The sequence below is a fragment of the Streptomyces sp. NPDC088252 genome (assembly GCF_044740965.1).
In the GTDB taxonomy this organism is placed as follows: domain Bacteria; phylum Actinomycetota; class Actinomycetes; order Streptomycetales; family Streptomycetaceae; genus Streptomyces.
In genome coordinates this window covers 115344-168662 of sequence record NZ_JBIURS010000018.1, presented here as the reverse complement: position 1 = coordinate 168662, position 53319 = coordinate 115344, and the positions used below count along the sequence as shown (strand labels likewise).

General features: G+C 69.2%; 65 protein-coding genes and 1 pseudogene (2 of these 66 running past the window's edge). 51 read left to right on the top strand and 15 right to left on the bottom strand.

Features of this window, described 5'->3' with window-relative positions:
- From ACIOHC_RS30740 to ACIOHC_RS30705, 8 genes are all read left to right on the top strand, one after another.
- Positions 1–124 carry the 3' portion of a hypothetical protein gene (locus ACIOHC_RS30740; protein ID WP_401844841.1) on the top strand. The gene continues 104 nt to the left of window position 1, outside the view, so the window shows 124 of its 228 coding nt (coding positions 105–228); its start codon lies beyond the left edge, outside the window; it ends in the stop codon at positions 122–124.
- 58 nt (positions 125–182) lie between these two features.
- A complete protein-coding gene (locus ACIOHC_RS30735; RefSeq protein ID WP_401844838.1) occupies positions 183–1286 on the top strand; it encodes a hypothetical protein in 1104 nt (367 codons plus the stop codon).
- A 197-nt stretch (positions 1287–1483) separates the two neighbouring features.
- Positions 1484–1672 carry a hypothetical protein gene (locus tag ACIOHC_RS30730; protein ID WP_326768841.1) on the top strand — a complete coding sequence of 63 codons (189 nt, stop codon included), beginning with the start codon at positions 1484–1486 and terminating at the stop codon, positions 1670–1672.
- A gap of 116 nt (positions 1673–1788) precedes the next feature.
- The gene (locus ACIOHC_RS30725; protein ID WP_401844837.1) at positions 1789–2925 is read left to right on the top strand and encodes a hypothetical protein; all 1137 of its coding nucleotides are present in this window, start codon (positions 1789–1791) and stop codon (positions 2923–2925) included.
- Positions 2926–2927: 2 nt separating this feature from the next.
- Positions 2928–3320 carry a hypothetical protein gene (locus tag ACIOHC_RS30720; RefSeq protein ID WP_389636316.1) on the top strand — a complete coding sequence of 131 codons (393 nt, stop codon included), beginning with the start codon at positions 2928–2930 and terminating at the stop codon, positions 3318–3320.
- A gap of 79 nt (positions 3321–3399) precedes the next feature.
- Positions 3400–5937 (top strand): hypothetical protein, encoded by a 2538-nt coding sequence (locus ACIOHC_RS30715; RefSeq protein WP_401844834.1) that lies wholly within the window; start codon positions 3400–3402, stop codon positions 5935–5937.
- A gap of 28 nt (positions 5938–5965) precedes the next feature.
- Positions 5966–6193, top strand: coding sequence for a hypothetical protein (locus tag ACIOHC_RS30710; protein WP_389636318.1), 228 nt, complete (start codon positions 5966–5968; stop codon positions 6191–6193).
- 81 nt (positions 6194–6274) lie between these two features.
- Positions 6275–6763, top strand: a complete 489-nt coding sequence (locus ACIOHC_RS30705) for a hypothetical protein (protein ID WP_389636319.1) — start codon at positions 6275–6277, stop codon at positions 6761–6763.
- Between the two features lie 3 nt (positions 6764–6766).
- Here the strand turns inward: ACIOHC_RS30705 and ACIOHC_RS30700 are convergent, their stop codons facing one another.
- Positions 6767–6955, bottom strand: coding sequence for a hypothetical protein (locus ACIOHC_RS30700; protein ID WP_401844831.1), 189 nt, complete (start codon positions 6953–6955; stop codon positions 6767–6769).
- 157 nt (positions 6956–7112) lie between these two features.
- On the opposite strand from ACIOHC_RS30700, the gene ACIOHC_RS30695 reads away from it, so the two are divergent.
- Complete coding sequence (locus ACIOHC_RS30695) at positions 7113–7346, top strand: DNA-binding protein (RefSeq protein WP_401844829.1); 234 nt, start codon at positions 7113–7115, stop codon at positions 7344–7346.
- Between the two features lie 33 nt (positions 7347–7379).
- Here ACIOHC_RS30695 and ACIOHC_RS30690 read toward each other — a convergent pair whose 3' ends face one another.
- Positions 7380–7739: a hypothetical protein gene (locus tag ACIOHC_RS30690; RefSeq protein ID WP_389636322.1), complete on the bottom strand. Its 360-nt coding sequence runs from the start codon at positions 7737–7739 to the stop codon at positions 7380–7382.
- Positions 7740–8273: 534 nt separating this feature from the next.
- On the opposite strand from ACIOHC_RS30690, the gene ACIOHC_RS30685 reads away from it, so the two are divergent.
- From ACIOHC_RS30685 to ACIOHC_RS30545, 29 genes are all read left to right on the top strand, one after another.
- Positions 8274–8534, top strand: a complete 261-nt coding sequence (locus ACIOHC_RS30685; RefSeq protein ID WP_401844827.1) for a hypothetical protein — start codon at positions 8274–8276, stop codon at positions 8532–8534.
- A 310-nt stretch (positions 8535–8844) separates the two neighbouring features.
- Positions 8845–9318, top strand: a complete 474-nt coding sequence (locus tag ACIOHC_RS30680; protein WP_389636323.1) for a hypothetical protein — start codon at positions 8845–8847, stop codon at positions 9316–9318.
- A gap of 177 nt (positions 9319–9495) precedes the next feature.
- Positions 9496–11004 (top strand): hypothetical protein, encoded by a 1509-nt coding sequence (locus ACIOHC_RS30675; protein WP_389636324.1) that lies wholly within the window; start codon positions 9496–9498, stop codon positions 11002–11004.
- A gap of 3 nt (positions 11005–11007) precedes the next feature.
- Positions 11008–12513: a phage portal protein gene (locus ACIOHC_RS30670; protein WP_389636325.1), complete on the top strand. Its 1506-nt coding sequence runs from the start codon at positions 11008–11010 to the stop codon at positions 12511–12513.
- Positions 12510–13547, top strand: a complete 1038-nt coding sequence (locus ACIOHC_RS30665) for a hypothetical protein (RefSeq protein ID WP_401844824.1) — start codon at positions 12510–12512, stop codon at positions 13545–13547. Before ACIOHC_RS30670 ends, ACIOHC_RS30665 begins: the two co-directional genes overlap by 4 nt.
- 66 nt (positions 13548–13613) lie before the next feature.
- Complete coding sequence (locus ACIOHC_RS30660; RefSeq protein WP_389636327.1) at positions 13614–14384, top strand: hypothetical protein; 771 nt, start codon at positions 13614–13616, stop codon at positions 14382–14384.
- A gap of 47 nt (positions 14385–14431) precedes the next feature.
- A complete protein-coding gene (locus ACIOHC_RS30655; RefSeq protein ID WP_389636328.1) occupies positions 14432–15253 on the top strand; it encodes a P22 phage major capsid protein family protein in 822 nt (273 codons plus the stop codon).
- 41 nt (positions 15254–15294) lie between these two features.
- Positions 15295–15552 (top strand): hypothetical protein, encoded by a 258-nt coding sequence (locus tag ACIOHC_RS30650; protein WP_389636329.1) that lies wholly within the window; start codon positions 15295–15297, stop codon positions 15550–15552.
- Between the two features lie 26 nt (positions 15553–15578).
- A complete protein-coding gene (locus ACIOHC_RS30645; RefSeq protein ID WP_389636330.1) occupies positions 15579–16154 on the top strand; it encodes a hypothetical protein in 576 nt (191 codons plus the stop codon).
- Positions 16151–16540, top strand: a complete 390-nt coding sequence (locus ACIOHC_RS30640; protein ID WP_389636331.1) for a DUF6093 family protein — start codon at positions 16151–16153, stop codon at positions 16538–16540. The genes ACIOHC_RS30645 and ACIOHC_RS30640 overlap by 4 nt, the downstream gene beginning before the upstream one ends.
- Positions 16537–16914 carry a hypothetical protein gene (locus ACIOHC_RS30635; RefSeq protein ID WP_401844822.1) on the top strand — a complete coding sequence of 126 codons (378 nt, stop codon included), beginning with the start codon at positions 16537–16539 and terminating at the stop codon, positions 16912–16914. Before ACIOHC_RS30640 ends, ACIOHC_RS30635 begins: the two co-directional genes overlap by 4 nt.
- Positions 16911–17321, top strand: a complete 411-nt coding sequence (locus ACIOHC_RS30630) for a hypothetical protein (protein WP_401844821.1) — start codon at positions 16911–16913, stop codon at positions 17319–17321. The genes ACIOHC_RS30635 and ACIOHC_RS30630 overlap by 4 nt, the downstream gene beginning before the upstream one ends.
- A gap of 9 nt (positions 17322–17330) precedes the next feature.
- Entirely contained in the window at positions 17331–17576 is a 246-nt protein-coding gene (locus ACIOHC_RS30625; RefSeq protein WP_401844819.1) for a hypothetical protein, read from the top strand.
- Between the two features lie 2 nt (positions 17577–17578).
- Positions 17579–18103, top strand: a complete 525-nt coding sequence (locus ACIOHC_RS30620) for a hypothetical protein (protein ID WP_351072197.1) — start codon at positions 17579–17581, stop codon at positions 18101–18103.
- Between the two features lie 2 nt (positions 18104–18105).
- Positions 18106–18729, top strand: coding sequence for a hypothetical protein (locus ACIOHC_RS30615; RefSeq protein ID WP_351072200.1), 624 nt, complete (start codon positions 18106–18108; stop codon positions 18727–18729).
- 38 nt (positions 18730–18767) lie between these two features.
- The gene (locus ACIOHC_RS30610; RefSeq protein ID WP_351072202.1) at positions 18768–19049 is read left to right on the top strand and encodes a hypothetical protein; all 282 of its coding nucleotides are present in this window, start codon (positions 18768–18770) and stop codon (positions 19047–19049) included.
- Between the two features lie 33 nt (positions 19050–19082).
- Positions 19083–24395: a phage tail tape measure protein gene (locus tag ACIOHC_RS30605; RefSeq protein WP_401844817.1), complete on the top strand. Its 5313-nt coding sequence runs from the start codon at positions 19083–19085 to the stop codon at positions 24393–24395.
- Between the two features lie 16 nt (positions 24396–24411).
- Entirely contained in the window at positions 24412–25281 is an 870-nt protein-coding gene (locus ACIOHC_RS30600) for a phage distal tail protein (RefSeq protein ID WP_389636339.1), read from the top strand.
- A 4-nt stretch (positions 25282–25285) separates the two neighbouring features.
- Complete coding sequence (locus ACIOHC_RS30595) at positions 25286–26320, top strand: hypothetical protein (RefSeq protein ID WP_401844814.1); 1035 nt, start codon at positions 25286–25288, stop codon at positions 26318–26320.
- Between the two features lie 2 nt (positions 26321–26322).
- A complete protein-coding gene (locus ACIOHC_RS30590; protein WP_389636414.1) occupies positions 26323–27417 on the top strand; it encodes a hypothetical protein in 1095 nt (364 codons plus the stop codon).
- Positions 27417–28637 carry a hypothetical protein gene (locus ACIOHC_RS30585; RefSeq protein ID WP_389636341.1) on the top strand — a complete coding sequence of 407 codons (1221 nt, stop codon included), beginning with the start codon at positions 27417–27419 and terminating at the stop codon, positions 28635–28637. The genes ACIOHC_RS30590 and ACIOHC_RS30585 overlap by 1 nt, the downstream gene beginning before the upstream one ends.
- A 7-nt stretch (positions 28638–28644) precedes the next feature.
- Positions 28645–28974, top strand: a complete 330-nt coding sequence (locus ACIOHC_RS30580; RefSeq protein WP_401844812.1) for a hypothetical protein — start codon at positions 28645–28647, stop codon at positions 28972–28974.
- A gap of 61 nt (positions 28975–29035) precedes the next feature.
- A complete protein-coding gene (locus tag ACIOHC_RS30575; protein WP_389636343.1) occupies positions 29036–29989 on the top strand; it encodes an N-acetylmuramoyl-L-alanine amidase in 954 nt (317 codons plus the stop codon).
- The gene (locus ACIOHC_RS30570; RefSeq protein WP_389636344.1) at positions 29986–30135 is read left to right on the top strand and encodes a hypothetical protein; all 150 of its coding nucleotides are present in this window, start codon (positions 29986–29988) and stop codon (positions 30133–30135) included. The genes ACIOHC_RS30575 and ACIOHC_RS30570 overlap by 4 nt, the downstream gene beginning before the upstream one ends.
- 2 nt (positions 30136–30137) lie before the next feature.
- The gene (locus tag ACIOHC_RS30565) at positions 30138–30374 is read left to right on the top strand and encodes a hypothetical protein (protein WP_389636345.1); all 237 of its coding nucleotides are present in this window, start codon (positions 30138–30140) and stop codon (positions 30372–30374) included.
- A gap of 3 nt (positions 30375–30377) precedes the next feature.
- Positions 30378–30608, top strand: a complete 231-nt coding sequence (locus tag ACIOHC_RS30560) for a holin (RefSeq protein WP_389636346.1) — start codon at positions 30378–30380, stop codon at positions 30606–30608.
- Positions 30609–30625: 17 nt separating this feature from the next.
- Positions 30626–30973: a hypothetical protein gene (locus tag ACIOHC_RS30555; RefSeq protein ID WP_266618042.1), complete on the top strand. Its 348-nt coding sequence runs from the start codon at positions 30626–30628 to the stop codon at positions 30971–30973.
- Positions 30970–31659, top strand: coding sequence for a collagen-like protein (locus ACIOHC_RS30550; protein ID WP_389636347.1), 690 nt, complete (start codon positions 30970–30972; stop codon positions 31657–31659). Before ACIOHC_RS30555 ends, ACIOHC_RS30550 begins: the two co-directional genes overlap by 4 nt.
- On the top strand, positions 31652–31783 hold the full coding sequence (locus ACIOHC_RS30545) for a hypothetical protein (protein WP_389636348.1): 132 nt from the start codon (positions 31652–31654) through the stop codon (positions 31781–31783). The genes ACIOHC_RS30550 and ACIOHC_RS30545 overlap by 8 nt, the downstream gene beginning before the upstream one ends.
- Positions 31784–31965: 182 nt before the next feature.
- On the opposite strand, the gene ACIOHC_RS30540 is transcribed toward ACIOHC_RS30545, so the two are convergent.
- A complete protein-coding gene (locus tag ACIOHC_RS30540) occupies positions 31966–32529 on the bottom strand; it encodes a hypothetical protein (protein ID WP_401844808.1) in 564 nt (187 codons plus the stop codon).
- A 348-nt stretch (positions 32530–32877) separates the two neighbouring features.
- Between ACIOHC_RS30540 and ACIOHC_RS30535 the strand changes: the two genes are divergently transcribed.
- Entirely contained in the window at positions 32878–33027 is a 150-nt protein-coding gene (locus tag ACIOHC_RS30535; protein WP_401844806.1) for a hypothetical protein, read from the top strand.
- A gap of 23 nt (positions 33028–33050) precedes the next feature.
- Entirely contained in the window at positions 33051–34061 is a 1011-nt protein-coding gene (locus ACIOHC_RS30530) for a tyrosine-type recombinase/integrase (protein ID WP_401844804.1), read from the top strand.
- Between the two features lie 326 nt (positions 34062–34387).
- Here the strand turns inward: ACIOHC_RS30530 and ACIOHC_RS30525 are convergent, their stop codons facing one another.
- Positions 34388–34624: a hypothetical protein gene (locus tag ACIOHC_RS30525; protein WP_401844802.1), complete on the bottom strand. Its 237-nt coding sequence runs from the start codon at positions 34622–34624 to the stop codon at positions 34388–34390.
- 48 nt (positions 34625–34672) lie between these two features.
- Complete coding sequence (locus tag ACIOHC_RS30520) at positions 34673–34846, bottom strand: hypothetical protein (RefSeq protein ID WP_401844799.1); 174 nt, start codon at positions 34844–34846, stop codon at positions 34673–34675.
- 53 nt (positions 34847–34899) lie between these two features.
- On the opposite strand from ACIOHC_RS30520, the gene ACIOHC_RS30515 reads away from it, so the two are divergent.
- The 3 genes from ACIOHC_RS30515 (at position 34900) to ACIOHC_RS30505 (ending at position 37333) form a co-directional block, all read left to right on the top strand.
- Positions 34900–35541 carry an HAD family hydrolase gene (locus tag ACIOHC_RS30515; protein WP_401844798.1) on the top strand — a complete coding sequence of 214 codons (642 nt, stop codon included), beginning with the start codon at positions 34900–34902 and terminating at the stop codon, positions 35539–35541.
- A gap of 103 nt (positions 35542–35644) precedes the next feature.
- Positions 35645–36829, top strand: a complete 1185-nt coding sequence (locus ACIOHC_RS30510) for a helix-turn-helix domain-containing protein (RefSeq protein WP_401844795.1) — start codon at positions 35645–35647, stop codon at positions 36827–36829.
- Between the two features lie 285 nt (positions 36830–37114).
- Positions 37115–37333 carry a hypothetical protein gene (locus ACIOHC_RS30505; protein WP_401844793.1) on the top strand — a complete coding sequence of 73 codons (219 nt, stop codon included), beginning with the start codon at positions 37115–37117 and terminating at the stop codon, positions 37331–37333.
- Positions 37334–37620: 287 nt separating this feature from the next.
- Here the strand turns inward: ACIOHC_RS30505 and ACIOHC_RS30500 are convergent, their stop codons facing one another.
- The gene (locus tag ACIOHC_RS30500; protein WP_401844792.1) at positions 37621–38241 is read right to left on the bottom strand and encodes a GntR family transcriptional regulator; all 621 of its coding nucleotides are present in this window, start codon (positions 38239–38241) and stop codon (positions 37621–37623) included.
- A gap of 516 nt (positions 38242–38757) precedes the next feature.
- Between ACIOHC_RS30500 and ACIOHC_RS30495 the strand changes: the two are divergent.
- The 6 genes and pseudogenes from ACIOHC_RS30495 to ACIOHC_RS30470 form a co-directional block, all read left to right on the top strand.
- Positions 38758–38985: pseudogene (locus tag ACIOHC_RS30495) on the top strand (sugar ABC transporter permease); the annotation flags it as partial.
- Positions 38982–39821 carry a carbohydrate ABC transporter permease gene (locus tag ACIOHC_RS30490; protein WP_351073840.1) on the top strand — a complete coding sequence of 280 codons (840 nt, stop codon included), beginning with the start codon at positions 38982–38984 and terminating at the stop codon, positions 39819–39821. The pseudogene ACIOHC_RS30495 and the gene ACIOHC_RS30490, both read left to right, overlap by 4 nt.
- Positions 39821–41119: an ABC transporter substrate-binding protein gene (locus tag ACIOHC_RS30485; protein ID WP_401844790.1), complete on the top strand. Its 1299-nt coding sequence runs from the start codon at positions 39821–39823 to the stop codon at positions 41117–41119. Before ACIOHC_RS30490 ends, ACIOHC_RS30485 begins: the two co-directional genes overlap by 1 nt.
- A 453-nt stretch (positions 41120–41572) precedes the next feature.
- Positions 41573–42775, top strand: coding sequence for a S8 family serine peptidase (locus ACIOHC_RS30480; RefSeq protein ID WP_365692572.1), 1203 nt, complete (start codon positions 41573–41575; stop codon positions 42773–42775).
- Between the two features lie 122 nt (positions 42776–42897).
- Positions 42898–43473, top strand: a complete 576-nt coding sequence (locus ACIOHC_RS30475) for a DUF1697 domain-containing protein (RefSeq protein WP_351073837.1) — start codon at positions 42898–42900, stop codon at positions 43471–43473.
- Positions 43470–43865 carry a nuclear transport factor 2 family protein gene (locus ACIOHC_RS30470; RefSeq protein WP_351073836.1) on the top strand — a complete coding sequence of 132 codons (396 nt, stop codon included), beginning with the start codon at positions 43470–43472 and terminating at the stop codon, positions 43863–43865. Before ACIOHC_RS30475 ends, ACIOHC_RS30470 begins: the two co-directional genes overlap by 4 nt.
- Before the next feature lie 6 nt (positions 43866–43871).
- Here ACIOHC_RS30470 and ACIOHC_RS30465 read toward each other — a convergent pair whose 3' ends face one another.
- A complete protein-coding gene (locus ACIOHC_RS30465) occupies positions 43872–44726 on the bottom strand; it encodes an ATP-binding cassette domain-containing protein (protein ID WP_351073835.1) in 855 nt (284 codons plus the stop codon).
- 14 nt (positions 44727–44740) lie between these two features.
- Entirely contained in the window at positions 44741–45610 is an 870-nt protein-coding gene (locus ACIOHC_RS30460) for an aldo/keto reductase (protein WP_351073834.1), read from the bottom strand.
- Between the two features lie 261 nt (positions 45611–45871).
- Here ACIOHC_RS30460 and ACIOHC_RS30455 point away from each other — a divergent pair, with 261 nt between their 5' ends.
- Together ACIOHC_RS30455 and ACIOHC_RS30450 are read left to right on the top strand one after the other, a co-directional pair.
- Entirely contained in the window at positions 45872–46456 is a 585-nt protein-coding gene (locus ACIOHC_RS30455; protein ID WP_401844787.1) for a TIGR03086 family metal-binding protein, read from the top strand.
- 68 nt (positions 46457–46524) lie between these two features.
- Positions 46525–47157 carry a DsbA family protein gene (locus tag ACIOHC_RS30450; RefSeq protein WP_389636364.1) on the top strand — a complete coding sequence of 211 codons (633 nt, stop codon included), beginning with the start codon at positions 46525–46527 and terminating at the stop codon, positions 47155–47157.
- 46 nt (positions 47158–47203) lie between these two features.
- Here the strand turns inward: ACIOHC_RS30450 and ACIOHC_RS30445 are convergent, their stop codons facing one another.
- The 7 genes from ACIOHC_RS30445 to cysC all read right to left on the bottom strand — a co-directional run.
- Positions 47204–47956 (bottom strand): sirohydrochlorin chelatase, encoded by a 753-nt coding sequence (locus ACIOHC_RS30445; RefSeq protein ID WP_351073831.1) that lies wholly within the window; start codon positions 47954–47956, stop codon positions 47204–47206.
- Between the two features lie 8 nt (positions 47957–47964).
- Positions 47965–48843 (bottom strand): ABC transporter permease, encoded by an 879-nt coding sequence (locus ACIOHC_RS30440; protein WP_401844785.1) that lies wholly within the window; start codon positions 48841–48843, stop codon positions 47965–47967.
- Positions 48830–49618 carry an ABC transporter ATP-binding protein gene (locus tag ACIOHC_RS30435; RefSeq protein WP_351073829.1) on the bottom strand — a complete coding sequence of 263 codons (789 nt, stop codon included), beginning with the start codon at positions 49616–49618 and terminating at the stop codon, positions 48830–48832. The genes ACIOHC_RS30440 and ACIOHC_RS30435 overlap by 14 nt, the downstream gene beginning before the upstream one ends.
- A gap of 36 nt (positions 49619–49654) precedes the next feature.
- Positions 49655–50770: an aliphatic sulfonate ABC transporter substrate-binding protein gene (locus ACIOHC_RS30430; protein ID WP_351073828.1), complete on the bottom strand. Its 1116-nt coding sequence runs from the start codon at positions 50768–50770 to the stop codon at positions 49655–49657.
- Positions 50771–51014: 244 nt separating this feature from the next.
- Positions 51015–52364 (bottom strand): GTP-binding protein, encoded by a 1350-nt coding sequence (locus tag ACIOHC_RS30425; protein WP_351073827.1) that lies wholly within the window; start codon positions 52362–52364, stop codon positions 51015–51017.
- The gene (gene cysD, locus ACIOHC_RS30420; protein WP_365691810.1) at positions 52365–53300 is read right to left on the bottom strand and encodes a sulfate adenylyltransferase subunit CysD; all 936 of its coding nucleotides are present in this window, start codon (positions 53298–53300) and stop codon (positions 52365–52367) included. It lies immediately after the preceding gene.
- Positions 53297–53319 carry the final stretch of an adenylyl-sulfate kinase gene (cysC, locus tag ACIOHC_RS30415; RefSeq protein ID WP_351073823.1) on the bottom strand. The gene runs 523 nt beyond the window's last position, so the window shows 23 of its 546 coding nt (coding positions 524–546); its start codon lies off the right edge, out of view — the gene reads right to left on this strand; the stop codon is at positions 53297–53299. Before cysC ends, cysD begins: the two co-directional genes overlap by 4 nt.

The window sequence follows — 53319 nt, the reverse complement described above, 5'->3', positions numbered from 1 at the left end:
GCCCGAGCCCGGCTGGACCCGGCACGACACGTACCAGGCGATCCGGGCGGAGCACGTGAGGCAGAGGCCGGACATGGCGAACGCCGTCGGCCTCTTCTTCTCCCTCGAACCCAACCAGCTCTGAGCCAGCCCGCCCCGTCGCCGCGATCAGCGGCGGCCTCAACTCCCCGATAGGAGGAGTCATGAGCTTCACCAGCAGGGTCAAGACGGCCGGCCGTCACGTGGACCCGTTCGCCGCCGTCGAGAAGCTGCTCACTCTCGCCTCGCTCGCCCTGGTCGCTATCACGGTCGGCGGGCAGCTGGGCGAGATGATCGGCGTGCACGGCAAGGTCGGCATGGTCGTCGGCTGGTCGATCGCCATCGTTTACGACGCCCTGTGGATCGGGGCGCTGCGCATGTCGGAGATTGCGATCCGGCAGCGCTCGAAGGTGGGCATGGGGGTCATGCTGGGCCTGTCTGCCGTCGCGGTCGGCGTCTCGGCGACGATCCTGCTGATCCTCGGCCACGCAAAGGTGTTCGCCTTCGTGCCGGTCGCCGCCGCCCTGTTCATGGGGTTGCGACTGTTCGCCGGGAACGTCCTCGCTGACCCGGCCACCGCGACCCGGATCGCCGAGCGGTCGGCCGCGGATCGCAACGCCCGCGCCCTTGCCGCAGCCGACGCCCGGCATCTGCGGTCCGAGGCGACCACCGATGTGCTCGCAGAGACCGCCGGACACCTCGGCGAGGTGCAGAGGCAGACCGCCCGCGCCGATGTCCTCACCCGAGCACAGGCCGAGATCAATAAGGCGCGCGCCAAGGCCGAGAAGCGCCTGCAGAAGTCGGAGAAGAAGCACGGCCCGAAAGCCCTGGCCTTCGCTGAACGCGACCTGAATCTGGCCGTGTCCCGACCTGTGGTCACAGCTGGCGGAGACACCCCGGCTGAGCTGGAGGGTCACACGGTGGTCACACAGGCCACCCCGGAAATTGAGCCTGTGACCCTGCCGCCCGTGACTGAGGACGAAACGGACATGGACACGGTGGGTGGCCAGGCCCCCGCCAAGGGGGCCATGACCCTCCAGGAACTCGCCGACATCGAAGGCGTCGAGCTGCCCAAGCCGGGCGTGACGCTCTCCGACGAACAGCTCGCCATCGTCCTGCGGTGGCTGCGCTACGGCATGGAACCGCCCCGCTCCTACCGGCAAGCCCAGAAGGAATTCCGGGACGCCGGCTTCAAGGCCCGCGAGGAGCGCGTCCGTAATACCTGGGCCGAGATCGAGAAGCGCGAGACCAGCGCCGCCCCCCGATAGCCCGCACGCCGGCACCACCAGTGAGGCCCAGCCCCCCACGGTCTGGTCCTTGCTGCGACTGCCGGAAGCAGTCGGCATAGCGAAAACAGCAGGTCAACCGGTGAGTGAGTCGGTGAGCGGAACCCTCGCAGACCCGGCAAGCAGACCCGGACAGGGTCGCGCCCGACTCGACCAACGAACGAAAGGAGAGAACGGACGTGAGCGGATCCACGTACTGGCCCAAGGAGATCAAGCGGGCGGACAAGCGCTCACCCAAGGAAGGCGCGACCCGCCGGCTGGACCGACTGCGCAGCACGCTGCGCGACCTCGATCCAGTGGTCGCCAACCGCGCGTGGGGCGAGATCGGTGAGGCCCTCCAGCGCATCACCGACCGCTACTCACGGTGATCGTTCACTCGTTCATTCACCTCCGGGACAGATGAACCCTCCGTGTGCTACGCGCGCACGTGCGCGCACGGCGCAGTCGTTCACCCCACCAAGTCACACAACGTAAGGGGAAGTTGATGGAGATCCTGCTCATCGCGTGCATGCTCGCCTACGCGGCAGGCTCGCAGAGCGAGCAGTCGAAGCTGGGATTGTCTCCGGCGCAGCGTGCCGTCATGCGCGAGGAGACCCGACACGAGAAGGCCGTTCAGCGGATCGCAGAGAAGCACGGCGGGACAGCCCCGCCGAAGAATGGTGTCTCTGCGTGGAAGGAAGCGCCCGTCGCCAGCGGCGCGGAGGCCGCAGCCCTGGAGACCTTCTGGTCCGGGTACCGCAAGCGCCGCTCTGCCGAGCACCCCAGGACGCCGATCGGCCACCGGGCCGGAACGTGGACTGCGCAGGGTGTGACGTGGGCGCAGGACACGGGCCGCGGCGCGTGGCAGGCCTACCGCAAGCGGCGCCGCGACGCAGGCCACGAGGATCCCGGCCCGGTGTTCATTCCGCTGCCGCGCGATCAGTCGCCGCTGGTGCCTCCGATGCCGTCAACGCCTCCGACAGTCGGCTTCGACAGCGACAAGAGTGCGGGCCCGGCCGCGGCGGAGGAATCACCGAAGAAGGGCGATGAGGAGTCGGCGAAGGAGCCGGCCGTCGACCTCAAGAAGGCACCCGGAAAGACGCCGGTCACCCCCGACGAGCCCGCCGTCGACACCGCGCCCGAACCGGATCAGGACGACACGACACCGTCCCCCACACCGCAATCAGCCGACAAACCACAAGGAGTTGGACGCATGGCAGCCGACGTCACCTACGAGTCCGTCATGGAAGAGAGCGACGAGCTCTCCCTCATGTGCGAGGACGACGTCCGCGTCTACGGGCGCATCCACGCCCGTGCCGAGCGGGAGATCGCACGCGGCGACGACCTGATCGTCGCCTTGCAGAGCGCAGGGTTCGGGGCGGGCGTCATCGGCTGGGTCACCCGCTGCATGGACCAGTACCGGGCGATCCGCGCGCAGCTCGGCGACCTGGAAGTCAACACGATCGCTCAGGGCGAGAAGGTCGTCGCGGCCAAGTCCCTCCTCGAAGCAGGACAGGGCGTCTACGCCGAGATCGCCAAGGACATGGAGTCCGTCGCCGAACGCGACTCGTACATCTCCGACGCCGTCGACGCCGAGGACACCAGCGCCCACACCGAGATCTACGAGACGAAGGCGGCCTGACCATGGCAGAGAAGTCCACCGTCGGAACAGTCATCACCGTCGCGGCAGTCCTCGCCAGGGCGGCAGCCTACGGAATCCGCGCCGGCAACACCCGGCGGGCAGTCGAGCGGCTCCAGTCCCGCTTCCAAGAGCGCGCCGACTCCGCCCGCTACCTGTCCGAGGCCATGACCAGGCTGGACGTCGACGAGCCGACCACCACCGCCTACATGGAGGTCGCGACTCTGTCCGACGCCATGGCCGCCAACGTGGCCGGCATCGTCTCCGCCTCCGACTCCCTCTCCACCTCGGCGCAGGGCCTCGACAGCGAGACACGGGCCCAGCACGGGCGAATGGCCGACGCCAACCGCACGCACGCCGTGCAGATGGCCGACCGCCAGTTCATCCAGCGCCGGTAGAGACCGCGCACACACCACGAAGGGCGGGGCCATAGCCCTGGCCCCGCCCCTCACCACCGCAGGAATCGGAGAAAACCGGATGGCAACGCCGACTCTAGTCAAGCCCGAAACCAAGAACGAAGCGCCGCAGCAGGAACTGACCGGACTGCGTGCCCGCATGGACGAGGTGCACAACCCCGGCCTGTACGTTGGCGCCGGGCTGGGCATCGCTTCCGGCTTCCTCGCCGGCGAGCCGCTGCTGCTGACGACCGCCGGAGCATCAAGCATCGCGGCCGGCTGGGCGGCTCTCGGGCTGCTTCCCGGCCCGTGGCGCTGGCTGCCGGGGCAGGGTGAGCCGTGGGAGTGGATGTGCCGTAGCAGCCGTCGCGGCTACCGGCGCAAGGTCCGCCGCATGCGCCACCGTCTCTCACGGGACCACTCGTGCAGCCCGGCCGTCGGCAGCGACGGGCTGCTCGTACCGGTCGTAGGGATCGCCGACGGTTGGCGACAGCGGGACGACCGCGCTGCCCTTGTACGCGCCGCAACCACGGAGGCGCACCGGGTGCGATGCAGGTCGCTGCGCACCGCCTGGGCGAAGGCCCTGCCGGACTGGGAGTCCGGCTGGTGGCGCAAGTACACACCCACCGAGATGGCGCTGCGGGCCGGTCCGCTCGCAGCGATTCCGGCCAGCGGCTTTGTCGAGCTGCCCTGGTGGGGCCGTGTCGCCGTCCTTACCGTCAGCACGGGCTGGGGGGTAAAGGTCTGGCACCGGCCCACCCCTGCCGCGGCGGACACCGCAAGCCCGATGGGCGCCGACTGGTACGTGGCCCGCTGGTCCGAGTGGATCGCCTGCGAACGTGGCCCGCTGCCCGATTCCAAGCTCACCAGCATCGACCTCGACAGCGACAGGCTCACCGCCATCATCGTGTCCACGACGGCCAAGCCGGCGCTGGGTGTCGACCAGGACTCCATTTCGATTGCGTTCGGGGTGCCGCCGCGTGCGGTGAACGTCTACCGGCCCGACGACATGGCCGCCAACCGGGCCAAGTTGACCGTGCGGCTCAAGGCGCTCACGAAGCGGGTGGGGGACGGCCTGCCGGACGTCTGGGAGGAGTTCAACCCCTACGAAGGCAGCGAGCTGTACGGCGTCGAGCCCACCGACACCGGCCGGAAGTTCACGATCCTGCTGCCGCGCAAGGGCACGCCAGTCACCGCCGTGCAGCCCCGCGTGATCGCCCAGGCGCTCGACATGCCGGGCGAAGAGGCAGTCTCACGCCTGCACCTGCGTGCACTGGACTCCCGGCGGATCGAGGTCAACGAGATGTCCTCGAACCCGCTCCAGGACGGTGTCCCCCTGGACCTGGACGCGCTGGTCATGGACGCCGACGGGTACGTGACAGTCGGCCTCGACATCTACGGGCGCCCGGTCCGCTGGCGCCTGATGATCCCCAACGCGGGGAAGTCCGGCCTGTCCGGCACCCCGGGCATGTCGGCCGTGCACTCGTTCGCGTCCGGCACCACCGGGGCGGGCAAGACCTCCCTGGAGGAGGCCCTGCTGATCGCCCAGGCCGTCAACAGGTTCGTCTCCTGGGTAGCCGACGGCAAGGGCGGCGTGGGCTACGCCTCATGGACCGACGACCTGGACTGGCTGGTCAAGTCCCCGCTCGGCTTCGCCCTGATGGCGCAGGGTGCCTCAGCGGTCGGCAAGTACCGGTTCGCCGTGCAGATGCGGATGCAGTGGCGTGACGCGGACGGCGACCTTGAGACAGGCCGGTCCTTCTTCGTGCCAGGCGAGCCGTTCGCACCGATGGCGGTGACCTTCGACGAGTTCAATGAGATGGCCAAGGAGGGCTCCCGGGACCAGAACGCCGCCGCTGTCCTCAAGGGCGTCTCGCACCTGGGGCGCCAGACCCGTGCTGCCGGCATCGGGGCGCGCGCCCACGTGCAGCTGCCCAACCTGGACGCCATCGGCTCGAACGCCGACGCCAACGCGGTCCGCGACATGCTCCAGTCCGGCAACATCGCGCTGTTCCGCACCGCGCGCGCCGACGTCGACACGATGTCGCTGGGCTCGCGCACTCCCGAGTTCCGCCTGGAGCCGATCCCCGAGACGTTCCCGAACGGGTCCGGCACCGGGGGCCTGTGCTACGTCGCCGACGGCGCATCCCAGTACACGCAGTCCCGCGTGATGTACCACCACAACGCGGCCAAAGTGTTCCGCACGCTGCCCCGCACGACGCTGACGGATGGCGAGGCGGACGCGGCCGGTATCGCGTACCTGCGCCGCGACGAGTACCGGCACATGGACGCCTCGGAAGAAGAGGCGTTCCTGACGGACCTGATCAAGTCCGGCAAGAAGAGCCCGGCCGCCGTCGTCATCGACATGAAGCCCACCGTCCCGGCCGCCGTCGAGGCGGCGGACGTCGAAGACGACGACCTGGACGAACTCGTGCCGCCCACCCGTTCGCAACTCGTCTGGCGCGCGGTCGACGGCGGTGCACGCCGCAACAAGCAGATCGCCGAGGTCACCGACCTGAAGCCCAGCAACGTCGCGGGCGCCACCGCCCGCCTGGAACGCCTCGGCAAGCTCGCCCAGATCGACCGCGACTGGCACACCGCCGAACGCCTCGGCGCCTAATCCAACCTCACCGAAACGGAGAAATCTCATGACCATCACCCTCAGCGGCCTGTTCCTCCTTGCCTGCGTCGGCCTCGGTATCTGGTTCAAGAAGGACAGCAGCTTCCGTAAGCGTGAGTTCCTCGCCGTCTCGCTGTTCTGGATCCTCGCCGTCGCCACCCCCTGGGGCGCCGACTGCGTCGCCAAGGCCCAGGACATGCTCGGCACCGGAGCCCGTGCCGCCAGCGACACCGTGAACTCCGTGTCCTCCAAGTAGCCCGTACTAGGCGGCCCGCACTCGGCGGGCCGCGACCGCCGAACACGCCGCGCCACTTGGCCCGGAAGGAGACCCAGCCCCATGCCCACACAGCCTGAGCCCACCGACCGGGCCGCCACCTATGCCGCTGCCCAGCAGATCGCCGACGCCGTCAACGACGTGTACGCCGACGAACGGGCCACATTTCACCGGGACGACACCCCGCTCCCGCTGGTCGGCACCGCCCCGCCCGTACCGCAGCCCGGCCGGCCCCCGATGTCCCAGCGGGCCACCGACGCCAGTGCCCTGATGCTGTCCGGGGGAGCCGCGTCGCTCCTCGTCGGCGGGAGCGCCTCCCTCGTAATGCTGGCGTCCGGGAGCGCGGACCCCGTTGTGTGCGCCGTTGTCCTCGGCGCCCCGGCCGTGCTCGTCCTCGCGATCGGCCGCCTCGTTGGACGGGTCAAGGACACCGTCGAGGCCGCCCCGGCCCCGGTTCACAACCACTTCCACCGCGACGTCCACCAGGACCAGCGCAGCATCAACACCACCACCCGCGGCGTTATCGCCACCACCCGCAACCAGACCCGCTGAACCTCACCGCACGACAGGGCCCTGGACTTCACGGTCCGGGGCCTTTGTCGTGGCCCGTGCCAGCCACCGCTCCGTCCCCGTCGATCTGGTCGGCGGCAGTAGCGGGCGAAGGTTGAAAGCCGCGCACATGCGGGCCAGTTCGGCGGCGCACTCCTCCTGCGAGTCCGCCTGCACCATGAAGACCGTGGCCATGGGGCCAGTCTGGTGGATAGCGGGTAGCTATCGCAGGTGAATGATCCATAGCTTGACGCGATGATGTGGGCGAACGTATCGTCTGCCTCACTAGACACGCATGTCGCTGAGGGCCGCCCGACAAGGCGGCCCTCAGTCATTTCCGGCGGAGGCGAACATGGTCACCCGCGGACTTGTCAGCGAGAAGGACGCCGCCTACTACGCAGGCCGGCCCGGCGTCACGATCCGGCGCTGGGCGCACGAAGGGCGAATCCGGCGATACGGCTCCGGCCGCGGCAACGTTCGGTACAGCGTCTTCGAGCTGAACAAAGCCGTCCGCGACGAATGGACGCGTGAGCTCATCACCCCTGGTGAGCCGCCGCCGCTGCCCGGAGTCGCGAAGCCTGCCTGATGACCTGGCGCACTGGCGGAACATCCACTCTGGTCAACCCTGGCCGTCTGTAGCTGCCGCGTTCACTCCCGCGAGAAGCGACTGCGCCCCCAGGGACAATGTCCGCCCGGCCATGACGCACTCGGTGTACGCGTCGCCCGATGGTCGCGTCAGACACCCGTTGCTGCTGTACGCATCCCGGGCTGCTTGAACCTTGCGGGCGTATCTCAGCAGGTCACCGAACCCGTCCCGTCCGTCCACCTCTTTGATCAGTGCGTCGGCGTCGCCAGCCAGCGCCTTCCCTGCCTCGTCGCAGTCCCCCGTGAACAGGCCCGGCGGCATACACAGGGAGGCCGTCATCGGCCCCATGTCGTGCGACCGCTGTTCCAATACCGGCGCCCACTTCTCCTGCATCTCCGAAGCCGAGCGGACCTTGGCTGCGGGCGCCCCGGCGCTGCCCTTGTTGTCGCTATCGCCTGAGTCACTGCATCCAGTAAGCAGCGTCCCTACTGCGACAGTTGTGATCACCCAGCGTCTCACGCGCACCCCCTCAATTGGTGCCCCGGATGCTACGGAAGGCGGCACGACACTGATGGTCAAACGGACAAAGTGGCGCGTGTGCTCGCGCCCTGGCTGCCCCGAGTACACCGACCAAGGAGGCCGTTGCTCCGCATGCCGTACCGAAGCTGATCAGCAGCGCGGTACCGCGAGACAGCGCGGATACGACCGACAGCACGAGACGCGCTTCCGTGCCGCTGTCCTTGCTCGCGATCCCATCTGTGTCCTCTGTGGCGCTGCACCGTCGAAGCACGCGGATCACTGGCCAACAGACCGGCGCGAACTCGCGCGCACTGGCCAAGACCCGAACGACCCGAAGCACGGACGCGGCGTCTGCCAGCCCTGCCACAGCAGCGAGACAGCACGCGACCAACCAGGAGGCTGGAACCGGTGAGCAACGCCGACAGCGCACCGAGCGGTGAACAGCGGCTCGGATCACTGATCGACGCACTGGACATCACCACCAGCCTCGCCGGCGACGAGCTTGCAGCCGGCGCCATCGTCCTCCTCAAGGTCATCGAGACCGACGGCTCAACCCGGCTCAGCGCCTCCTACTCCGAAGGCCTCGGCTGGATCGAGCGCGTCGGCATGCTCCGCATCGCCGAAGCCATGGAGACCGGGGCAGCCCACACCCGGGAGCCCGACGACTGACAGCCCCCGGTCACGCTACGTGTCGAGGGTGGGGGGTAACCCCTTGATCATCGACTCGTCCCGGACCGCCGGGGAGGTCTATCGATTTCTGTACGGGTCTGGAGAGGCCCAGGGCCAGGACGTCGACCACACAGAGTGACAGATCGGTGGTGATCTCGTGGCCGGGATGGGGCCTGCACCGAAGCCTGCCGACCAGCGCCGGCGGCGCAACGCGACCCTCGCGCTGACGCCGCTGCCGGCCGAAGGGCGCGCGGGGGATCCGCCGCGGTGGCCGCTACTCGACGACGTGACGGCAGTGACCCGTCGGGACATGGCAGCGCGTGCGGCCGACGACGCGGAGCTCGCGCTGCTGGAGCCCAACCTGAAGGGCCGGGCAAAGGCGAACGCTCAGCGAAAGGCCGACGCATCCAGGGCCGAGGCGACGATCCTCCAGGCGCAGCTCGAAGCGCAGCAGCGTGTAGAGGCTGAGCTGTGGACAGAGCTGTGGGCAACTCCGCAGGCCGTGCAGTGGGAGCGGATGGGCTGGACACGCGAGGTCGCGCAGTACGTGCGGTGGAAGTGCCGGGCGGAGAGCGGCGACCTGGACGCGGGCAAGGAGGCCCGGCAACTCGGTGACCGGCTGGGGCTGACGCCTCTGGCGATGCTTCGGCTCCGGTGGGAGGTCGTCGGCGGTGAGCCGCAGATCTCGGCGCAGCAGCCAGGGGCGCGGCGACCATCGTCCCGGTCGATGCAGGCCCGCCGCCGACTGAAGGTTGTGGACAACGACGAGAAGGGCAGCGGCTGATGGCGCGGATGGAGCCCGGCGACATCTCCCTGAGCAAGGTGTCCGCCGATGTGGCGGGGGCCTGAGTTTCCAGGCGAGTTCCCGAGCCTGGGCTGGCTGCTGGGCGAGTGGATCGAGCAGCATTGCGTTATCCCCGACGGGGACCGGGCTGGCGAGCCTTACAGGCTCACGGATGAGATGTGGACATTCCTGGTCCACCACTACCGGCTGAAGCCGGGCGCGCAGCAGGGCCAGCGGGCGCCGGCCTTCGCGTACCGGCGGTCTCAGCTCGTTCGGCCGCAGAAGTGGGGCAAGGGGCCCTTCTCCGGCGCGCTGATCTGCGGCGAGGGCGTCGGACCGGTTCTCTTCCTGGGCTGGGCCGACGGCGGCGAGGTCTACGACTGCCGGGACTACGGGTGCGGCTGCGGGTGGCTGTACGAGTACGAGCCGGGCGACCCGATGGGGCGGCCGTGGCCGACTCCGCTGATCCAGATCGCGGCCAACAGTGAGGACCAGACGGCGAACGTTTATAGCGCGCTGCAGCCGATGATCGAGCTAGGGCCGCTCGCCGAACTGATCCCGGATACCGGGGATACGCGGATCAACCTGCCCGGCGGTGGCCGGATCGACCCGGTGACCTCCCGCGCGCGCACGCGGCTCGGGCAGCGCGTGACGTTCGTGGTCCAGGACGAGACCGGCCTGTGGACTGTCGCGTCGGGCATGGTCCAGGTCGCCGAGACGCAGCGCCGCGGCCTGGCCGGCATGGGCGGCCGGTCGATCGAGACGACCAACGCGTGGGACCCATCAGAGGATTCGGTCGCGCAGCGCACGGCCGAGGCCCGAGTGAAGGACATCTACCGGGACCACAAACTGGCCGACCCACGGCTCCAGTACACGCTGAAGTCAGACCGCCGGAAGATCCACCGGGCGGTGTACGGAGACAGCGCCGGCCGCGGCGGTTGGGTCGACCTCGACGCCATCGAGGGCGAGGCCGCAGAGCTGATCGAGAAGGACATCGCCCAGGCGGAGAGGTTCTTCGGCAACCGGATCACCGCTGGCGTCGGCACGTGGCTGGAGCGGCCGATCTGGGATCTGCGGGCCGCGCCCAGGGACGTCGGCAACAAGCCGCGGGTGGTGCTCGGCTTCGACGGGTCCGACGTCGACGACTGGACCGGCTTCAGGGCCGAGACCCTGGACGGCTACCAGTTCACCCCGACGTATGGACCGGACAACCGGCCAACGATCTGGAATCCGGCCGAGTGGGAGGGCCAGGTCCCGCGCCTCGAAGTCGAGGCGGCGATGGATGAACTCATGACCCGGTACGAGGTCCTGCGCGTGTACGCGGATCCGCCGTACTGGGAGACGGAGATCGATACCTGGGCGGACCGGTATGGAGAGCAGCGGGTTGTCCGCTGGTACTCGAACCGAGTCGTGCAGATGCACGCGGCGTGCGAGCGGCTGCTGACGGACGTGACGAAGAAGGACAGCACGTTCCGACATGACGGATGCGAGGTGACCGGCGCCCATGTGGCAAACGCGCGTAAAGCAGCCCGCACTTCAAACCGCTACGTCCTCCGCAAGGCATCGGTGGCACAGAAGATCGACCTCGCTGTCGTCTCCGTGCTCGCGCACGAAGCAGCTGGGGACGCCATCAAGGCCGGTCTGGCACAGGTCAAGAAGCCGTCGTATGTCTACACCGGGGGGTGAGTTATGGGGCTGACTCTGGGGCAGGCCGGGCAGTTGGCGGACCAGCTGCTGTCGGAGCTGCAATCCCGCTCGGGCCTGGTGACGAAGGGGGTTTCCTACTACAAGGGCGAGCACCCTCTCCGCTTCGCCAGCGAATCCTTCCGGAAGCACTTCGCGAAGCAGTACGCGGGCTTCTCCGATAACTGGACGCTTCCTGTCGCCGACGCTCCTGTGGAGCGACTGACGGTGACTGGCGTCAAGGCAGCTGGAGAGACCCGATCCCACGCCGATTTGTGGTCGGTGTGGCAGCGCAACGGGCTGGATGCGGAGTCGCAACTCGGGTTCCTCGGTGCGGGCACCGGCGCCAGGGCGTTCGTACTCGTGTGGGGAGACCCGGACGACGAAGAAACCCCCGAGGTCACGGTCGAGGACGCACGCCAGGCGGTCATTGCTTACGAGCCGGGCTCCCGCCGCAAGCGTGTGGCGGCGCTCAAGTCGTGGCAGGACGGGCAGCGGGTGTACGCGACGCTCTACACCAAGACCGAGGTGTGGAAGCTGGAGCGCGCGGTCAGCCCAGAGCCCTCCAAATCGCCGTCCATGCAGTCTGTAGAGGAGCTGGGCCGGGACTTCGAGCTGAGGGATACGGGTAACGCGCCGAACCCCCAGCCGAACCCGATGGGTGTCGTGCCGATGGTCGAGCTGCCCAACCGGCCGCTCCTGGCAGACGACCCGATCAGCGACGTCGCGGGCGTGATCGCCATGCAAGACGCGATCAACTTGCTGTGGAGCCAGCTTTTCACCGCCTCGGACTTCGCGTCCTTCCCTCAGCGCCTGATCCTCGGCGCCGAGGCGCCCAAGACACCGATCCTGGACAAGACCGGGCAGGTCATCGGCGAGAAGGCCGTGGATCTGGATAAGTTCGCCGTGGACCGAGTCCTGTGGATTGAAGGGGAGCAGGCCAAGGCCGCGAACTGGCCGGCCGCGAACCTGGAGGCGTACACCAAGGTCATTGAGGTTGCGGTCGGGCATATCGCCGCGCAGACGAGGACCCCGAGCCACTACCTGATCGGCCGTATGGCCAACCTCAGCGGTGACGCCTTGGTGGCGGCGGAGACCGGCCTGGTGAAGAAGGCCAACGAGAAGCAGCTCTGGTTCGGAACGGCGCTCCGGGAGGTGTTCCGGCTGATCGCGCTGGCCCGCGGCGAAGACAAGCTCGCGCGGGGCCTTGCCGGGGGCCAGATGCTGTGGGCTGACGCCGAGTCCCGGAATCAGGCCCAGGCTGCCGACGCGTTGCTGAAGTTGCGCCAGATCGGGTTCCCCTTCGAGTGGCTGGCTCTGCGCTACGGACTCAGCCCCACGGAGGTTGCCGACCTGGTTCGGATGCGCGCCGAGGAGGCGGAGCTCGACCCGGCCGCGCAGATCCTCGGCGTCCGTCCTCACGACCCCATGGCGCCTGACGGGCAGGCCACCGACCAGGCAGCCTCTCACGTCAGTGTTGATCAGCTGTTGAGTGCGGTGTCGACCCCGTGAGCTTGGACCAGGCACTGGAGCGCACGGCAGTGCGGCAGCGGGAGATCGAGCAGGCCGCCCGGATCGTGCAGGGCGAGATGCTGTACTGGCTAACCCGCCTCGACCCCGGCGACCTGCTCGGGTCCTGGTTCGGTGAGGTGCTGCCGGGGCTGTACCGGTCGCTGATGGCCGGGCAGGCACGGGCAGCCGGCGGGGCGGGTGAGTTCGTCGCGGAAGCCGCGGCGCTGATGGGCCTGGACGCGTCGACCGCGTACCGGGTCGTCCCGGCCGCGTTCGCCCGGTCCGCCGCAGACGGGCGGCCGCTCACGACCATGCTGACCACACCCGTGCTGCGGGCCCGGCTCGCAGTCGAGCAGCGCGGCCAGTCGCCGGTCTGGGCGCTCGGGCAGGCTCGCAACAGCATCTTGCTGATGGGGTCATCCGAGACGATCGATGCCGGTCGCAGGGCGGCGCAGACTGCCATGGCGGGCACCCGGTCGGTCACCGGGTACATCCGGTGCATCAACGCGGGCGCGTGCAAGCGGTGCGCGGTTCTCGCGGGGCGCTGGTACCGGTGGAACGCGGATTTCCTGCGGCATAAGCGGTGTCAGTGCTACGGCACCCCGGCCGGAGGCGACGGCCGCGATCGAGCGCGCCGCAGCCGGAACTGGCGCACGGACCCGGCCGCCTACTTCAACCGCCTGTCCGCCTCGGACCAGGTGCGGGTCTTCGGACGTGGTGGCGCGGAGGCGATCCGGGCCGGTGCGGATATCGGCCAGGTCGTCAACGCCCGACGAACCGCGGCGAGTCTGCGGCGGGCGACAACGACTGACGGGCAGCGCATCGTCACCACGGTCGAAGGCACCAGCCGCCACTCATCGCACTTCGCCCGTGTCCGGCGGGAGCTGGAGCAGATCGAGGGCCGGCCGATGAGCCGAACCCGGCTCACCCCCGAGTCCATTTTCCGCCTGTCGGCGGACCGGCAGGAGCTTGTGAGGCTCCTCGGTCGCCACGGCTATCTCGTCCGCTCCAGTGCGGACATCGCCCGCCTGTAGCGCGGGCTCACAGACCCGGCGCGCCGCAACGGCGCACCGCTTTCACCCCCGCAATGGGAGATCACGATGGACATCACCACTCTGCCGCGCCATGCCCGCACGGGGCTGTACGCGGTCGGCTGGCGCAAGGCCCGCACGGGCGAGACCGGCCCTCAGCCGATCTGGCCGATCCTCGGAGGCGCCCCGGGCGATGACGAGGACGACGACCAGGACGACGGTGCTGACGACAGCGGCGACGCTGACGACGGCGACGAGGATCAGGAGCCGGACGGCGCCGACCAGCTTGGCGACGCCGGCAAGAAGGCCCTCGACTCAATGAAGGCCAAGGCCCGGACGGAGCGGGAGCGGCGCAAGGCCGCCGAAGCTGAGCTCGCGCAGTTCAAGGCGGCTGCCGCCAAGAAGCCCGTGGACGACGGCTCCGGCGACCCGCCGGACCTGGAGCAGCTGCGGGCGGACGCCCGAGCGGAGGCGAAGGCCGAAGGGCTGCGCGATCGGGCCCTGGACCGGCTGGAGGCGCGGGCCGCGAGGAAGTTTGCGGACCCGGAGGACGCCCGCGCCCACCTCGCCCGCCGAGTCGAGGACTTCATCGACGGCGACCACATCGACACCGAGGCGATCGCCGAAGCCCTCGACGAGCTGCTGGACGCGAAGCCGTACCTGGCGCTCGACCCGCTCGCCGGGAAGCGGTTCAAGGACGGCGGGGACGGCGGCGCACGACCGGGCCAGTCCCCGAAGGGCCAGCTCACCGAAGCCGAGCTGGCGAAGCTCACCCCCCAGCAGATCGTCGCGGCCAAGGCCGAGGGCCGTCTCGACAACCTGCTCGGCAAGACGAAGTAGACCGAGGGCCGCCGCCGTGCGGCCCTTTCTCATGAAAGGGGCCCACGGTGGCCATCACGCACTTCATCCCGACTATCTGGTCTGCCCAGATGACCATGCAGTACTGGGAGACCGCGGTGTTCGCGCCGCTCGTCAACCAGGAGTACACGGGGAACCTGACCAGCGGAAACAAGATCAAGATCTCAGGTGTGGTCCCGCCCGCCATCAAGGACTACAAGGCGGCCGGGCGGACGACCACGGCCGACGACATCACCGACACCGAGGTCGAGGTCGACGTCGACCAGGAGAAGAACTTCGACTTCTACGTCGACGACATCGACAAGGCCCAGGCGGCCGGGACCATGGACAAGTACTCCCAGGCCGCGTCGCTCGGTATGGCGGAGGATGCCGACAAGTTCATCGCCGGGCGCCTCGTCACCGGAGCCACCGCCATCCCGAACACGGACCCGATCCTGGACGGTGACGACGCCTTCGACGTCATCGCGGACCTGGTCCTCATGCTGAACCAGGCGCACGTCCCCGCGGCCGGCCGCATCATCGCGATCAACGCCATGTTCCACCGGCAGCTCATCGGCGCCAGCTCGAAGCTGACCGATGTCGCGGTCAGCGGCGACCCGCAGGGCCTGCGACTGGCCACGGTCGGCGGTCTCCTCGGCTGCCGCATCATCACCTCCGAGAACATGCCGGTCACGGCACGCCCCCAGGCCGTCGCCTTCAACAAGGACACCTGCGCCTACGTGTCGCAGATTCAGAAGGTCGAGGGAATGCGCGCGCAGAACAAGTTCGCGGATCGGCTGCGTGGGCTGCACGTCTACGGCGGCAAGGTGATCCGCCCGGAGGCGTCCGCGAAGTACACCGCCGCCCCGTAATCCGCCCCCTCGACAAGCTGACCGAGCAAGGAGAACTGATCGTGAGCAAGCTCCAGATTGTGACCAAGGCGGCCAACGGTCGCTTGGCTCCCGTGTCCCCGGACAACCCGCTGCCCATGGTGATTGCCGACGGCGGGGCGGCAGCGTTTGCGGCATCGACCGAACAGGGTGTGGCTGTGGAGGACGCGCCCTCCGGTGCGACCAACGCGCAGATGCGGGCCACCGTGAACGAGTTGCTGGCCTCGCTGCGAGGCGCGGGACTGATCGCAGATGGCGCCCCGGGCGACGAAACCGAGTAGCTCCGTTCCGGTGAGAGGAGGGTGTGATGCTGCCACCGCTGGCCACCGAGGCCGATGCGACGGCTTACGGGTACACCCTGCCGGAGAGCCGGGATCCTGCCGGTCTGCTGGCCCGCGCGAGTGCGCGGGTACGGCGGGCGGCCGGACGGGGCGCGCTCACTGCGCAGACCGCCACGGTGCGTCTGTCGGTCAGCCGCGGGCAGGTAGCCCTGCCTGGGGCGCCGATCCTTTCCGTGTCTGAGGTCGTGGCCGTCGAGCCGGATGGCACCACGGGCCCGGTGGCGGGGTGGCAGTGGGACGGGGAGGAGCATCTTTTCGTCCCGCGCTGCCGAACGGACCGGGTCGAAGTGACGTACCGGCACGGCTTCGAGCAGATCCCTGACGGACTGGTCGAGCTCGTGTGCCAGATCGCGTACCGGCTCAGCCAGCAGCCAGCGCAGGGCGAGGGCATGATCCGCCAGACCAGCGTGGACGACTACTCAGTGACCTACGCATCCGAGCAGATCGCGGCCGCCGGCGACCTGATGCCCGGCGAGCTCCAGGCGCTCAATGCGGTGCTGGGCACGCCGGGCGTCTACCTGGTGAAGTCGAGGTCGCGGTGAGCGGGGCCGGGGAGACCGCGGCCGAAGGCCAGGCGCTCGCCGAGTCGCTGATGACCGACCGGTGCCTCATCGAGGAAGTGCCAGTGGTGACCACCACCGAGGACGGCCGCGACGTCGCGGTGCCGGTCGTGATCTACGACGGCAAGTGCCGAGTCAAGCCCGCGTCCACGGCGGTGGTGACGCCGTCGGTGAACGCCACCTCTCAGACCTGGCAGTACAAGGTGTCCATCCCGCTCGGACCCGAGCCGCTGCGGTCCGGGCTGCGGGTGACGATCACCGAGTCGTCCGATCCCACGCTGGTCGGTATGCCGCTCCAGCTCAGGAATCTCGATCGCGGCAGCCACATCACGGCTCGCCGCATGTGGTGTACGGAGGTGTCCCGGTGACGGTGATCGTGACTGGTGCGCGGGAGACCGCCGCTGCGCTGATGGCGTCCATCGCGCTGATGGAGCGGAACGCGACGACCGCGGTGGCGGTGACGGCCGGGAAGGTCAAGCGCACCGCGGCGCAGCGGATCAGCGGGCACGCTCACCTGCCCGCGTACCCGTCCAGCATCACCTACGACGTGACCCGTGGTCCGGCCGGCCCCGAGGCCGAGATCGGACCGGACAAGGGAAGGCGGCAGGGTCCGCTCGGCAACATCGTCGAGTACGGCACCCGGAACAACGCACCGATCCCGCACCTCGGTCCGGCGCTGGAGGAGCACGCGGACGACCTGATCCGCGGTGTCGAGATCGCCGTCTGGCAGGCGCTGAGATGAACGCCACCGATCGCCTGGTCGATGCTCTGCGCGCGGCTGGGCTGGCGGTGGGTGATGGACAGCCCCGTGATGTGCGGGGTGCGCTGACGGGCCGGTACGTGGTGGTACGGCCCCGTCAGGTGATGCGCGGTGAAGGGTCGATCGGCGCACCGAATGCGGATCGGGCGCCGGAGATCCAGATCACTGCGGTGGGGCCGTCGCGGCGGGCGGCGGACCAGGTCGCTGAGCAAGCTGAGGCGGTGGCGCTCGGCGACCTGGAGCCCCCAACCGGCTGGTCGTGGTCGCAGTGCGCGGTCTACGTGACCGGTACTGCGACGACGACCGAGCCCCTTACTGACCCGGCCACCCCCGAGGCCCCCACGTGGTTTCGGGTGGACGTCTACCGCTACTACCTGACCCCCGCATAGGAGGACCTCGTGGCTGACCACACGCCCGATCCGGACGCCCTGGTGGACATGGCCCACCCCGCCCTCCCCACGGCGCCACCGGTCCGCGTCACCCGTCGCCAGCTGGAACTGGTGTGGGAGGCACGCGGATGGCGGCAGACCGCCACCCCGGCCGAGCCGGACGAAGCACCCGAGGGCGCCCTGGTGCCCCCGGAGACAGCGGCCCCGCGCCGAAGGACCAGCCTCGCGGCCGAGGCCGCACAGAAGGAGAACTGACCATGCCTCGTTACGGCACAACCGGCAGGATCGGGATCGTGTTCGCGCCGACGGTCGCTGACCCGTCCAAGCCGACGGCGGCGGAGATTGCCGCTGGGACGAACCTGTCCGATCACGTCACCCGCGACGGGCTCAAGACCCCGTCGTCGGGCAACACGATCGACGCTGCGGACATCGGCAGCAGGTTCAACAAGACAGCGCCCGGTACCTACGGTGGCGACGCGGCGGAGATCACCGCCCACCGTGATTCTCAGGGCGCTGACGACCTCGCGTGGAACACCCTGGAGAAGGACGCCATCGGCTTCCTGATCGTCGCTCGGGCCGGCTTCAGCCAGGACGCCACCACCGGCCTGGGCTCCAAAAGCGGCGTCGCGAAGGCCGGCGACCGGGTCGAGGTTCTCCCGGTGACGGTGATCTCTCGCGCGATGAACGACACCGGTGACAACGAGACCAGCAAGTTCACGGCGTCGCTGGCGATCACGGGCGAGCCGGAGCAGGACGCTGTCGTAACGGCGACGGGGGGCTGACAGTGACGACGGACGTCCCCGCGACGTTCGCGAGCGACAGCGGGGCCCCCACAGCAGGGCCCCGCACCCTCGCGGACATCACCGCCCACATCCAGCGCCCGCGCGAGCGCGTACCGCTGTACCTCGACTCCGAGACCGCCTCACAGATCGCGGACGCCGAGGCCGCACTGGAGCGTGCCCGGGAGTACGACGAGACCACGAACCTCCCCGACACCGCGCCGGACATCGCCCGACACCTGCGGGACCTGGAGGACCAGGCTGAGGCGTCGAAGGTGGTGTTCGTGCTCCAGGCGGTGCAGCACCGGCGCTACCAGAAGCTGCGCGCGGCCTGCCCGCCTACTGAGAAGCAGGTCGAGGCCGCCGCGAAGGCCGCAGAGGCGGCCGGGCAGCCCGCCGGGGAACCGGCGTTCGACCCGGACGCGTTCGCGCCGGTCCTTGTGCGGGCCCAGCTCATCGACCCTGTGGTCGCCAGCGATGAGGAGTTCGGGGCCTTCTGGGAGGAGCTGTCGGACGGGCAGCTCAACCAGCTGTGGTCGACCGCGCTCACAGTGCAGCTGGGGGTGACGGACCCGGGCCCAAAATCCGAGCTCGCATCCGAAGTTCTTCGGAGCTTCGGGCTCAGCTGAGCTACTGCGCCCCGCGTGGCATCCCGTACAGCGTCTTCATGGGCCGTGTGCGGGGGCCAGGCGAACCGGAGTGGACCCAGGAAGACACCCTCCTCGCGGTCGAGTGGCAGCGCCTAGCTGACGAGACGTGCGGCGGGTGCGGGCACCTCCTGTCCGAGTCCCTGGACGAAGCGAACGAGTACGAGCCGCGCAGGATCACCTGCTTCGGCTGTCAGGCCAAGGAGAAGGCCGAGAAGGCCGCGGCGGAGCGCGAGGGTGCTGACCTATCCGGCCAGAAATTGACCGTCGTCTGGGCCGGGAAGCGCCCAGTGATCGGCTGACCAGCGGAACAACTTCATAGAGGGAGGCCGCCCATGGCGGAGCGCACTGTCCGGGTCCGCGTCATCGCGGACACGCTCGGTTTCGCTGCCGGGATGCGTGGTGCGGCCGGGGCGGCGGCCGGGTTCGGTCGCCAGGCCGCGGCCGCCGGGGCCGGGGTACGTGGGCTGACGGCCGCCACGGGCAGCGCCCGGCGCGGGATGACCGCCGTGGGGGCCGGTGCGCGTGGTGGCGCTGCGGGCCTGCGGGACGGTGCGACGGCTGCTGGTGCAGCTCGCCGCGGCCTGACGTCCGTGGGCAGCACGGCCAGCGGCATCGCGCCGGTCTTCGGGCGAATCGGCGCGGCCGCCCGGTCAGGGCTGGGGACGGTGCGGTCGGCGACGTCGTCCGTCATCGCCCCGGTCCGGTCGCTGGGAACGCTTCTCGCGGGCGGCGCGATCATCTACGGCCTCGCGGACATCGTCCACGAGGGCAACGACTACACCTCGGCGCTACTGAAATTCGGCGAGGTCACCCGCGCGTCCGGCGCCGAGATGAAGGCCGTCGGTCGCGAGGCCCAGGCCCTGGGCGCGGACATCCGGCTGCCCGCGGCCACAGCGGCCGGGGCCGCGGACGCGATGGTGGAGCTCGCGAAAGCCGGTCTCAGCGCGACGGACTCCATGCGCGCGGCGCGCGGCACGCTCCAGCTGGCCGCCGCCGCCCGTACAGACGTCGCCATGGCCGCCCGTATCGAGGGCGACATCATGGACCAGTTCGCCATGAAAGGGTCACAGGCCACCGTCGTAGCCGACACCCTCGCGAACACGGTCAACAACTCCAGCGGCGAGTTGATCGACCTGTACTACGCCATGAAGTACGTGGGGCCGGTGGCCCACGGCATGGGCGTCACCATCCAGGAAACCGCGACGAGCGTCGGCCTCCTGGGCAAGGCCGGCATCATCGGCGAGACGGCCGGCACGACGCTGCGCGGCATGCTCTCCCGGATGGCCGCGCCTACGAAGCAGGCGAAGAAGGGTCTGCATGAACTCGGTATCGAAGCCTTCGACTCCGCCGGGAAGTTCCGCGGCATGGAGTACGTCGTCGGGAAACTCGCCGAGGCGCACCACCACCTCACCCAGAAGGAATTCACGTCGGCCGCCGCCATGGCTTTCGGGAAGCCGGCGCTGAGCGGGGCGACCGCGCTGGCGCACCAGGGCGCCGAGTCTTTCGGCATTCTGGCGAGTCAGGTCGGCCGTGTCGGAGGTGCGGCCGATGTCGCCGCTGCAGAGTCCAAGGGGCTCGGCGGTGCCATGCGCACGCTCGGTGCACAGCTCAAGGGTGCTTTCCTCCAGGTCTATCTGGGCATTGCGCCGCCGCTGGAGAAGATCACGCGCGGCATGGGCAACTCCGTCGCGAACATGATCCCCAAGATCAAAAAGGGTGTGAAGATCGCCGCGACCCTGTGGGATGTCTACGGGCCTGCGGTCGAAAAGAAGCTGGCGGCCGCCGGCAGCGGTGTGAAGCGGCAGGCTACGAAGCTGGTTGAGCCGCTGAAGTCAGCCGTGACGACGGGGCTGGTGGCGGTGCTGCCGGTCCTGGCCGGTGCTGGATACGCCGTGGTGACGGTCTTCCAGAACGCTGCGCACGCGGTGTCGCCGCTGGTCGACGGGATCGCCGCCGTGGTCTCGTCCGTGTCGTCCGGGGCGGGCGCGCTGGGCATCCTGGGTGTGGCCGTGGGCGGTGCGCTCGCTCTGCTCGGGCAGGTGTCTGCTGTCCTCGGGCCGGTCGCGAGTCTGGTCGGTGGGATTGGGAAGGCGTTCGGGGCACTGCCGGGACCAGTACAGCTCGCGGTGCTGAGCATGCTCGCGATGCGACCGTTGCGCGGGCAACTGCAGGGCCTCCAGACCGCCGTGACCGGGTACGGCCGGGCGGGCGTAACCGCGTTCCGTGGGATCGGGGACTCGGCGCTGTATCAGCGGGTCATGGCGGCGAACGCCGGGCAGACGCTGGGCCGGTTCGGCGGATACGTCGCGGCTCTTGAGGCGCGTTCCCCGGCCATCGCGCGGATGGGGGAGGCATTCCGCGCGACGGCAGGCAGCATCCAGGCCGCCGGCGGGCGCATGAGCGGCTTCCGATCCGCTCTCGGCGGGGTCGCGGCTGCGGCAGGATCAGGCCTCACCTCCGGGCTCAAGGGCCTGGTCGGCTTCCTGGGCGGCCCGTGGGGGGTCGCGATCGCCGGGGCGATGATCGGCCTGAGCATGCTCGCCCGGCGCCAGCAGGAAGCCGCAGCGGCTGCGGCTGCCCACCAGCAGCGCGTGTCCGACCTGGCGAAAGCACTGCAGGACTCCAACGGCCGCGTCGACGGGGCGGTCCGGGCCACGGTCGTGCAGACCCTGGCTGACGCGAAGCTGCGGGACGGAAAGACTCAGCTCCTGGAGGTGACACGCAAGGCGGGCATCAGCGCCCGTCAGGTGACCGACGCCTACCTCGGCGAGGGTGCCAGCATCGGCGACCTGCGCAAGCAGTTGGACGCGTCAGCCGAGAGCCACAAGCGCGTCATTACCAACGGCCGTACCACGCAAACGGTTTACGACGCCCAGGGCAAGGCATACCGTGCGGCGTCCTCCGCGCTCGGTGACCTGAGCGGCGAATTCCCTGACGCACTCCGCCGTCAGAAGGACCTGTCTGAGGCGATGAAGGGTGGCGGGGATGCGGCGCTTGACGCGACGAACCCGACGGGGCGGCTGAACGAGGCGATTAAGACGCTCGCCCTCTCGACGTCCGACGCGGACACCAAATCGCGTGCGCTCCACCAGGCGCTCCAGCTGCTGTCGGGCGGGGAGCTCGACGCCCAGGCGGCCGTCGCCGGATTCAACGAGAAACTCGCGAGCCTGAAGGAGACGTGGAGCAACGTCGACCAGGCGAAGGGGTTCGGCAAGAACCTCGACGACATGTCGAAGTCGCTGATTTCGACCGACGGGAAGATCAACACCACGACGGAGAACGGGCGGAGGCTCTTTTCGCAGCTTCAGGACCTGAACTCCGGTGCGGCCGAGGCGGCGCAGAGCACATACGACCTGGCTCGTGCGAACGGGGATGCGGCCGCCCCGGCGTTGGCGAGGGCGTCCGTGCACATGGAGACGGCGTGGCAGGCCGCTGTAAAGGCCGGGGAGAAGTTCGGTCTCGCCAAGGATGACGCGATGGATCTCGCGAACGCCATGGGCTTCATCCCGTCGAACTTGGCAATCACTCTGGACACCCCTGGCCTGTCCAAGACCATGAAGGACCTGCTGTACGTACAGGGCCTGGCTGGCCATATCCCGCCGAAGTCGACGGTTCGGGTTTCCGCGCTGACGGACGACGCCACGAAGCAGCTCACCGGCCTCGGGTTCAAGATCCGTACTCTTCCGGGCGGCCGACAGGTGGAAATCACGGCGCCGACGGAGAAGGCAGCCGCTGCTCTGGACGAGCTGGTCCGGAAGAAGCTGCCCGGTATGAAGGTCGAGGTCGCGGCCGTCACCGGCAAGGCGCTGGCAGATGTGGAGGCGGTACAGAGGAAGGTCGCCTCGACGAAGGGCAAGACCGTCACGGTGTCCACGCTCACGGGCGCGGCGGAGAAGGCCCTGACCGACCTCGGGTTCAGCATCAAGCGGACCAAGGGCAAGCAGGTCACGATTACGATCCCGACCGGTGGACCGAAGGCGGCCACGGACGCGATCAAGGGCTACCTGGCCGGGATCAGGGACAAGACCGTCACGGTCAGCACCTACGAGCGGCATGTCTCGGTGGGCAAGCCGCCGTCCGGCTCGATGTACATGAAGTCGAGCGCGGACGGCAACATCTTCGAGGCCTACGCCAGGGGAGGTGTGCGGGAGCGGCACGTTGCGCAGATCGCACCGGCCGGAGCAATGCGCCTGTGGGCGGAGCCGGAGACCGGCGGGGAGGCGTATCTGCCTCTCAGCCCGTCGAAGCGGGGCCGTTCGACGGCGATCCTGGAGCAGGTGGCGCAGCGGTTCGGGTACCGGCTGCAGAAGTTCGCTGCAGGCGGGATCACGGCGTTCGCCGACGGCGGCGGGTTCAACTACACACCCACCGAGGCGTCGATCACGCTCGGCGCCGGCACTGGCATGGACCGGTACAACTCGGCTGTTACGAAGCTGAAGGACGCCTGGACCAAGCTCAACGCCGCCCTCGACGACCAGAAGAAGAAGATCCAGGCCGTGAAGGACGCCGAGAAGAACCTCGCGCAGGTCCGCAAGGGGCATCACACGACGAAGCAGCTGGCGGCAGCGGAGAAGAAGCTTCGCGACGCCAGGGCAGCGTCCACCAAGGCGAACGACAAGGTGAAGTCCAGCCGAGCAGCGGTGAATTCGGCGGACTCGGCGCTGGGGCTGAAGAAGGGAGCGAAGGCGCCGACGAGCTTCAACCTTGGGGCGTACCAGAAACAGCTGGAGAACGCGGCCAAGGCGAACGCCGCATGGGAGAGCAACCTCGCGAAGATCGGCAAGAGGGCCGGGGCAGACGTTGAGGAGACCCTGCGAGGCATGGGCGAGGAGGGCCGCTCGCTGGTGGGCGCGCTCGCGAAAGCGTCCACGAAGCAGTTCAACGCCATCGTGAAGAACCTCAAGGCCCTCGCCCCGACCGCCAAGGCAACGCTCGCGGACTACACAAAGCAGCTGACCGCGGCGAACACCCAGGGTGCGGCTTTCCAGGCCAACATCCTGAAGCTGGCCGGGATGGGGTACGGGGACCTGGCGGCGCAACTGGCCGCCCAGGGCGACGATGCCGCAGCGGCCGTCGCGGCTGCTGCGGTGAAGGACAAGACGGCGGCCGGAAAGGCGAACACGGCGGCGAAGTCGAACGCTGGGCTCCTCACGAGCGAGGACCTGGCGAACGCGGCAACACTCCTCGGGGTACTGCGGTCGAAGCCGGGCGCCGGTATCGCGGACGTCATCGCGGCAGGGCTGGACTGGGCGACGGTGCGGGTCCTGGCGCCGAAGATCGCGGCGCAGATCAAGGGCATCAACGGCTCGGACACGTTCCGCTCCCAGATGCAGGGTCAGGGGGTGGCGATGTCCAAGGGCGGCATCGTGCCGGACTCGTCGTACACGGTGCTCTCAGGTGAGCGCGGTACGGGTGGCGAGGCGTGGATCCCGCTCGGTGCAGGCAACCGGGCCCGATCCACCGCCCTGCTCAGCAGCGTGGCGGGAACCTTCGGGTATCACCTGTCTCCGATGCGGGGCGGCGGGGCCGGCGGGACAGTCGTTCAGCACATCACCAACCAGCGCACCGTGACGCTGAACGGCGCGAAGCAGTCCAGCGCCGAGCAGGCGAGCGACATCGTCCGGCACATGGCCTTCATCGGCTGACCTGAAAGGAGGCCACATGGCTATGCCCGGCCTGCAGCCCGGATACCGCTTCACCGACCTGCTCGTCCAGCTCGGCAGCGTGATCTTCGGGCAGGTCGACCAAGACGGCGTGCACTGGCACTGCGAGGACACTGAGGGCTGGGATTCGCCGGACTCGCGGGGCACACTGACGCAGCGCGAGGCTGACCACGGAGCGTATGCGGGGCCGGTGTACCTGAACGAGAGGGTCATCACCCTCACCGGGAAGGTCACCGCCCCGTCCGCCGCGGCGCTGGACGGGGCGATCGACCGGCTCAAAGTCGCGGCGGCGCTGACGGACACGACGCTGACGGTGTACGAGACCATCCCGAGACAGGCGACAGTACGCCGGTCTGGGCGGCCCCTGATGAAGCGGCTGACCGACCGGACGATCGAGTATTCGGTGCAGGTCACCGCGGATGATCCGCGGCTGTACGCCGCATCAGAGACGGTCACGGCGCTGCGCCTGCCTACCGTGACCGACGGGCAGACCTGGCCAGCCACGTTCCCGAACACCTTCCCTGCGGTGGTGGTCTCCGGTGACACCACCGTCACCAACGCCGGGACCATCGACGCGAGGCCGCGAATCGTGATCGCCGGGCCGGTGGTCCAGCCAGCCGTCACCGTCACCGGACCGGACGGCACGGCTGCGACGCTGCTGTACTCCGGGACGGTCAGCGACGGCGACTACCTGGATCTGGACTGCGACCTGCACACCGCCTACTACAACGGCACAGCGTCGCGCAGGTCCCTCGTCTCGGGCACGTGGCCAGTCCTCCAACCCGGCATCTCGGGCCTCGCGTTCCGGGCGGGCACGTACTCCTCCACCGCGACCCTGACCGTCGCCTACCGCTCCGCATGGATGTGACCGCATGGCTATCACCGCTTACCCGATCAACGCCGCCGCTGGCGCGCCCGCGTACAGCTCCCAGCAGTTCCGGCAGGCCCTGACCACGCTGCTCAATCCCGGCGGGATCGGGCTGCGTGCCCAGCCTGGTGTACGTCCCGGCTCCGGCCTCGGTGTCACCATCAGCGGGTTCACCCTCACCATCAGCACCGGCGCCGGAGTCATTCAGGGCGGGTCCAGCGGAACGCAGGGCCCCTACCTGCTGTGCTCCGATACTCCCGTCACCAAGACCGTGGACGCAGCCGCCGCGACGAACGCCCGCATCGACCTTGTCTACGCCCGGATTCGCGACACCGACGCGGACGCCTCCGGCGCCAGGGACGGCGACATCGTCTATCTCGCCGGTACTCCTGCGGCGTCACCTGTCGCGCCCACCCCGCCGGATCCCTCCTACATCACCCTCGCCACGGTCAGTGTCCCTGCGGTCGGGGGCGGCTCTCCCGTCGTGTCGTACTCCCAGCGCGCCTACACCGCGGCGGCTGGTGGCCTGACCATCGGCCAGGTCGCACCGCCCGCTCCGTACACCGGGCAGCTCTGGGACTCCGGCGACGGGCCCCGCCGCTGGGACGGCACCCAGTGGCGCTACCTGCGCTACGACCCGCAGGTGTCCAACCAGTCCTCCGCACCCACGAGCTACGGCACGACCGGCTCCTGGGTGGACTTCACCAGTGCCCAGTGGACGCCGATCACGTTCGTGGTGCCGCCGTCCCGGATGGCCTGGGTGTCGATTGGTGCCGCCATCCAGAACACGGCCACCGCGACGTCCACGGCCTGGGTGGGATGGCGGGCATCCGGTGGATACACGCGCGCTGCGAACGAGTCGAACGCGATCTCGACCTGGGGCTCCCGGATCTACTCCGACCGCCGCATCCTGCTCACCGGGCTCACGGCCGGCGCATCCGTCGTCATCACGCCCCAGTGGAATGTCTCGTCCGCCGGGACCGTGGGCACCATCACCCGCACCACTGACGGGCAGCTCACGGTGGAGCCGGTCGCGTGACCATGCCTCCTCCGCCGGCCGTTCATCAGCCGGTCGAACTCACCTGGTACGGCTGCGACCTCAAGAGCGGGCGGATCACCGAGGAACTGCGTGCTCTCACGTCGCAGACCCTCACCCGCAAGCTCGGCGCGCCCACCACTGCATCCATGCAGCTGGCCCTGGACGGGGCCCCCAGGGACTGGGAAGCGGCCACCGAGCCGGGCCGCACCATGCTGGTGGCCGTCGACCAGGCCACCGACCAGCCCATCGGGGCGTGGCTCACCCTGACCCGGTCCGGTGGCACCGCCCCGCTCCTCGACCTTGGCGGCGCCACCCCCGAGGCGTACTTCGACCGGCGCTATGCCGCGGCCTACGCCGGGTATGGCGTCGACCAGGCCGCCATCTTCACCAACACCGGAACCCCGCTCCTGGTCAGCGCACCGCCGTTCGTCATCGACGCACCCACCACCGGAACCACCGCCACGTACAGCGTGGACGACAGTGACGACCGCACGATCCTGTCCGTGTGGCAGGAGCTCACGGCCGGCGGTGGGCCCGAGTGGACGATCGACGTCGCATGGACGGCGGACCGGTCCGGGTTTGTACTGCCGATCCGTGTACGGCCGCAGATCGGCGCGGTCACCTCCACACCCGACCCGGTCTTCGACATGCCGGGCTGCATCAGCTCCTACACGCTCACCGAGTCCTACGAAGAAGGCAAAGGGGCGACCCAGGTACGGGCCTACGGGGACGGCGAGGGAGCCTCACGCCTCAAATCAGACCTGCTGACAGCGGACGACCTGATCGCGGCCGGGTACTGCCTCTGGGAGCACCGCTACACCCCGGCCGACGGACTGACTGACCCTGAGCAGCTGACCGCGCACGCCCGCGAGGACCTGGCGGCGATGCGCGCTGGAGCAACCGTCTGGACCGTGGACGCCGTGGCATCCCGAGCGCCTCGCCTCGGCCGGGACTTCGGGCTCGGCGACAGCGTCCGCGTCCGCGTTGCCCGCTCGCCCCGGCACCCACAGGGCGCGTCCACGGTGGCCCGCTGCTGGTCCTGGCAGCTCAACCCGAGCGCGGACACCGTCTCACCGATCCTTGTGGAGGACGACTGATGCCCCGCCACCTCGACCAGCTCCCACCCGACATCACCACCATGTCCCGCAAGATTGCCGCGCTGCAGCGTGAGCTCCGCGAGCTCCGCGCGGCCAAGCGTGCCGCGTACACCACGGTCACGAACGGCAAGACGACCTACGCCAGCGAAGACGGCTGGGAAATCGTCATGGACCCCGCCAACAATCTGCCGATCATCTACTTCCGGGACCCGAACGGCGCCGAAATGGCCGCCCTCAACGCAACGCCCGGCCGCCCCGGCTTCAACCTCTCCTCCGGTCCGTTCGGAGACGATGACGCAACCGACTGGCGGTGGGTCACCGTCGCCGGACGGACTCCCAACGGCGTGACCAGCAACTGGGTCACCGCACGCTTCCAGACGTCGAACGTGAGCCGCCAGATCGGCGGATGGCTCTACCTCGACCCGAATTACGCCCAGCTCGGTCTCGTGAACACCGACACGAATATCAACCAACTCCTCCAGATCGCGAATTCGATCGCCTCCATCTCGGGGGCCCGCCTCACCGTGTCGCCCCCAGCGAGCAGCTCACCGGGTGCCTTGGTAGCTGCGTCCGCCAGCCACACCGGCACCCTGCTCTCACTCCTTCGCGGCGGTGTCACCATGGCCACCGTCAGCGTCTCCGGCGACGCAGCCTTCGCCGGCCAGCTCACCGCACAGACCCTCAACATCGGCTCCGGCAGCAGCGGAATTGGCGGCGACCTGACCGTTGCCGGGTCCGGCAGCTACGGCACCGACCTGGCCGTCGGCGGTGTCTCCCAGGGCCGTGACGCGGTCGCGTTTCAGGCCCGCTCGGCAACGACTGCCGCTGCGGCCGTGGAGACGGTAGCGCTCACCCAGACCGGGGTTGTCCTCAAGACCGGGCGGGCGTACCGGGTACAGGTGCGCGGCCTGGCCCAGGCCGCCACAGCAGCAGCCGGCGTCCGGGTCCGGGTCCGAAAGACCAACACGTCCGGGGCAATCTGGCTGGACACCTACACGATCGCCACCCCCGCGGCGAACACGAACGTGCAGTACGCGAACCAGAACGTGGTCACGAACACGACCGGGGCCACGATCACGACCGACCTTGTCATGACGTGGGTGACGGCCAGCGGTGGCGGCAACAGCCTCCTCAACGCCGGTGCCGGCCTCTACACGGCCTTTGAGGTCTCCGACATCGGCGCCGCCGCAGACTTTGCCGGCGCCCAGCCCATCACTTAGGAGCAGCGTGTCTTTCCCCACCCCTATCCCGGTAGAGATCCCCGACCCGCCCGCCGAGCCGACGCAGCCGCTCCCGCCGGTCGGCTCCACCGTCACCTACACGCTGTCCGTCCAGGACCTGGACCTCATCGAAACCCCGGCCCCGAGCAACGAGGACGAGCCTTCCGCTCCCGTGTATGCCGAGGGTGACCAGTTCCCTGGGAACGTCACGGCCCGCGGCACTGGGACACAGCTCACCATCCGTGTCCTGCTCACCGAGGACGGCACGACCACGATCTGGGCACTCCTTCGACCCGAAGGCACCACTCCGGGCACCTGGTCCCGCCCCACTCCCTGACCCACCCCCTTCTTTGAGCCCCGAGCCGATGGCCGGGGCTTCTCTCATGTCTGGAGGCCTCATGGCTACACCTCTCTCCGCCTCGGCGGTCCTCGCAGCTCTGCGCGCCGAGGGCGTGCGCGTCGTCGAAGTCGGCGACTGGCGCACCCACAACCGGAACTCGAAGGGTGCGTGGGGCCCGCTCAACGGGTCGATCGTGCACCACACCGTCACGAAGGGCACCGCGTCCACGGTCTCGATGGTCCGCACCGGCTATGCCGATCTGCCCGGCCCGCTCTGCCACGGGATGATCGCGAAGGACGGCCAGGTCCACATGGTCGGCTGGGGCCGCACCAACCACGCCGGCGGCGGTGACCCGCGCGTGTTGGAGCAGGTCATCGCCGAGTCCTACGGCACCCGCCCCACTCCGCCGACCAAGGGCAACAGCAATGGCGTCGACGGCAACAGCAGGTTCTACGGGTGGGAGTGCGAGAACCTCGGCGACGGCAAGGACCCCTGGCCCAAGGCGCAGTACGACGCGATCGTGCGTGTCCAGGCGGCTCTGTGCCGGGCGCATGGCTGGTCGGCGAAGTCTGTGATCGGCCACCTGGAGTGGTCGAGCGACAAGGTCGACCCCCGCGGCTTCAGCATGCAGCAGCTGCGCGCGGACGTGGCCGAGCGCCTGAAGCACCCCGCGAGCTGGAACCCCGGCTCCGACAACGAGGAGGACCCCATGGCGGGAATCACCAAGCGCGACATCTTCGACGCGGTGTGGAAGACCGACGCGATCGACGGCCCGGCGGACGCGGCGGACCACAAGACGAACCCGACGTGGCAGCCGCAGTCGATCCTCAAGGACGTGCAGGCCCGCATCCGGTCCATGGACAGGCGGATGGCCGCGCAGACCGCTGCGATCACCGCGCTTGCCGGGCAGGTCGGCGGCGGCGCGGACACCGCGACGGTGGTCGCCGCGGTGGAGGCCGCGATCGAGCGGGCTGTCATCGACGTCAACATCAACACCAAGGAGGGCCTGTGACCGCCGAGGGTGTACACCCCAGTCTCGTTCACCGCCTGGCCCGGCCGGTACCCGCAGAGCTGATACGGGCGTACCTCGCCGGTCTCCGGCAGAAGACCGCCCCTGTCCCGGAGACGTTCCAGGGCCCGAACTACAAGGAGTCCTAACCATGGCCGAGCCCCGCCTGTTCCACCTGCACCGAGCCCACGATGTCACCGGAGCATCCGGTACTGGCCGCGTTGCCGACGGCGTTCTCTGGCCCGATGGCACTGCAACTCTTCGCTGGCGTGGTGAGCGCGCGTCCACCGTCCACTGGGATCGCATCGAGGACGCCGAGGCGATCCACGGCCATGGCGGCTACACCCGCATCGTCTGGCACGACACTGAAACCCGCGAGGAGGACTGACTCATGGCTGCACCCGTCGAAGCGAAGGTGAAGGCGTCGACCGCCGCGTCCTTCCTGGTCGGCATCGCGATGGCCGTACTGAACGCGGTGGCCGCGGACTCCAGCCTGCTCGGCCCGCTGCCGGGCTGGCTCCAGGCGCCGCTCCTCGCGCTCGTCCCTGCCGGGTTGACGTGGCTGGCCGGGTATCAGGCGAGGCACACAGTCCGTGACCACGCCGACCCGACCAGCGCCTGACGTAAGTGGAGTAGCACATGCCTGACGGGCCGACTCTCGGCGAGGTGATGCGCCGACTCGAAGATGTCCGCACCGACCTCAAGGACGACTTCCGGGAGCTGGGGCTCAGGCTCGACAGCAAGGTCTCTCTGGAGCGCTACCAGCTCGAACAGGTGGCGCGCGACGACGCGCTGAAGCTTCTCGTGGAGCGGGTGCGTGGCATCGAGGAGGCCCGCGAGCAGGCGGCCCAGAACCGTCGGGACGAGGATCAGCGCGCTGCAGACCGGCGGGCCGCGGACCGTCGCCTCATCTTCACGGCCCTGATCGCGCCAGTTCTGCTGCTGATCCTGACCGTGTACCTGAATGCACAGGGGGCGGGGGCATGAGGCGGCACAAGAGCGCGGGCGCCGAACGGCGGCGCACTGACCTCGTATTCACCCTCGCCGCCGCGGTGGCTCTGGCCGGCTTCGCCTTCCTCGTCGTGACAATGCAGGGGCTCTCTCACGACCTCCGCACCGCGAACGAAGCGCGCGATGCCCTGGCTCAGCAGGTTGAGCGGCTAGGGGAGTCCCCGGTGGCCGGCCCGCCCGGTAGCCGCGGTCAGCCAGGGGCCTCCGTCGTCGGCCCACCGGGGCCGCAGGGCGATCAGGGCGTTCCCGGCCCGATCGGCCCGATCGGCCCGACCGGACCTGTGGGCCCGAGCGGTAGCCCCGGCGCCGACGGTGAAGACGGCACATCCGTTGTCGGCTCGCCAGGCCCCACGGGCGCCCCGGGCGCGGACGGGCAGTCCGTCGTGGGCCCGGCCGGGCCGAAGGGCGACACCGGCCCCACAGGTCCGCCCGGCGCCGACGGCAAGAACGGCACGGACGGCAAGAACGGCGTGGACGGCAAGGACGGCAAGTCCGGGCAGACCTGCCCGGACGGCTACAGTCTCCAGGTGCCGCCGGATGATCCGGATGCCCTGGTGTGCCGCCGTTCCGGCGCCGCCACTCCCGCGCCGGACCAGTCCCGCAGCCTCCTCGGCCTCGGCGCCCTGGCGGCCACATCTATGTACAGGAGACTTGATGGCTGACATTCCGTTGCGGCAAGTGCAGCGACGTGTGGACGACGCAGCTGGCGGGCCGCCGCCGAAGCCGCAGTACGCCGGGCTGTTCATCGAGCCCGACATCCCGCCCCTCGATGACGAGCCCGAGTGACATCGCCCCCTTCCGCTTCGGCGGGAGGGGGCGCTACTGCTTTCAGCTGAAGTCGGACCCGGTGGTGTCCGTGTAGCTGCTCATGTGCTTCACGGTGCGAGTTGCCTGCTCGGGAGTCGAGCCCTGAAACGCTGCCTCTTGAGGTCGACGACTCTCGATAACATGCCGTATCGCGGGCGCAGTCAGATCCGCTTGCGTGAGACCAGGCCATGGTGGCCGCTCTCATCGTCGGCTGACTCGCCGAAGTGGGCTGTGTCCCAGTGGAGCAGACGCGCGCAGAGCCCTTGGAACCGCTCGGCGAGCTCCCACACTTCGCCGCTCTCGATGAACGTGACTTCGGGGCGCTGCGTGCCGTGCGCACCCTTCAGCGTGAGCCACTGGTAGGACTCGTCGTCATAGATCCAGTAGCCATGCAGGTAGCGGTTCCGCAGGCGGAACCCTTCCTCTGCAGCATCGAGATCCTCGGCTAGCGATGTCTTACACGAGCTGGCCAAGGTGGACGCCTCCAGCTTCGTCCTGCATTGCTTCACGAGCGTCCCGCCGGTTGCCACGGCGAGTTGGCTGTACGCCTTCTCTGCCTCGACGAGGTGTACGTAGACGCCGTGCAGGATGTACTCGGCTTCCGCAGCCTTCCGAGCTACGAGCCCCAGCCCCACGGTGATGGTCAGCTCTTCCTCATCCACGCCATCGAGGAGATGGGGGATGGGCGGTTCGATGTCGAAGGGCTGGACGCTGCTCTCGCTCATGTGATCTCCGGGGTGTTGAGGCTGCGGTGCCACTTTGGAGGAACACCCCCCGATCATCAACCCAATGGTTGATAATGACAGTTATCCAACATGCTCGCTACTAGGGGTGCGACTCACGGCCCCTCCGTATAGAGAGGTAGCGGTTTGCCACTCACTGACGCTCACGTCGCTCGCATCCACGCTTTCGTTAAAGGTCGCGTCAGCGAGGCGTGTTACGAGGCCGAGCATCAACCGGCTCCCGAAGTCATCCAACGAGCCCTGCGCGGCTTGTACAGGGTGACCGCCAGTCTTGGCGCCCACGCTGACTCGTCGGCGCCGTCGATCGGAAACCAGAGAACCGACGAGATCATGGCTGCTGCAGTCCGGCTGGCCAAGGAGATCGCGTGGAACGACTTGCGCGACCTCGCTAGGCAGTGGAAGGACCATCCGGCGTATCTTCCCGAGTTCGACTGTGATGCCCCTGACCTTCCTGACGAGGAGGAGCCGACGTGGAGGTGACGCTGTATCGGCCTTCTGGAGCCGTGTCGACAAGTAGGCATGACCCTCGCGATGACTGGCCCGACGAAGCCCGCGCCATCCGCGACCACCTCGCGGCGGTCTATGGCGAAGGCGACCCGCTGCCCACTATCGCCGGAGCCTGGATCGCGCGCGGCAAGTCCCAGCACACCCGCCGCGCCTACGCCCGCAACTTCCTCCGCTGGGAGGACTACGCACGCAGCAGCGGCATCCACCCGCTCCAAGCTCGGCTGCCGCTCGCCGATGCCTACGCCAACCACCTCGCCACTGAACAGACAAAGCGCGGCAAGGCCGGGACGCTCTCCCTCTCCGCGCAAGCCCAAGCCCTTGCTGCCGCCGGGTCCTTCTACACCTACGCCGTGCGAGTCGACGCCTGCCCCGCCGACCCCTTCGCGTCTGTCGACCGCCCGTACATCGACCCGGACCACAGTCCCACCGAAGGCATGCTTCCCGACGAGACAATGGCGCTCATCGAAACGGCGCGCGACTGGGCACCCCGCTCCTACGCACTCGTCACCCTGCTCTACCTCCTCGGCCCCCGCATCGACGAGATCCTCGCGCTCAACGCCAACCAGCTCGGATACGACCGCGGACACACGACGCTTCCCCTCACGCTCAAGGGCGGGAAGAAGAAGCCGGTTCCCGTGCCACCCCTTGCTCTCGACGCGCTCCGGGCCTACCTGGGCGACCGCACCGAGGGCCCACTGTTCGTCACGGACTCTGGACGCCGCTGGTCGCAGCCCGAGGTGTGGAAGCACCTCCGCGTCCTCGCGCGCCGGGCAGGTATCCCACAGGCCACGTCGATCAAGCCCCACACGCTTCGGCACCAGTTCATCACCGACAACCTCGCCGACAACGTCCCCCTCGAACGGGTCCAGGACGCCGTCGGTCACACCAACCCACGCACTACGCAGCGGTACAACCGGCGCCGGCGCATGCTCGACGACCACCCCGCCTACGGTCTGGCCTCGAAACTCGCCGCGAGACTCCGGCCCGAGGAGCACGGATCGGACTGACGAAGTGCGTCACGCCGCTTCGTACCGATGCGCCCGTCCGCCCGCCGGTGCGGGACAGGCCGTCGACGACTATCGGGGCGCTCATAACTCCAGGGTGCGACGGGCCACTGCTCACAGCACCCCGAGCGCAGGCCCGGATCGGCCGCGGGCTTCGCTTGCTCCTGCCACACTGGCCATGGCCCGCCGTGTCACCCCCGTCGCGGCGGGCCGCCCCGGTTGTCATACCGGCCCAGTACCGTGGACTCATCCCATTCGCGCCTATGGCTGGGCGCAGCTACGAGACCGCCCCTCACCCGGAACAGCGCCCGGGGAGGGGCGGACGCGCGTCAGCTGTCGCCTTCCGGCTCCGGATGCAGCACGGCCTTCTTCACGGCCATCTCCAGCTCGACCCGGGACACCCCGGTCGCCTCGGCGTGCGCGGTCACCGCGGCCTGGAACCTCGCCGCCGCCTCGCGCCACGGCTCCCACCCCTCCTCCGTGTACGGCTCAGCGAGGGCCTTGCGCTGCTCTTCAACGGCGGAACGTTCCAGCATGATCAGATCTTCAGGGATATCGATTGCCACGGCCGGATCGTAAACGGCAGCACTGCCAATCGAACGGAGCCGCGCAGGTCAGGCGGCCGTGACGACATCCGCCCGGACCGCGGCCTCCCACTCCACCAGCAGCCGCTGATACTCCGCCTCACCCTCCAGCGACAGCGGGCCAGCCGCCCACAGCGCGCGAATGTCCGCGTTCACCGCGGCGGGGGAGCGCACAGGCGTGGCAGGCGAAGGGGGAGTGGGCATGCGAACAGAGCACGGGCAGGCACTGACATGGCGCCCCCACGTAGGGTCGGAGCGTGATTGAGACCATCGTCCTCGACGTCGGGGAAACCCTCACCAGCGACGACCGGTACTGGCAGTCCTGGGCCGACTGGCTCGGCGTCCCACGGCACACCCTGAGCGCCCTCGTCGGCGCCGTGGTCACCCAGGGCCTCGATAACGCGGAAGCCCTCCGCCTCCTGAAGCCCGGCATCGACATTCCAGCCGAGTACGCCGCCCGCGAGGCCGCCGGCCAGGGTGAACGCCTCGACGAGAACGATTTGTACGACGACGTGCGCCCTGCGCTCACGGCGGTTCGGGATCTTGGCGTCCGCGTCATCATCGCGGGCAACCAGACCGAGAAGGCCGGCCGCCTGCTCCGCGCCCTCGACCTGCCCGCCGACCTCATTGTCACCTCTGCCGAGTGGGGTGTCGCCAAGCCGGCCCCTGCGTTCTTTGCGCGGGTCCTGCAGGCGTCCGGCGCCATGCCTCACGAGACCCTCTATGTCGGCGACCACCCAGCCAACGACGTCTTCCCCGCCCAGGCCGCTGGCCTGCGCACGGCGCATCTCCGACGGGGCCCGTGGGGACACTGGTGGGCGGATGACCCCGACGTCATCGCTGCTGCAGACTGGTCGATCACCTCCCTCATGGACCTGCCGCGGATCGTGACCTACTGACGCAACCGAGCGGCCCCACCCGAGAGTTCATGTGGGGCCGTTTGTACTCGCGTGCGGCCAGTGCCCCGGTACGGTTCGAAGCGACCGCCTCGAACGGAGCCAGATGCCGAACCGGATTGGGTCGGTAGGCCGACGCATCGCGTACTACCGCAGTGTCGCCCGCCCGAAAATGACCCAGCAGCAACTCGCTGACGCGGCATGCGTCGCCCTTGGCACGATCCGCAAGATCGAACGGGGAGAGCGGGGCGTCACCGACGACACTCTCGACACCATCGCAGCAGCGCTCGGCGTGGACCCGTCCCGCCTCATCGCCGACCGCGAACATGTTGCCTCCCGGATTCGGGACGCACTGCCGAACCTGTCGGCCGCCATCGCCTCCTACGACGTCCCGGACGACGGGCCAGTCCGCCCCCTGCCGGAGTTGCGGGCCGCAGTCGCTCAGGCCACCGCGTGGCGCCTGGCCGCGCAGTACCTGCAGATCGCCCGCACGGTCCCCAATCTCCTGGCCGAGCTGGCCCGCGCCGCCCAGGCCCCGGAGGGGGCGGGCAGCCCCGAGCTGGCGGAACTCCTCGTCACGGCCTACCGGTGCGCGGACTCCGTCGCCTACAAATACGGGGCGCGCGACCTCTCAGCCCGGCTCATCGAGCTGATGCGCTGGGCGGTCCTGGGCGCCGACGACCCGCTGCTCTCTGCCGCCGTGAGCTACGTCCGCACGGAGACGTTCTTCGCCGCCCGCGCCCATGCGCCTGGGCTCCGGGCGCTGGAGCAGGCCCTCGATGCCTGCCCGGCGCCTGTCGGCCGCCCGGCTATCGCCGCCCGCGGCGCTCTACACATGCGGGCTGCCGTCATCGCTGGTCGCGCGGGCCGCGACGATGCCGCAGACGAGCACCTCGCCGAGGCGCGGGCTCTGGGCGACCACGTGCCGGAGGGCATCTACCAGGGCACCGCGTTCGGGCCGGACAGTGTCCGCATCCACGAAGTGAGCGTCGCGGTCAGCCTTGGCGACGGACACGTCCAGCGTGCCTTCGACGTGGCCCGGGAGTGGGCGCCACCGAGAGACCTGCCGGCAGAGCGGCGCTCCGGGTTCTACATTGAGCTGGCCCGCGCACAGCTGTGGGGCGGGCTCATGGACGACGCGTTCGAGTCGCTGAAGGTCGCCCGGCGGATCGCCCCGCAGCACACTCGCGAACACCCGTGGGTGCGGGAGGACGCAGCCACGCTGCGCCGACTGAAGAGGGCCGACGCGGAAACGCTCAGCAACTTCGCTGAGTGGTGCCACGCCGACTGAGCCCCCCATCGCGAGGTACCCCTCACTGGGGTACTTGTGCCACTTACAGCGGTCCATGATCTGCCGTGTCGGAGGGAACTGGCAGATGGGACAGGCTATGAGTGCACCACCGGAACCGGTCGACGCTCCAGAGCAGCCGAACTTCGCCCGCTTACATGGCGAGGCGTGTTGGCACTGCGGCGCCGTCAACGGGCCGCTCCACCCTGTCGGTGATGTCACTCTCGATGACGACACCCGGTCGTGGCCCGTCGTGGCCTGCTCTGCCCATCGCGGGAGGCGACTGTCGTGACGACGAGAGAGCTACCACCAGTCAGCGAGCTGACGGAGCAGCAGCAGCGCGGATGGTCCTGCATTTGGTGCAGGACTGCTCTCACCGTCGGAGAGGACAGGGACCTCGGTGAGAAGCGGGCCCGCCCCGAAGGCGGCGCCGCGTACAGCTGGTTCCCGCGGGCCTGCTCGGACGCTGCCGCCTGTGCCGCCCGGGAAGCCGAGCAGGCGCTATGACGGCCTCAGCTGAGGGGCCAGCATCCCGGCCGCTCCCCGATCCCCGCACGCTGACGTGGGACCAGTCCGCCGGCCGCGCCTGCATCTGGTGCAAGACGCCCCTCACCTCCGGCGCGGTCAGCGTCGGGATCATCCGGGACCGGCTCGGAGCCCACAACCTCGACACCGAGGTGTGGGCGGGGCCGTGTTGCGAGAGTGATAAACCGAACGCGTGTTCGTAGGAACGTCCACTGTCGTTTCGTGCATGCGCCTGCCACGCTGGATGGTCCGGCTGGAATGCCCTGGATTCAGCGGCTGCGAAGCCGGATGAGCCATCGATCCATCGGGAGAATCAGATCAGCAGTTTCGAGTGGAGCCCCGGTGTCGTCAATGCGGGTGCGCACCAGGCGGAACGCCACGGTGTCCACCAGCAGGCCGAGCGCATGAGCCTGCTCGGCCCCCAGGGGGGTAGTTCCGACCTCGATGATGCAGCTGGCGTGAGCTTGTCGCCGGCCGCGCCACCACGAAGACACGATCATTGCGGAATGGCCGCCCGGATCGAGGCATTCGATGGTCTCGTGCTGCAACATCACGCCTGGTCGTACACCGAGGCGCTCAGCGAGTTCTTCGGTAGCTGGCCGCGGCCTGGTGTCGGTGGTCTCGCTGCTGAATGGCCACTCCGCGTCCGCGTCCGTGAGGGTGCGCATGGCAGGAGGATGCGCCACGGATACGCGCTTCCGCTCCTCGCCGTCGAGGACTCCGGTGCGTCGCAGCAGGGCGTAGGACAGGCGCATCGTCTGTGGGTGCACGCCGTACTCGGCGGCCATGTCGGCGCGGGAGGGCAGAGGTTCCCCGGCTGCCCATTCGCCGGCCTGGATGCGGCGGTGGATGTCAGCGGCGATACGCCGATGCGCCGCTTCGACTGGCATCCGGACCCCTGGCGTCGATCATGACGTGAGGTCCTGAACTTACGAAGGTGCTTGATCTCTGGATATATCCAGCCGATCTTGGGAGCCTGAACTATGCCAGAGGCATTTGAAATTTGAAGAACTCGGCTGCGGAGCCCAGGACTCCGTTGGTCGAGGGGGCCGCCCCGTCAGCTGCAGTACCCCCTGTGGTGACTGGCGGGGGGCCTCCCCTTTACCCGTCGTGGCGCGCCGGGTATCCACCTGGACGAGTGAACCGTATTCCGTGCTCGGTGTACGAGGCATTCGTTGAATAGATCGCCGGGGCCGGACCGCCTCAGTTGCCTCCAAGGGTGCTGTGGTCCGGTCCCGGTCTGCTGTTTCTGGACTCCCAGTGGGAGATGTGGGAAACATCTGGGAGATGATCATGGTGAACTAGCGGCTGACCGATGGTCAACCAGTAGCCAACCAGGCATCCAATGCCCATCTGGCAGCTGTGATCCAGGTCGAAGTTCAAGCGTACAGAAGGTCTAGATGATCAGCTTGAACTTCATCTGGAACTTCAACGCCTTCGCCCTGGTCTACGTGCTGACCAACGGCGGACCCGGTGGCCGAACCCGGCTGCCGATGCTCTTCGCGTACGAAGAGGCCTTCCGGTACGGACAGTTCGGCTATGCCGCCGCGATGGGCTGTGTGATGGTCGCGGTGATCTCCGTGATCCTCGCGGTGCATCTCGTCGGCCGGCTCGGGGGAGGCGAGGACCGGTGAGCGTACGTGCCGACGGATTTGCGCGGGCCGGACAGTACGTCGCGCTGCTCGGCTATCTCGTCTTTCTGGCGTTCCCGTTCCTGTGGCTGATCTCCACCGCCTTCAAACCGGCGAGGGAACTGGGCTCCCTGCATCCGACCTGGATTCCCGAACACCCGACGCTGGACAACTTCCGCGAGGCGTTCGACGAACAGCCACTGCTCCAGGCCGCCGCCAACTCGCTGACCGCCGCGCTCTGCGCCGCCCTCATCGCGGTCGTCGTCGCCACGCCCATGGCCTACGTGACGGCCCGCCATCGCTCCAGGCTCTCGACGGCCACCACCGGCTGGGTCGTGATCAGTCAGGCGTTCCCGTTCGTGCTGCTGATCATTCCGCTCTTCCTGGTCCTGAAGCATCTCCATCTGATCAACTCCCTGTGGGGTCTGGTCATGGTGTACGTCGTCTGGGCGCTGCCCTTCGCGCTGTGGATGCTGACCGGCTACGTACGGGCCGTGCCCACCGAACTCGAAGAGGCCGCCTCGGTCGACGGCGCGGGCCGGCTGCGGACGCTGGTCTCGGTCACCGCACCGCTGCTGACCCCCGGCATCGTCGCCACCGCGCTCTTCGCGTTCATCACCGCGTGGAACGAGTTCTTCTTCGCACTCGTTCTGCTCAAGACACCGGAGAAACAGACCTTGCCGGTCGTGCTGACCCACTTCATCGGCGCGGAGGGAGCGGCCGATCTCGGGCCGCTCGCCGCTGCCGCGTTCCTCGCGACCCTGCCCTCGCTGGTCGTCTTCGCGATCATCCAGCGGCGGATCACGGGCTCCCTGCTGGCCGGGGCGGTGAAGAGCTGATGCCCGCTCCGGTACGAAGGACGGCCGCCGCCGTGGTCACCGCGCTGGCCCTGATGCTCACGGGCTGCTCGGGGACGGGCGACGGCGGGGACGGCAGCGGTCGGACCGAGCTCAGCTTCCAGTCGCTGGCCTGGCAGAAGGAGTCCGTCGACGCCAACAAGCAACTGGTGAGGGAGTGGAACGAATCCCACCCCGACATCCATGTCACCTACGTCCAGGGCAGCTGGGACACCGTCCACGACCAACTGCTCACCTCCTTCGAGGGCGACGAGGCGCCGGACGTCATCCATGACGCGTCCGACGACCTCGCCGACTTCGCGTACGGCGGCTACCTCGCCGATCTGCGCACGCTCCTCCCGGACCGGCTGACCGCCGACATCCCGCAGCAGAGCTGGCGGACCACCACCTTCGGCGCCGGTGTCTACGGAGTGCCGTTCCTCCAGGAGCCCCGCTTCCTGATCGCCAACACCCGGATCCTCAAGGAGTCGGGCGTCCGCGTCCCGACCCCCGACAGTCCCTGGAGCTGGGCCGAGTTCCGCCAGGTCGCCAGGGAACTGACGGGCAAGGGGAGGTACGGCGTGGCCTGGCCGCTCAAGGAGCCGGTCTCCGTCACCCTCAACCTCGGGCTCTCCGCCGACGGCCGGCTCTTCCACCGCGGAGCCGACGGCAAGGTCACCATCCGTTCGGAGAAGGGCGATCGGGTCGTCCCCGACACCATTCGCGACCAGGTCGAGACCGATCGCAGTGCCGCCCGCACCGCGCTCGGCATGGGTGGCTCCGACACGCTCCCCGGATTCTTCGGCGGCAAGCACGCGATGGTTCCGCTCGGCTTCTCGTACCGTCAACAGGTCGCCGAACAGGCCCCCGAGGGCTTCGAGTGGACGGTCCTGCCCGCCCCCGCGGGCAGCGGCGGGCTTGCCCAGGGAGTGAGCCCGCAGACGCTCTCCGTCTCGCAGGCCAGCCCGCACAAGAAGGAGGCCGCGCGGTTCATCGACTTCCTGCTCCGGCCCAGGAACATGGTGCGACTGGCCAAGGGGGACTGGATGCTCCCGACCGGGACCGAGGCCCTCGCGGACCCGGCCCTGCACACCGACAAGGACGGCTGGGCGACCGGCGTCGCGGTCGCGAAGGCGCTCCGCCCGGCCCCCGCGCAGTCGGTCCGCGGCTACCCGGAATGGAAGGACAAGGTCGCCACACCGGCCCTCCAGGAGTACTACAGCGGAGCGATCGGTGCCGGGGAGCTGAGGAAACGTCTGGTGGACGACGGGAACCGGGTGCTGGCCCGCTACCAGCGCTGACGCATCAGGCGCGGCCGGCCTCTCCTCCGGGCGGGGCCGGGCACGCGTGCCCGTCGCCGATCCGTCCCGACCCGAACGAAAGGAACCGAGACGTCCCGACGGCGAGGCATGACCGATCCTCCACATATCTGCCGACCGGCGGGTGGGGGCGGAATCAAGTCGACTCCTCGTACGTCCGGGTGCCCGGACAGGGTCCGCCTTCCCTCTTGCGAAGAGTGCCGGTCGTCGTTGCGGGGGCGGCGGGCCCCGCCCGCGCGGCGGAGGCCGTGGAGGCGGTGCCCGACTTGAACATGGCTGGCCGGTTTCTTATTACGAAGCCTTGTTGTGTAAGTCACAGCCGGATGAAGGCCTTGATCTGAGCGCGTCAATGAGTGAGGGTTTCGAGCCAACCCCCGGAGATCTTCCGGCCGGGGGTCAATCCCCCCACAAAGAATGACGAGGAGACCCCTCTTCATGGCAATTCACAAGCGCGCACGTCGGATCAAGCTGACCGCCGCCATCACCGCGGTGGCCGCGGCGGCCGGAGTCACCCTGCTGGGCAGCCCCGTCGCCGGAGCCGCACCCGCTCCCGCGATGGGCACCGTCCACGGTGCAAACGCGGCCACCGCCGTCCCGGGCAGCTACATCGTGATGCTGGACCACAAGGCCGACAAGGCGAAGCTCGCCAAGCAGTACGGCGGCACGCTCAAGCGGAACTACAGCTCCGCCATCAACGGCTTCTCCGCCAGCGGTCTGTCACTGACCGAGGCCAAGCGCCTTGCGGCCGACCCGGCCGTCTCCAAGGTGGTTCAGAACAAGAAGTTCCACATCGACGCCACCCAGGACGACCCGCCCTCCTGGGGGCTGGACCGGATCGACCAGACCGAGACGGCCGGCGACAACGCGTACACCTACCCGGACAGCGCCGGCGAGGGCGTCACCGCGTATGTCATCGACACCGGTGTCCGCACCACGCACAACGAGTTCGAGGGCCGGGCCGTCTCGGGCTACGACGCGGTGGACGACGACGACAGCGCCGATGACGGCAACGGCCACGGCACCCATGTGGCAGGCACCATCGCCGGTGCGACGTACGGCGTGGCCAAGAAGGCGAAGATCGTCGCAGTGCGGGTCCTCGACGACTCAGGCTCGGGCACCACCGAGCAGGTCGTCGCGGGCATCGACTGGGTCACCGCCCACCACGAGGGCCCCTCCGTCGCCAACATGAGCCTCGGCGGCGGCGCGGACGAGGCCCTCGACTCGGCGGTCCAGAAGGCCATCGCCTCCGGAGTCACCTTCGCGGTGGCCGCCGGAAACGACTCCTCCGACGCGAGCGAGACCTCCCCGGCCCGCGTCCCGGAGGCCATCACCGTCGCCTCGTCCACGGTGGACGACGAGCAGTCCTCGTTCTCCAACTACGGCTCGATCGTGGACATCTACGCACCCGGGTCGGACATCACCTCGTCCTGGAACGACAGCGACGACGGCTCCAACACCATCTCCGGTACGTCCATGGCGACCCCGCACGTCGTCGGCGCCGCCGCCGTCTACCTCTCCGGACACCCGGACGCCACCCCGGCGGAGGTCGCCGCGGCGCTGACCGACGGAGCCACCCCCGACGCGATCTCCAACGCGACCGAGGGCACGCCGAACAAGCTGTTGAAGATCGTCGAGTAACCGTTCCCCGCAGTCGCGACCGGGCGGCGCACGCCCGGCGCAACGGAATCGGCGGCCGCCGCGCTCTCCCCCCCGGGGCGCGGCGGCCGCGCGGCGTGGACGGATCGTCCTATGGTGTGCCCATGACGATGTACGCGGCGCTGTTGCGCGGGATCAATGTGAGTGGCCACAAGAAGGTTCCGATGGCCGAACTGCGCACACTGCTCACCGAACTCGGCCACGGAGACGTCCGTACCCATCTGCAGAGCGGCAATGCCGTCTTCAGCAGCGCGTCGGACGACGAGGACGCACTCGCCGCCGAGCTGGAGCAGGCCATCGAGAAGCGATTCGGCTTCCCGGTCCCCTGCCTGGTCCGGAACGGCGGCTACCTCGCGGGAGTTGCCGCGGCCTGCCCGTTCCCGGCCGACGAACTCGAAGGCAGGCAACTGCACATCACCTACTACGGGCAGCCGGTCGACGCCGAACGCTTCGCCGGGATCGACGCGGCGGCCTTCCTCCCCGAGGAGTTCCGGCTCGGCGACCGCGCGCTCTACCTCTACACCCCCGGCGGGCTCGGCCGTTCCAAACTCGCCGAAGCCCTTTTCCGCTCCGCCCGCAACAAGGGCGTCATCGCCACCTCGCGCAACTGGAACACCGTGGTCAAGCTCGTGGAGATGACCGCGTCGGCCGGGACCGCACACGACGGAGCCCGCTCATGACCGGACCGTCCCCCGGCGTGGCCGCGGCCGTGGAGGGCGAACTCCGCCTCCTGGACCCGTTGGTCCGCGCCTCCGCCGAACTCCTCACCCAGGTTCTGCACCCCGAGTACTGCGAGATCGACTCCGTCGGCCGGGTCTGGGATCGCGACGCGCTGATCGCCTCGCTCACCGCCGAGGACGCTCCACGTCCCGGGCCGCTCACCGCGTCCCGGATGCGCGGCCTCCAGCTGGACGCGGAACTGGTCCACCTCACCTACGACACCGAGACGAAAGGGCACCTCGCCCACCGCAGTTCGCTGTGGCGGCTGACCGAAGCGGGCTGGGTGCTCTACTTCCACCAGGCCACACCGTTCGACGCAGCCGCGAACACCGCTGACGACACCGACCACTGAGCCCGCTCAGCGACGGGTGACGCGCTGCGCCCGAGCCGCCCACCGGCCGTCCGTACGGGAGATCCGCACCGGATGTCCGAAGCAGTCGCTGACCTGATCGGTGGTCAGTACCTCGTCGGCCGGGCCCGACGCCACACACCGTCCGCCCCGCAGCAGCATCGCGTGCGTAGTGGAGGCGGGCAACTCCTCCAGATGATGCGTGACCAGGACCGTCGCCAGCTCCGGATGCTCCTCGCGCAGTGTGTCCAGGCTGTCGAGCAATTGCTCACGGGCGGCGAGATCAAGGCCCGTGGCCGGCTCGTCGAGCAGCAGCAGCCGAGGTCGTGGCATCAGCGCGCGGGCGATGAGCGTGCGTCCCCGTTCACCCTGCGAGAGCGCGGGCCAGCGCGATCCGGTCTTGCCGCCCATGCCGAGCATCTTCAGCAGCCGCTCCGCCCGGGCCCGCTGCTCCGTGCTCGCGGACCAGCGCGGGACCGGCTCGACCGAGTTGGTCAGGCCGGTCAGCACCACCTCGTGCACCGACAGCGGGGAACGCAGCGGATGGCGTGGATTGACATGTCCCAGCAGCGACCGAAGCTCCCGCAGATCGACCCGCCCCAGCGTGCGCCCCAACACCTCGACCGAGCCCCTGGTGGGGTGGTTGACCGCCCCGAGCAGCCCCAGCAGCGTGCTCTTGCCCGCCCCGTTCGCACCCAGCAGGGCCCAGTGCTCGCCGCTGCGCACGATCAGGGAGACGGAGTCGAGCAGGACGGTGCCGTCCCGCACGAGCGAGACGCCGTCGGCCCGGATCACCGGGACGGCGGCGGCGGAACCGGGGACACCGGCGGGGCCGGGGAATGCGGCCGTGACGTGTGTGCTCATGCGGGGGAACTCCTTCATGCGGGTGCGAGCGCCTCCAGGCGGCTCATGTCCTCGGCCGACAGACCGACCTCACGGGCTCCCAGGTTCTCCGCCAGATGGGCGGGCGAACCGGTGCCCGGGGTCGGGCACAGCACGGGGGAGCGGTGCAGCAGCCAGGCGAGGGCGATCTGCCCGCGGGTGGCATCGTGCCGATCGGCGATATCGGCCAGTGCCGTGGCCGCCTCGCCGGTCAGGGCGCCGTTGGCCAGTGGGAACCAGGGCAGAAAGGCGAGGCCGTGGGTCTCGCACACCTTCAGTACCGCGTCCGACGAACGGTCGAGGAGGTTGAAGCGGTTCTGCACCGAGGCGATCCCGGTCAGGGAGAGAGCCTGCTCCAGCTGGTCGGCGGTGAGGGTGTCCAGACCGATGTACCGGATCTTACCCTCCTGCCTCAACGCGTCGAGGGCGCCCAACTGGTCGGCCATGGGTACGTCCGGGTCCAGCCGGTGCAGCTGGTAGAGGTCGATCCGGTCCGTCCGCAGCCGCCGCAGACTGGCCTCGCACATCGCCCGCAGCTGCTCCGGACGGCCCGCGACGTGCCAGGCGCGGTCGCTGGTGCGTACCACCCCGCCCTTGGTCGCGATCACCAGTTCCCGGGGGTACGGGTGGAGGGCTTCGGCGACCAGTTCCTCGGCGAGCGCGGGGCCGTAGTTGTCGGCGGTGTCGATGAGCGTGACGCCCTGCTCGACGGCCGTCCGCAGCACGGCCACGGCGTCCCGCCGGTCACCGCGCGGCCCCCAGTATCCGGGGCCGGTCAGCTGGGCGGTGCCGTAGCCGAGACGACGTACGGGCAGCTCACCACCGAGCAGGAACACATCGTCGAGAGGTCGTGACATGGAAGACATGACAGGAACGGTAGTGCTATGCGCGGTCGATGCCACGACTCCCCCTGTGCCGAGGTGCTGTCGGCTCCACGGCGTACCCGCGCCGGTCGACGACACACTGCGGCACATGGCGAACACCTTCGCGAGCGAGCGCCGGGAACCCGGTTCGATGTCCGGCCGAGCTCGTCGCTCTCGTCGACGCCACCTCCTGAAACCGCGGTCCGCGGTCGGCGTCGCCTTTCTTCAAGACCGTTGTCAGTGGCCGGTCCTAGCCTGGGACGCATGAAGAACGAGCACGCTCACATGACCGAATGCGCTGTCGAGGCGGCCCGGATCGCCCGCTCCATCAGCGCCGAACAGCTCGACCTGCCCACCACCCCCTGCGGCGAGTGGGACCTGCGTGGACTCATCAACCACTGGGTGCTCTACACCTCGTACGGTCTGGAGCACCGCGCGCTGCGCAAGGACCTCCCGGACGAACTCGTCAATCGTGACTTCACCGCCGACGCCGACTGGGCGCAGACGTACGCGGCCCAGCTGGACCGCGCCATCGCCGCGTGGTCGGACCCGGCGGTCTGGGAGGGCGAGATCGACCTGGGGGGTTCGACGTCCCCGGCCTCCGAGATCGCCGCGATGCTCTTCGAGGAGACGGCCCTGCACACCTGGGACGTGGCACGGGCCACCGGGCAGGAGTTCCGGCTGTCCGACGCGGCGGCGGCCCACCTCCTCGAAGTCGTCGACGGTTCCGCCGAGCTCTACCGGCAGTACAACGGCTTCGCCGACGAGGTGACGGTGCCCGGATCGGCTTCGGTGCTCGATCGGGCACTGGCCCGCAGCGGACGCGACCCGCACTGGAGCCGGGCCTGAAAATGGCCCAGCAGATCGGTCGGTGAATGGCCCGGAGGGGAGTGCCAATACCTGGCTAGGCTCGACGCATGACCACTCACCGCACCCCGGACACGGGCAGGACCGTCGTCGACTTCTACTTCGACCCGGCCTGCCCGTTCGCCTGGATCACCTCCCGCTGGATGCTGGAGGTGGAGCAGCAGCGGGACATCGAGCTCCGCTTCCATGTCATGAGCCTCCACCTGCACAACATCGGCAATGAACTCCCCGACTGGTACCGGGAACTGGTCGACAGGTCGATCGGCCCGGTACGGGTCGCCGTCGCGGCGGCGGCCGAGCACGGCGACGCGGTGCTCCGCGATCTCTACACCGCCATGGGCAGCCGCATCCACCAGCAGAAGAACGAGGACTTCGACGAGGTGATCGCGCAATCCCTCGCGCAGCTCGGCCTGCCCGCCGCGCTGGCAGCCGCAGCGCACTCGGAGACGTACGACGAGGCGCTGCGGCGCAGCCACGACGCCGGCAAGGATCCGGAGGCGGACGGTTACGTCGGTACGCCCACGATCCATGTCGACGGCTCGGTCTGGTTCGGGCCCGTCCTGCGGTCCGTGCCGCGCGGCGAGGAGGCCGCGCGCCTCTTCGACAGCTTCCGGGAGCTTGCCGGGAATCCGGATCTCTTCGAGCTCAAGCGCACCCGCACCGGCAGCCTCGACGTGGGCTGAGGCGTGGCACGGGGGCGCGCGCCCCGTCTGATCCGGACGAAAGACCCTATGCGCTGAGCGAGGCGGGCGGGGCGAGCGGGATACGGGCCTCGTCGTACCGGGTCAGCAGCAGTCGCGCCAACTCCGGTGATGCGCCGAGCACATCGGCCAGCACGTCCGCGCCGGCGGCCCCCGTGGCGATACGGTCCGGGAGTCGGCCGGGTGCGATGACGTACGGGGCGACCGCCACCTGCCGCACACCCCCGGCCCGCAGGGCGCGTACCGCGTCCTCGGTCCGCGGAAGCGATGCGGAGGCGAACGCAGGCCGCACGGAACACCAACCGGTGTGCCGCAGCTCCCGCGCGATTTCAGCGATCACTGCGATCGCCTCCGGGTCTGTGGAGCCCGCCGAGGCCAGGACGAGCCCGGTCGAGCGCCGTTCACCGGGACGGATCCCGGCTTCGAACAGCCGCCGTTCCAGCGCCGAGTTCAGCAACGGCGACGGGCCGAGCACCTCGGCCTGCACGATGCGCAGCCGGTGCAGGCGGGTCCGGGCCTCGTGCAGCACCGTCGGGATGTCGGACTTTGCGTGGAAGGCCCGCGTGAGGAGCAGGGGAAGCGCGATGACGTCCCCCGCTCCCTGCGCGGCCAGCCGTTCCAGCACCCTGGGTACCGAAGGCGCGTTGAAGTCCAGGAAGCCGGTCTCCACGCGCAGTCCCGGCCGCAGCGACCGCACCCGCGCGGTGAGCGCGTGCACGGTCGCGGCGTGCCGCGGGTCGCGGCTGCCGTGGGCGATGACGAGGAGTACCGGGGCGGTCATGGTGCGGCTCAGTTCTTGACGAGGAGACCGCGGCTGCGCAGCACCCACCGCTCCAGCGGACTGAAGATCAGCAGATCGATCGCGATACCGACGAACAGGATCAGGAGGATGGCGAGGAAGATGTCGGGCATGTCCGCGTTGTTGCGGCCGTTCTCCAGCAGTTGACCGAGCCCCAGCCCGAGGTCGGGGGAGGACGCGATGATCTCGGCGGCCATCAGCGAACGCCAGGAGAACGCCCAGCCCTGCTTGAGCCCCGCCAGATAGCCGGGCAGCGCGGCCGGCAGCACGATGTGCCAGGTCCCGCGCAGCCCGGTGGCGCCGAGCGTGCGGCCCGCCCTCAGGAACAGCGGGGGGACCTGGTCGACGCCGGAGACCAGGCCGTTGGCGACCGAAGGGACGGCGCCCAGCAGGATCACCGCGTACATCATCCTGTCGTTCAGCCCGAGCCAGATCACGGCCGGTGCCACCCAGGCGACCGACGGCAGGGACTGCAGCCCGGACAGGATCGGGCCGATCGCGGCCCGTACGAACCTCACCCGGGCGACCAGCAGACCCAGCGGCGTGCCGAGGGCCACGGCCAGCAGGAAGCCGAGCAGACCACGCGAGATGCTGGTCCAGACGACCTCCAGGAGCGTCCCCTGGAGCCACATGTCGGACGCGCTGTGCCACACCGCGGCCGGTGAGGGCAGTTTGTAGTCGTCGGTGACCTGTGCCTCGACCAGCAGTTGCCAGACGACGACCACCAGCGCCACCGCGAGCACCGGCGGAAGCACCTTGCGCAGCAGCACCTCGCGCACCGGGGTACGGCGCACCTGCACGGCGTCCAGCGCGTCGAGTCCGGCCTCCAGACCGGCCAGGTCGTCGGGCTTCGTGTCAGTGCCGGCCATGACGGCGGATCTCCCCACGCAGTTGTTCGGTGATCTCGACGGACAGTTCCGCGACGGAGTTGTCCTCGATCCGGCGCGGCTGCTCGATGTCGACCGTCCATTCACGGGCGATCCTGCCGGGGCGGGACGACAGCAGGACGACCCGCTCGGCGAGCCGCACCGCCTCGCGCACATTGTGTGTGACGAAGAGGACCGAGAGCCTCGTCTCGCGCCAGATCCGGGTCAGCTCGTCATGCAGCACATCCCGGGTGATGGCGTCGAGCGCCGCGAACGGCTCGTCCATCAGCAGCAGTTGGCTGTCCTGGGCGAGGGCCCGTGCCATGGCCACCCGCTGCCGCATTCCGCCCGACAGCTCGTGCACACGCTTCCCGTACGCCCCGCCCAGCCGTACGAGTTCGAGCAGCCGCTCCGCCTCCGTGCGGCGCTCCGACTTGGCCACGCCGCGCAGCCGCAGCGCGAGTTCGATGTTCTTGCCCGCGGTCAGCCACGGGAACAGGGCGTGCTCCTGGAACATCAGGGCCGGCCGCCCGCCGGGGGTCTCGATGGACCCCGCGGTCGGGCGGTCGAGTCCGGCCACCAGGTTGAGCAGCGTCGACTTTCCGCACCCGGAGGCCCCCAGGAGGGTGACGAACTCGCCCGGTGCGACATCGAGCGTGATGTCGTCGAGGACGGGCTGCTGCCCCTCCGGCCCGCCGAAGGACTTGGAGACATGGGTGATGCGGGCGGCGTGCCCGACCGCTGTACGGTCCTCGGCCTCGGTGAGGGTGGTCGCCATGGTCGTCACCTCCTGGGAATCCTGGGTTCGGGTGGCTTACTTGACGCCGAGACCGGCGTCGGCGACCTCGGGCCTGCCCGCGGCCTTCAGGACCTTGTTCAGCGGCTTCAGGTCGTAGATGCCGTCGAGGTCGGGCTTCTCCAGCAGTCCGGCCTTCACCGCGTGCGCGGCCTCCGCGTCCAGCGTGGCGGCCAGCGGGTCGTCGGTGATCTGGATCGACCTCCACGCCGGGTCCAGGACCTCGGGCGGCAGCGCCTTGCCGGTCAGCTCCTTGAGCGCGGCGTTGGCGGAGGCCTTCGCCTTGTCCGGGTTGGCGTTGATCCACGCGTTGGTCTTCACCGAACCGCGCAGCACCGCCTCGACCACATCGGGGTGCTCGCTCAGGAACTGCTGCGACACGATGATGTTCGTGATCACGAACTTGTTGTCGGGCCACAGGGCCGACTCGTCGAGCAGTTCCTCGGCGCCCTCGGCGACCAGCTTGGACGCGGTGGGTTCGGGGACCCAGGCACCGTCGATGGAACCGGACTTGTAGGCGTCCGGGGTCACCTTGTTGTCCGTACGGATGACGGAGACGTCACCCTTGCCGCTCTGGGCGTCGACCTTCCAGCCCTTCTCGGAGATCCAGTTGAGGAAGGCCACGTCCTGCGTGTTGCCGAGCTGCGGGGTGGCTATCTTCTTGCCCTTGAGGTCGTCCAGGGTCTTGATCTTCTTCGGGTTGACGACCAGCTTCACCCCGCCCGAGGCGGAACCGCCGATGATCCTCAGGTTCTTGCCCCTGGACTTGGTGAACCCGTTGATCGAGGGCGACGGGCCGATGAAACCGATGTCGATCGACTTGGCGTTGAGCGCCTCGATCTCGGAAGGGCCGGCGTTGAACTGGGAGGTCTTGAGCAGGGTGCCGCCGAGCTCCTTCTGGAAGATCCCCTCCTGGTCACCGACCAGCGCGGTGGCGTGCGTCAGATTGGGGAAGTAGCCGATCCGCACGGTGTCCGTGGAGAGCTTCTTCGCGTCGGCGGCGACGTCCGACTTCCCGGAGTCGTCCTTCTTCGCCTCGGAGCCGTATCCGCAGGCGGTGAGCGCGACGGCGAGCAGCGGCAGGACGGCGGCAGCGGAGAGACTGCGGCGCAGCGTGGTACGGGGGGCAGGCACGGGAGGTTTTCCTCTCGTCGGCCCGGTGCTCACATCCCTCGGGATCTACGGGGACGCGGCCGGGAAGTCGGCAGGTCTTCGTCTGAACCGGCTGTGCTGGTGGTACGGGTGGTGCGGGTGGGCGCGCAGGCAGTGCGCGTACGTCATCGCGCACATCGCGCGACCCCGCCCTGACCGCTGCCGAGGGCGCCGCTGCCGACGCGACCGCCCTCCTTGGCGAACGTGGAGTAGATGTCGATGTTCATCAGAAGTCCCATGCGTCGTCGTCGGCAGCCGTGGCTGTCGCCCGGGCGTCGTCCGCGGCGGCGAACGAGGCGCCGACCATGCCGGCCGTGAGCGTGGTGCCGTCCGCCGGGTCGATCAGGAGGAAGGAGCCGGTGCGCCGGGAGTCCGCGTAGGCGTCGAGGGCGAGCGGTTCCGCGGTACGGACGACGACCCGGCCGATGTCGTTGGCGACGAGCCGGCCCGGCGCCGGGTGCTGGGAGAGGTCGTCCAGCGTGAGGCGCGAGGGGATGTCCTTGACGATCGCCTTGACGGTGCGGGTGGTGTGCTTGAGCAGCACCCGCTGGCCGACGGTGAGCGGCTGGTCGGCGACATGGCAGACGGTCGCCTCTACATCCTGCGTGACCGCCGGCGCGTCGTCGGCCGGCGCGATCAGGTCACCGCGCGAGATGTCGATGTCGTCGGCCAGGCGGATCGTCACCGACTGGGGTGCCCAGGCGATGTCCACGCCCTCGCCGAGCGCGTCGATCGCGGTGACCGTCGTCGTACGGCCCGAGGGCAGCACGGTGACGGCCTCGCCGACACGGAACGCACCGGCCGCGATCTGTCCCGCGTAGCCCCGGTAGTCGGGGTGCTCGGCGGTCTGCGGGCGGATGACGTACTGGACCGGGAAGCGGGCGTGGCAGGCGGTGAGGTCATGGCTGACCGGCACCGTCTCCAGGTGCTCCAGGACGGTCGGGCCGCCGTACCAGTCCATGTGGGCGGACGGCTCCACGACGTTGTCGCCGGCCAGTGCGGAGATCGGGATCGCGGTGATCTCGGGTACGCCCAGGGACGCGGCGTACGCGGTGAACTCCTCGGCGATGGCGGCGAAGACGGGCTCCGCGTAGTCGACCAGATCCATCTTGTTCACGGCCAGCACCACATGCGGAACCCGCAGCAGCGCGGCGACCGCGGCATGGCGGCGGGTCTGCTCGACGACTCCGTTGCGGGCGTCGACCAGGACGACGGCCAGCTCGGCGGTCGATGCCCCCGTCACCATGTTCCGGGTGTACTGCACATGCCCCGGGGTGTCGGCCAGGATGAACCGGCGGCGCGCGGTCGCGAAGTAGCGGTAGGCGACATCGATGGTGATGCCCTGCTCGCGCTCGGCCCGCAGCCCGTCGGTCAGCAGCGCCAGGTCGGGTGCCTCCTGCCCCCGGTTGCGCGAGGCGTGTTCGACGGCCTCCAACTGGTCGGCGAGGACCGACTTGGAGTCGTGCAGCAGACGTCCCACGAGGGTGGACTTGCCGTCGTCGACGGACCCCGCGGTGGCGAACCGCAGCAGGGTGGTGGCCGACAGTTGCTCCGGGTGCCGGTTGAGTGTGGTCATCTAGAAGTACCCCTCGCGCTTACGGTCTTCCATCGCGGCCTCGGACATCTTGTCGTCGGCACGTGTCGCGCCCCGCTCGGTGAGCCGGGAGGCGGCGATCTCGTCGATCACGGCGTCCAGTGTCGTCGCGTCCGAGTCGACGGCGCCGGTGCACGACATGTCGCCGACCGTGCGGTAGCGGACCTGCCGGGTCTCGACCCGCTCGCCCTCCTTGGGGCCGCCCCAGTCGCCCGCGGTCAGCCACATGCCGGAGCGGCTGAAGACCTCGCGTTCATGGGCGAAGTAGATGCCCGGGAGCTCGATGCCCTCGCGCGCGATGTACTGCCAGACGTCCAGCTCGGTCCAGTTGGAGATCGGGAAGACCCGGACGTGCTCGCCCGGCGCGTGCCGGCCGTTGTAGAGCTGCCACAGCTCGGGGCGCTGGCGGCGCGGATCCCACTGGGAGAACTCGTCGCGCAGCGAGAAGACCCGCTCCTTGGCGCGCGCCTTCTCCTCGTCACGGCGCCCGCCGCCGAACACGGCGTCGAAGCGGTGCTGCTGGATGGCCTCGGTCAGCGGCACGGTCTGCAACGGGTTGCGGGTGCCGTCCGGGCGCTCACGGAGCGTGCCGGCGTCGATGTAATCCTGCACGGAGGCGACGTGCAGCCGCAGCCCGTGGCGCGCCACCGTGCGGTCGCGGTACTCCAGCACCTCCGGGAAGTTGTGCCCGGTGTCGACGTGCAGCAGCGCGAACGGCACGGGCGCGGGCGCGAAGGCCTTGAGCGCCAGATGCAGCATCACGATGGAGTCCTTGCCGCCGGAGAAGAGGATCACCGGCCGCTCGAACTCGCCCGCCACCTCGCGGAGGATGTGCACGGCCTCGGACTCCAGGGAGTCCAGGTGGCTGAGTGCGTACGGATTGTCGGTGCCTTCCGGCACGGTCGCGACGGTCGTCACGCCGCCCCCCTCTCGCTCA

What these genes read in the sequence shown, in the direction of transcription:
- ACIOHC_RS30735 (WP_401844838.1), top strand. Translation starts at nt 183, where the DNA reads ATGAGCTTCACCAGCAGGGTCAAGACGGCCGGCCGTCACGTGGACCCG.
- ACIOHC_RS30725 (WP_401844837.1), top strand. Translation starts at nt 1,789, where the DNA reads ATGGAGATCCTGCTCATCGCGTGCATGCTCGCCTACGCGGCAGGCTCG.
- ACIOHC_RS30720 (WP_389636316.1), top strand. Translation starts at nt 2,928, where the DNA reads ATGGCAGAGAAGTCCACCGTCGGAACAGTCATCACCGTCGCGGCAGTC.
- ACIOHC_RS30715 (WP_401844834.1), top strand. Translation starts at nt 3,400, where the DNA reads ATGGCAACGCCGACTCTAGTCAAGCCCGAAACCAAGAACGAAGCGCCG.
- ACIOHC_RS30710 (WP_389636318.1), top strand. Translation starts at nt 5,966, where the DNA reads ATGACCATCACCCTCAGCGGCCTGTTCCTCCTTGCCTGCGTCGGCCTC.
- ACIOHC_RS30705 (WP_389636319.1), top strand. Translation starts at nt 6,275, where the DNA reads ATGCCCACACAGCCTGAGCCCACCGACCGGGCCGCCACCTATGCCGCT.
- ACIOHC_RS30700 (WP_401844831.1), bottom strand. Translation starts at nt 6,955, where the DNA reads ATGGCCACGGTCTTCATGGTGCAGGCGGACTCGCAGGAGGAGTGCGCC.
- ACIOHC_RS30695 (WP_401844829.1), top strand. Translation starts at nt 7,113, where the DNA reads ATGGTCACCCGCGGACTTGTCAGCGAGAAGGACGCCGCCTACTACGCA.
- ACIOHC_RS30690 (WP_389636322.1), bottom strand. Translation starts at nt 7,739, where the DNA reads ATGCAGGAGAAGTGGGCGCCGGTATTGGAACAGCGGTCGCACGACATG.
- ACIOHC_RS30680 (WP_389636323.1), top strand. Translation starts at nt 8,845, where the DNA reads ATGGCAGCGCGTGCGGCCGACGACGCGGAGCTCGCGCTGCTGGAGCCC.
- ACIOHC_RS30675 (WP_389636324.1), top strand. Translation starts at nt 9,496, where the DNA reads ATGTGGACATTCCTGGTCCACCACTACCGGCTGAAGCCGGGCGCGCAG.
- ACIOHC_RS30670 (WP_389636325.1), top strand. Translation starts at nt 11,008, where the DNA reads ATGGGGCTGACTCTGGGGCAGGCCGGGCAGTTGGCGGACCAGCTGCTG.
- ACIOHC_RS30660 (WP_389636327.1), top strand. Translation starts at nt 13,614, where the DNA reads ATGGACATCACCACTCTGCCGCGCCATGCCCGCACGGGGCTGTACGCG.
- ACIOHC_RS30645 (WP_389636330.1), top strand. Translation starts at nt 15,579, where the DNA reads ATGCTGCCACCGCTGGCCACCGAGGCCGATGCGACGGCTTACGGGTAC.
- ACIOHC_RS30630 (WP_401844821.1), top strand. Translation starts at nt 16,911, where the DNA reads ATGAACGCCACCGATCGCCTGGTCGATGCTCTGCGCGCGGCTGGGCTG.
- ACIOHC_RS30620 (WP_351072197.1), top strand. Translation starts at nt 17,579, where the DNA reads ATGCCTCGTTACGGCACAACCGGCAGGATCGGGATCGTGTTCGCGCCG.
- ACIOHC_RS30610 (WP_351072202.1), top strand. Translation starts at nt 18,768, where the DNA reads ATGGGCCGTGTGCGGGGGCCAGGCGAACCGGAGTGGACCCAGGAAGAC.
- ACIOHC_RS30605 (WP_401844817.1), top strand. Translation starts at nt 19,083, where the DNA reads ATGGCGGAGCGCACTGTCCGGGTCCGCGTCATCGCGGACACGCTCGGT.
- ACIOHC_RS30600 (WP_389636339.1), top strand. Translation starts at nt 24,412, where the DNA reads ATGGCTATGCCCGGCCTGCAGCCCGGATACCGCTTCACCGACCTGCTC.
- ACIOHC_RS30595 (WP_401844814.1), top strand. Translation starts at nt 25,286, where the DNA reads ATGGCTATCACCGCTTACCCGATCAACGCCGCCGCTGGCGCGCCCGCG.
- ACIOHC_RS30590 (WP_389636414.1), top strand. Translation starts at nt 26,323, where the DNA reads ATGCCTCCTCCGCCGGCCGTTCATCAGCCGGTCGAACTCACCTGGTAC.
- ACIOHC_RS30585 (WP_389636341.1), top strand. Translation starts at nt 27,417, where the DNA reads ATGCCCCGCCACCTCGACCAGCTCCCACCCGACATCACCACCATGTCC.
- ACIOHC_RS30575 (WP_389636343.1), top strand. Translation starts at nt 29,036, where the DNA reads ATGGCTACACCTCTCTCCGCCTCGGCGGTCCTCGCAGCTCTGCGCGCC.
- ACIOHC_RS30565 (WP_389636345.1), top strand. Translation starts at nt 30,138, where the DNA reads ATGGCCGAGCCCCGCCTGTTCCACCTGCACCGAGCCCACGATGTCACC.
- ACIOHC_RS30560 (WP_389636346.1), top strand. Translation starts at nt 30,378, where the DNA reads ATGGCTGCACCCGTCGAAGCGAAGGTGAAGGCGTCGACCGCCGCGTCC.
- ACIOHC_RS30555 (WP_266618042.1), top strand. Translation starts at nt 30,626, where the DNA reads ATGCCTGACGGGCCGACTCTCGGCGAGGTGATGCGCCGACTCGAAGAT.
- ACIOHC_RS30550 (WP_389636347.1), top strand. Translation starts at nt 30,970, where the DNA reads ATGAGGCGGCACAAGAGCGCGGGCGCCGAACGGCGGCGCACTGACCTC.
- ACIOHC_RS30545 (WP_389636348.1), top strand. Translation starts at nt 31,652, where the DNA reads ATGGCTGACATTCCGTTGCGGCAAGTGCAGCGACGTGTGGACGACGCA.
- ACIOHC_RS30540 (WP_401844808.1), bottom strand. Translation starts at nt 32,529, where the DNA reads ATGAGCGAGAGCAGCGTCCAGCCCTTCGACATCGAACCGCCCATCCCC.
- ACIOHC_RS30535 (WP_401844806.1), top strand. Translation starts at nt 32,878, where the DNA reads ATGGCTGCTGCAGTCCGGCTGGCCAAGGAGATCGCGTGGAACGACTTG.
- ACIOHC_RS30520 (WP_401844799.1), bottom strand. Translation starts at nt 34,846, where the DNA reads ATGCCCACTCCCCCTTCGCCTGCCACGCCTGTGCGCTCCCCCGCCGCG.
- ACIOHC_RS30510 (WP_401844795.1), top strand. Translation starts at nt 35,645, where the DNA reads ATGCCGAACCGGATTGGGTCGGTAGGCCGACGCATCGCGTACTACCGC.
- ACIOHC_RS30500 (WP_401844792.1), bottom strand. Translation starts at nt 38,241, where the DNA reads ATGCCAGTCGAAGCGGCGCATCGGCGTATCGCCGCTGACATCCACCGC.
- ACIOHC_RS30485 (WP_401844790.1), top strand. Translation starts at nt 39,821, where the DNA reads ATGCCCGCTCCGGTACGAAGGACGGCCGCCGCCGTGGTCACCGCGCTG.
- ACIOHC_RS30480 (WP_365692572.1), top strand. Translation starts at nt 41,573, where the DNA reads ATGGCAATTCACAAGCGCGCACGTCGGATCAAGCTGACCGCCGCCATC.
- ACIOHC_RS30475 (WP_351073837.1), top strand. Translation starts at nt 42,898, where the DNA reads ATGACGATGTACGCGGCGCTGTTGCGCGGGATCAATGTGAGTGGCCAC.
- ACIOHC_RS30470 (WP_351073836.1), top strand. Translation starts at nt 43,470, where the DNA reads ATGACCGGACCGTCCCCCGGCGTGGCCGCGGCCGTGGAGGGCGAACTC.
- ACIOHC_RS30465 (WP_351073835.1), bottom strand. Translation starts at nt 44,726, where the DNA reads ATGAGCACACACGTCACGGCCGCATTCCCCGGCCCCGCCGGTGTCCCC.
- ACIOHC_RS30460 (WP_351073834.1), bottom strand. Translation starts at nt 45,610, where the DNA reads ATGTCTTCCATGTCACGACCTCTCGACGATGTGTTCCTGCTCGGTGGT.
- ACIOHC_RS30455 (WP_401844787.1), top strand. Translation starts at nt 45,872, where the DNA reads ATGAAGAACGAGCACGCTCACATGACCGAATGCGCTGTCGAGGCGGCC.
- ACIOHC_RS30450 (WP_389636364.1), top strand. Translation starts at nt 46,525, where the DNA reads ATGACCACTCACCGCACCCCGGACACGGGCAGGACCGTCGTCGACTTC.
- ACIOHC_RS30445 (WP_351073831.1), bottom strand. Translation starts at nt 47,956, where the DNA reads ATGACCGCCCCGGTACTCCTCGTCATCGCCCACGGCAGCCGCGACCCG.
- ACIOHC_RS30440 (WP_401844785.1), bottom strand. Translation starts at nt 48,843, where the DNA reads ATGGCCGGCACTGACACGAAGCCCGACGACCTGGCCGGTCTGGAGGCC.
- ACIOHC_RS30435 (WP_351073829.1), bottom strand. Translation starts at nt 49,618, where the DNA reads ATGGCGACCACCCTCACCGAGGCCGAGGACCGTACAGCGGTCGGGCAC.
- ACIOHC_RS30425 (WP_351073827.1), bottom strand. Translation starts at nt 52,364, where the DNA reads ATGACCACACTCAACCGGCACCCGGAGCAACTGTCGGCCACCACCCTG.